This is a genomic window from Flavobacterium sp. (assembly GCF_044376915.1).
Lineage (GTDB): Bacteria > Bacteroidota > Bacteroidia > Flavobacteriales > Flavobacteriaceae > Flavobacterium.
The window spans coordinates 1-45682 of sequence record NZ_JBILKB010000006.1; the positions used below are offsets into that span (position 1 = coordinate 1).

General features: G+C 33.4%; 50 protein-coding genes and 1 pseudogene. 12 read left to right on the forward strand and 39 right to left on the reverse strand.

The window, feature by feature from the left end; translation table 11 throughout:
- Positions 1–835 (reverse strand): RecQ family ATP-dependent DNA helicase (locus ACIQ6Z_RS01110; RefSeq protein WP_396209100.1); only part of this gene is annotated, 835 nt, incomplete at its 3' end.
- An 85-nt stretch (positions 836–920) separates the two neighbouring features.
- Between ACIQ6Z_RS01110 and ACIQ6Z_RS01115 the strand changes: the two genes are divergently transcribed.
- The 5 genes from ACIQ6Z_RS01115 (at position 921) to ACIQ6Z_RS01135 (ending at position 4194) form a co-directional block, all read left to right on the forward strand.
- On the forward strand, positions 921–1886 hold the full coding sequence (locus ACIQ6Z_RS01115; RefSeq protein WP_396209101.1) for an SIS domain-containing protein: 966 nt from the start codon (positions 921–923) through the stop codon (positions 1884–1886).
- A complete protein-coding gene (gene tatC / locus ACIQ6Z_RS01120; RefSeq protein ID WP_396209102.1) occupies positions 1886–2707 on the forward strand; it encodes a twin-arginine translocase subunit TatC in 822 nt (273 codons plus the stop codon). Before ACIQ6Z_RS01115 ends, tatC begins: the two co-directional genes overlap by 1 nt.
- Positions 2708–2711: 4 nt before the next feature.
- Positions 2712–3056, forward strand: a complete 345-nt coding sequence (locus tag ACIQ6Z_RS01125) for a carboxymuconolactone decarboxylase family protein (protein ID WP_396196765.1) — start codon at positions 2712–2714, stop codon at positions 3054–3056.
- 146 nt (positions 3057–3202) lie between these two features.
- On the forward strand, positions 3203–3970 hold the full coding sequence (lptB, locus tag ACIQ6Z_RS01130; protein WP_396209103.1) for an LPS export ABC transporter ATP-binding protein: 768 nt from the start codon (positions 3203–3205) through the stop codon (positions 3968–3970).
- A 2-nt stretch (positions 3971–3972) separates the two neighbouring features.
- Positions 3973–4194, forward strand: a complete 222-nt coding sequence (locus ACIQ6Z_RS01135) for a DUF5808 domain-containing protein (protein WP_396209104.1) — start codon at positions 3973–3975, stop codon at positions 4192–4194.
- 4 nt (positions 4195–4198) lie between these two features.
- Here the strand turns inward: ACIQ6Z_RS01135 and ACIQ6Z_RS01140 are convergent, their stop codons facing one another.
- Positions 4199–5053, reverse strand: a complete 855-nt coding sequence (locus ACIQ6Z_RS01140; RefSeq protein ID WP_396209105.1) for a glycoside hydrolase family 25 protein — start codon at positions 5051–5053, stop codon at positions 4199–4201.
- Positions 5053–5796, reverse strand: a complete 744-nt coding sequence (locus tag ACIQ6Z_RS01145; protein WP_396209106.1) for a CDP-alcohol phosphatidyltransferase family protein — start codon at positions 5794–5796, stop codon at positions 5053–5055. The genes ACIQ6Z_RS01140 and ACIQ6Z_RS01145 overlap by 1 nt, the downstream gene beginning before the upstream one ends.
- 208 nt (positions 5797–6004) lie before the next feature.
- On the opposite strand from ACIQ6Z_RS01145, the gene ACIQ6Z_RS01150 reads away from it, so the two are divergent.
- Complete coding sequence (locus tag ACIQ6Z_RS01150) at positions 6005–6994, forward strand: PorV/PorQ family protein (protein ID WP_396209147.1); 990 nt, start codon at positions 6005–6007, stop codon at positions 6992–6994.
- A gap of 34 nt (positions 6995–7028) precedes the next feature.
- A complete protein-coding gene (locus ACIQ6Z_RS01155; RefSeq protein ID WP_396209107.1) occupies positions 7029–8129 on the forward strand; it encodes a DUF4105 domain-containing protein in 1101 nt (366 codons plus the stop codon).
- Here ACIQ6Z_RS01155 and ACIQ6Z_RS01160 read toward each other — a convergent pair.
- The 4 genes from ACIQ6Z_RS01160 to ACIQ6Z_RS01175 all read right to left on the reverse strand — a co-directional run bounded on the left by ACIQ6Z_RS01160 (position 8126) and on the right by ACIQ6Z_RS01175 (position 12159).
- Positions 8126–8878, reverse strand: coding sequence for a LytR/AlgR family response regulator transcription factor (locus ACIQ6Z_RS01160; RefSeq protein WP_396209108.1), 753 nt, complete (start codon positions 8876–8878; stop codon positions 8126–8128). The two genes, ACIQ6Z_RS01155 and ACIQ6Z_RS01160, sit on opposite strands and share 4 nt — an antisense overlap.
- A gap of 20 nt (positions 8879–8898) precedes the next feature.
- Positions 8899–9540, reverse strand: coding sequence for a hypothetical protein (locus ACIQ6Z_RS01165; protein ID WP_396209109.1), 642 nt, complete (start codon positions 9538–9540; stop codon positions 8899–8901).
- Positions 9541–9700: 160 nt separating this feature from the next.
- Complete coding sequence (locus tag ACIQ6Z_RS01170) at positions 9701–10252, reverse strand: sugar transferase (RefSeq protein WP_396209110.1); 552 nt, start codon at positions 10250–10252, stop codon at positions 9701–9703.
- Between the two features lie 17 nt (positions 10253–10269).
- On the reverse strand, positions 10270–12159 hold the full coding sequence (locus tag ACIQ6Z_RS01175) for a polysaccharide biosynthesis protein (RefSeq protein WP_396209111.1): 1890 nt from the start codon (positions 12157–12159) through the stop codon (positions 10270–10272).
- Between the two features lie 139 nt (positions 12160–12298).
- On the opposite strand from ACIQ6Z_RS01175, the gene ACIQ6Z_RS01180 reads away from it, so the two are divergent.
- Positions 12299–12850, forward strand: a complete 552-nt coding sequence (locus ACIQ6Z_RS01180) for a DUF3575 domain-containing protein (RefSeq protein ID WP_396209112.1) — start codon at positions 12299–12301, stop codon at positions 12848–12850.
- A gap of 245 nt (positions 12851–13095) precedes the next feature.
- Here ACIQ6Z_RS01180 and rfbA read toward each other — a convergent pair whose 3' ends face one another.
- The 27 genes from rfbA to ACIQ6Z_RS01315 all read right to left on the reverse strand — a co-directional run bounded on the left by rfbA (position 13096) and on the right by ACIQ6Z_RS01315 (position 36976).
- Positions 13096–13956, reverse strand: coding sequence for a glucose-1-phosphate thymidylyltransferase RfbA (gene rfbA / locus ACIQ6Z_RS01185; RefSeq protein WP_396209113.1), 861 nt, complete (start codon positions 13954–13956; stop codon positions 13096–13098).
- A 58-nt stretch (positions 13957–14014) separates the two neighbouring features.
- Positions 14015–14407 (reverse strand): GxxExxY protein, encoded by a 393-nt coding sequence (locus tag ACIQ6Z_RS01190; RefSeq protein ID WP_396161696.1) that lies wholly within the window; start codon positions 14405–14407, stop codon positions 14015–14017.
- Between the two features lie 41 nt (positions 14408–14448).
- Positions 14449–15498, reverse strand: coding sequence for a dTDP-glucose 4,6-dehydratase (gene rfbB / locus ACIQ6Z_RS01195; RefSeq protein WP_396209114.1), 1050 nt, complete (start codon positions 15496–15498; stop codon positions 14449–14451).
- A 61-nt stretch (positions 15499–15559) separates the two neighbouring features.
- The gene (rfbD, locus tag ACIQ6Z_RS01200) at positions 15560–16408 is read right to left on the reverse strand and encodes a dTDP-4-dehydrorhamnose reductase (RefSeq protein ID WP_396209115.1); all 849 of its coding nucleotides are present in this window, start codon (positions 16406–16408) and stop codon (positions 15560–15562) included.
- 137 nt (positions 16409–16545) lie between these two features.
- The gene (gene rfbC / locus ACIQ6Z_RS01205) at positions 16546–17094 is read right to left on the reverse strand and encodes a dTDP-4-dehydrorhamnose 3,5-epimerase (RefSeq protein ID WP_396209116.1); all 549 of its coding nucleotides are present in this window, start codon (positions 17092–17094) and stop codon (positions 16546–16548) included.
- A gap of 130 nt (positions 17095–17224) precedes the next feature.
- Positions 17225–18373: a DegT/DnrJ/EryC1/StrS family aminotransferase gene (locus ACIQ6Z_RS01210; RefSeq protein ID WP_396209117.1), complete on the reverse strand. Its 1149-nt coding sequence runs from the start codon at positions 18371–18373 to the stop codon at positions 17225–17227.
- Positions 18374–18379: 6 nt separating this feature from the next.
- Positions 18380–19027: an acetyltransferase gene (locus ACIQ6Z_RS01215; protein WP_396209118.1), complete on the reverse strand. Its 648-nt coding sequence runs from the start codon at positions 19025–19027 to the stop codon at positions 18380–18382.
- Between the two features lies 1 nt (position 19028).
- Positions 19029–19631, reverse strand: coding sequence for an MBL fold metallo-hydrolase (locus tag ACIQ6Z_RS01220; protein WP_396209119.1), 603 nt, complete (start codon positions 19629–19631; stop codon positions 19029–19031).
- The gene (locus ACIQ6Z_RS01225; protein WP_396209120.1) at positions 19609–20319 is read right to left on the reverse strand and encodes an SDR family NAD(P)-dependent oxidoreductase; all 711 of its coding nucleotides are present in this window, start codon (positions 20317–20319) and stop codon (positions 19609–19611) included. The genes ACIQ6Z_RS01220 and ACIQ6Z_RS01225 overlap by 23 nt, the downstream gene beginning before the upstream one ends.
- The gene (locus ACIQ6Z_RS01230) at positions 20320–20532 is read right to left on the reverse strand and encodes an acyl carrier protein (RefSeq protein WP_396209121.1); all 213 of its coding nucleotides are present in this window, start codon (positions 20530–20532) and stop codon (positions 20320–20322) included. It lies immediately after the preceding gene.
- A 2-nt stretch (positions 20533–20534) separates the two neighbouring features.
- Positions 20535–21599, reverse strand: coding sequence for a 3-oxoacyl-ACP synthase III family protein (locus ACIQ6Z_RS01235; RefSeq protein WP_396209122.1), 1065 nt, complete (start codon positions 21597–21599; stop codon positions 20535–20537).
- Positions 21589–22602: a GNAT family N-acetyltransferase gene (locus ACIQ6Z_RS01240; RefSeq protein ID WP_396209123.1), complete on the reverse strand. Its 1014-nt coding sequence runs from the start codon at positions 22600–22602 to the stop codon at positions 21589–21591. The genes ACIQ6Z_RS01235 and ACIQ6Z_RS01240 overlap by 11 nt, the downstream gene beginning before the upstream one ends.
- Positions 22599–24116 carry an amino acid adenylation domain-containing protein gene (locus ACIQ6Z_RS01245; RefSeq protein ID WP_396209124.1) on the reverse strand — a complete coding sequence of 506 codons (1518 nt, stop codon included), beginning with the start codon at positions 24114–24116 and terminating at the stop codon, positions 22599–22601. The genes ACIQ6Z_RS01240 and ACIQ6Z_RS01245 overlap by 4 nt, the downstream gene beginning before the upstream one ends.
- 2 nt (positions 24117–24118) lie before the next feature.
- Positions 24119–24724, reverse strand: a complete 606-nt coding sequence (locus tag ACIQ6Z_RS01250) for a sugar transferase (RefSeq protein ID WP_396209125.1) — start codon at positions 24722–24724, stop codon at positions 24119–24121.
- 1 nt (position 24725) lies between these two features.
- Complete coding sequence (locus tag ACIQ6Z_RS01255) at positions 24726–25652, reverse strand: glycosyltransferase (protein ID WP_396209126.1); 927 nt, start codon at positions 25650–25652, stop codon at positions 24726–24728.
- Positions 25649–26353 carry a glycosyltransferase family 2 protein gene (locus ACIQ6Z_RS01260; RefSeq protein ID WP_396209127.1) on the reverse strand — a complete coding sequence of 235 codons (705 nt, stop codon included), beginning with the start codon at positions 26351–26353 and terminating at the stop codon, positions 25649–25651. Before ACIQ6Z_RS01260 ends, ACIQ6Z_RS01255 begins: the two co-directional genes overlap by 4 nt.
- On the reverse strand, positions 26350–27528 hold the full coding sequence (locus ACIQ6Z_RS01265) for a hypothetical protein (RefSeq protein WP_396209128.1): 1179 nt from the start codon (positions 27526–27528) through the stop codon (positions 26350–26352). The genes ACIQ6Z_RS01260 and ACIQ6Z_RS01265 overlap by 4 nt, the downstream gene beginning before the upstream one ends.
- Positions 27525–28376 carry a hypothetical protein gene (locus ACIQ6Z_RS01270; RefSeq protein WP_396209129.1) on the reverse strand — a complete coding sequence of 284 codons (852 nt, stop codon included), beginning with the start codon at positions 28374–28376 and terminating at the stop codon, positions 27525–27527. The genes ACIQ6Z_RS01265 and ACIQ6Z_RS01270 overlap by 4 nt, the downstream gene beginning before the upstream one ends.
- A 46-nt stretch (positions 28377–28422) precedes the next feature.
- Positions 28423–29244, reverse strand: coding sequence for a glycosyltransferase family 2 protein (locus tag ACIQ6Z_RS01275; protein ID WP_396209130.1), 822 nt, complete (start codon positions 29242–29244; stop codon positions 28423–28425).
- The gene (locus tag ACIQ6Z_RS01280) at positions 29229–30194 is read right to left on the reverse strand and encodes a glycosyltransferase family 2 protein (protein ID WP_396209131.1); all 966 of its coding nucleotides are present in this window, start codon (positions 30192–30194) and stop codon (positions 29229–29231) included. Before ACIQ6Z_RS01280 ends, ACIQ6Z_RS01275 begins: the two co-directional genes overlap by 16 nt.
- A gap of 13 nt (positions 30195–30207) precedes the next feature.
- Complete coding sequence (locus ACIQ6Z_RS01285; protein WP_396209132.1) at positions 30208–31296, reverse strand: DegT/DnrJ/EryC1/StrS family aminotransferase; 1089 nt, start codon at positions 31294–31296, stop codon at positions 30208–30210.
- A complete protein-coding gene (locus ACIQ6Z_RS01290; protein WP_396209133.1) occupies positions 31293–32732 on the reverse strand; it encodes a lipopolysaccharide biosynthesis protein in 1440 nt (479 codons plus the stop codon). Before ACIQ6Z_RS01290 ends, ACIQ6Z_RS01285 begins: the two co-directional genes overlap by 4 nt.
- A 180-nt stretch (positions 32733–32912) precedes the next feature.
- A complete protein-coding gene (locus tag ACIQ6Z_RS01295; RefSeq protein ID WP_396209134.1) occupies positions 32913–33329 on the reverse strand; it encodes an adenylyltransferase/cytidyltransferase family protein in 417 nt (138 codons plus the stop codon).
- Positions 33330–33426: 97 nt separating this feature from the next.
- Positions 33427–34491, reverse strand: a complete 1065-nt coding sequence (locus ACIQ6Z_RS01300; RefSeq protein ID WP_396209135.1) for a Wzz/FepE/Etk N-terminal domain-containing protein — start codon at positions 34489–34491, stop codon at positions 33427–33429.
- 131 nt (positions 34492–34622) lie between these two features.
- A complete protein-coding gene (locus ACIQ6Z_RS01305; RefSeq protein WP_396209136.1) occupies positions 34623–35945 on the reverse strand; it encodes a nucleotide sugar dehydrogenase in 1323 nt (440 codons plus the stop codon).
- A gap of 179 nt (positions 35946–36124) precedes the next feature.
- Positions 36125–36631, reverse strand: coding sequence for an ArsR family transcriptional regulator (locus ACIQ6Z_RS01310; RefSeq protein WP_396209137.1), 507 nt, complete (start codon positions 36629–36631; stop codon positions 36125–36127).
- Positions 36632–36706: 75 nt separating this feature from the next.
- Positions 36707–36976 (reverse strand): hypothetical protein, encoded by a 270-nt coding sequence (locus tag ACIQ6Z_RS01315; RefSeq protein WP_396209138.1) that lies wholly within the window; start codon positions 36974–36976, stop codon positions 36707–36709.
- A 235-nt stretch (positions 36977–37211) separates the two neighbouring features.
- Here ACIQ6Z_RS01315 and ACIQ6Z_RS01320 point away from each other — a divergent pair, with 235 nt between their 5' ends.
- On the forward strand, positions 37212–38147 hold the full coding sequence (locus ACIQ6Z_RS01320) for a WYL domain-containing protein (RefSeq protein WP_396209139.1): 936 nt from the start codon (positions 37212–37214) through the stop codon (positions 38145–38147).
- A 3-nt stretch (positions 38148–38150) separates the two neighbouring features.
- On the opposite strand, the gene ACIQ6Z_RS01325 is transcribed toward ACIQ6Z_RS01320, so the two are convergent.
- Positions 38151–38609, reverse strand: coding sequence for a UpxY family transcription antiterminator (locus ACIQ6Z_RS01325; protein ID WP_396209140.1), 459 nt, complete (start codon positions 38607–38609; stop codon positions 38151–38153).
- A gap of 95 nt (positions 38610–38704) precedes the next feature.
- Between ACIQ6Z_RS01325 and ACIQ6Z_RS01330 the strand changes: the two genes are divergently transcribed.
- Positions 38705–40993, forward strand: coding sequence for an SLBB domain-containing protein (locus ACIQ6Z_RS01330; RefSeq protein WP_396209141.1), 2289 nt, complete (start codon positions 38705–38707; stop codon positions 40991–40993).
- A gap of 49 nt (positions 40994–41042) precedes the next feature.
- On the opposite strand, the gene ACIQ6Z_RS01335 is transcribed toward ACIQ6Z_RS01330, so the two are convergent.
- The 3 genes from ACIQ6Z_RS01335 to ACIQ6Z_RS01345 form a co-directional block, all read right to left on the reverse strand.
- Positions 41043–42434 carry a UDP-glucose 6-dehydrogenase gene (locus tag ACIQ6Z_RS01335; RefSeq protein ID WP_396209142.1) on the reverse strand — a complete coding sequence of 464 codons (1392 nt, stop codon included), beginning with the start codon at positions 42432–42434 and terminating at the stop codon, positions 41043–41045.
- 137 nt (positions 42435–42571) lie between these two features.
- On the reverse strand, positions 42572–43480 hold the full coding sequence (locus ACIQ6Z_RS01340; protein ID WP_396209143.1) for an NAD-dependent epimerase/dehydratase family protein: 909 nt from the start codon (positions 43478–43480) through the stop codon (positions 42572–42574).
- Between the two features lie 234 nt (positions 43481–43714).
- Positions 43715–44278 (reverse strand): hypothetical protein, encoded by a 564-nt coding sequence (locus tag ACIQ6Z_RS01345; RefSeq protein ID WP_396209144.1) that lies wholly within the window; start codon positions 44276–44278, stop codon positions 43715–43717.
- 250 nt (positions 44279–44528) lie between these two features.
- Here ACIQ6Z_RS01345 and ACIQ6Z_RS01350 point away from each other — a divergent pair, with 250 nt between their 5' ends.
- Positions 44529–44654 carry a hypothetical protein gene (locus tag ACIQ6Z_RS01350; RefSeq protein WP_396209145.1) on the forward strand — a complete coding sequence of 42 codons (126 nt, stop codon included), beginning with the start codon at positions 44529–44531 and terminating at the stop codon, positions 44652–44654.
- A 2-nt stretch (positions 44655–44656) separates the two neighbouring features.
- Here the strand turns inward: ACIQ6Z_RS01350 and recR are convergent, their stop codons facing one another.
- Positions 44657–45274 carry a recombination mediator RecR gene (gene recR / locus ACIQ6Z_RS01355; protein ID WP_396209146.1) on the reverse strand — a complete coding sequence of 206 codons (618 nt, stop codon included), beginning with the start codon at positions 45272–45274 and terminating at the stop codon, positions 44657–44659.
- 90 nt (positions 45275–45364) lie between these two features.
- On the opposite strand from recR, the pseudogene ACIQ6Z_RS01360 reads away from it, so the two are divergent.
- A pseudogene (locus ACIQ6Z_RS01360) lies at positions 45365–45682 on the forward strand (sodium:solute symporter); the annotation flags it as partial.

Genomic DNA, 45682 nt, shown 5'->3' on the forward strand with positions numbered 1-45682 from the left:
CTTGGTGTTTGGCTCTGGTTTTGGCATCCAAACCCGCATGATAAGGTACCGCACTAATTCCGTTTACTTGCAATACTTGTGCAATTTCTTCCACTTTCTTGCGACTCAAACAGTAAATAACCCCCGATTTTCCTTTGTGTTGCTTGATGAATCGAATGATATCCGATTCGATGTTTTTTGTTTTTGTTCGTACCTCGTAATATAAATTAGGACGGTTGAAAGAGGCTTTAAAGGTATTGGCATCGGGCATGTCCAAGTTTTTCAAGATATCTTCTTGTACTTTTGGCGTAGCCGTTGCCGTTAATCCAATCATGGGAACATCACCCAGTTGGCGCACTATATTTCGTAAATTTCTGTATTCCGGTCTGAAATCGTGTCCCCATTCTGAAATACAATGGGCTTCATCGATGGCAACAAAGGAGATTTTCACTTCATTTAAAAACTGCAGGTATTCTTCTTTGGTAAGTGATTCAGGTGCCACATACAGCAATTTTGTTACCCCTGAGGTAATGTCTTTTTTAACTTGATTGACTTCGGTTTTATTTAAAGAAGAGTTCAATACATGTGCAATTCCGGTAACCGAACTTAAGCTTCGGATAGCATCCACTTGGTTTTTCATCAAGGCAATTAGTGGAGAAACCACAATAGCGGTTCCTTCTAACACCAAAGCAGGTAACTGATAGCAAAGCGATTTTCCACCACCGGTTGGCATAATCACAAATGTATTGTTTCCGGTAATGATACTTTTAACTACTTGTTCCTGAAGACCTTTGAATTGGTTAAACCCAAAATATTTCTTTAATTCTTTATGTAAATCAATTTCGTGTGGATTCATTCTCTATTAATATGATTTTACCTAAATTTGCAAACATAAAGATACGATTTTCTTTTACACATACAAATTTTTTAATATTTCTATTTTGAGTACAATTGAAACCATTTTAGCTACAGCAAAAAAGACACTTTTATCAGAAAGTAAGAGCATCGAAAACCTTGTCAATTATTTGGACGAAGACTTTGCAAAAAGTGTTACTGAAATATACAACACCAAAGGTCGTCTCGTTGTAACAGGAATTGGAAAAAGCGCCTTGATTGCTCAAAAAATCGTAGCTACCTTAAATTCAACCGGAACACCCTCGCTATTTTTGCATGCGGCTGAAGCCGTTCATGGTGATTTAGGTATGGTGCTTCCCGAAGATATTGTCATTTGTATTTCAAAAAGCGGCAACAGCCCGGAAATTAAAGTACTCGCCCCGCTATTAAAACGTTTTGGCAATACCTTAATTGGCATGACCGCCGATAAAAATTCCTTTTTAGGAAAAGAATCGCATTACATCCTGCACGCTTATGTGGAGAGTGAGGCCTGCCCAAATAATTTAGCCCCCACAAACAGTACTACTGCCCAATTGGTTTTGGGTGATGCGCTAGCCGTTTGTTTGATGGAATTGCGGCAATTCAAAAGCGAAGATTTTGCGGTATACCATCCGGGTGGGGCTTTAGGGAAAAAATTATTGCTTCGCGTGAAAGACATGCTAGACACCACACATGCGCCGCAAGTTGCACCAGATGCTTCCATTAAAAAAGTGATCATGGAAATTTCAGAAAAACGTTTGGGGGTCACTGCTGTTGTTGAAAACAATCACGTTATTGGAATTATCACCGATGGAGATATTCGAAGAATGTTGAACAACAGAGATATGTTTTCTGATTTGACTGCTAAAGACATCATGACAAAACATCCAAAGCACATTTCATCGAGCATACTGGTATCGGAAGCCTTAAACATATTAGAAAACAATTCCATTACCCAATTGGTTGTTATGGATGGCCAAGTTTATAAAGGGATATTACACTTACATGACATATTAAAAGAAGGCATCGTATAATGGCAAAAAAGAACATGGGAGAGATGTCTTTTTTAGACCATCTTGAAGAACTCCGTTGGTTATTAGTAAGAAGCTCAGGAGCTATATTGATTTGCGCTACAATAGCCTTCTTCTTCAGTGACTATATTTTTAATGAAATAATATTTGGCCCTAAAAACACCGACTTCATTACCTATCGTTATTTTTGTGAATTGTCTACTAAACTTGAACTTTCCGAGGCATTTTGTGTAACTGAATTGCCGTTCAATATTCAAAATACTGCAATTGAAGGGCAAGTTTCCTTGCTCATATGGACCTGCATCACGGCCGGGTTTATTATTGCTTTTCCCTATATGCTGTGGTTGTTGTGGAAATTTATTAGTCCGGCACTCTATGAGAAAGAACGAAAATACGCCAAAGCCTTCGTATCAATTGCTTCCTTATTATTTTTCCTTGGAGTACTGTTTGGCTATTTTATTATCATACCCATGTCGGTGAATTTCTTTGCCACTTTTTCCGTGAGTTCTGAAATCAAAAATGACATCAACATCCAATCGTATATCAGCATGATTAAAACTTCAGTTATTGCTTGTGGATTAATTTTTGAGATGCCCATTATCATTTATTTCTTATCAAAAGTAGGATTGGTTACGCCCGACTTTTTAAGAAAATACCGTAAATATGCCATTGTATTGATACTGATTGTGGCGGCAATAGTTACCCCACCCGATGTTGTGAGTCAGGTTATTGTTTCAATTCCTTTATTGGTATTGTATGAAATTAGTATTTTTATCAGTGCTGCGGTACTAAAAAACAAAGAAAAAGAAAAATTAAACGCATAATCCCATGGCAGATTTAGTAAAAGAATTTAACGATTATCGTTCGAAAATGAACGAAAAATTATTGGCCGACAACAACAAAGTCATCAAACGAATTTTCAATGTAGACACAAATGCCTACATGGAAGGCGCTTTAGATGTGAAAACCAAAGAGCTTTTAGGATTAGTAGCTTCAGCCGTATTGCGCTGCGACGATTGCATCAAATACCATTTAGAAACCGCCTATAAAAATGGCGTAAACAAAGAAGAAATGATGGAAGCAATGGGTATTGCTACTCTTGTAGGTGGTACAATTGTAATTCCGCATTTACGAAGAGCTTATGAGTTTTGGGAAGCGTTGGAAAACAATTAATTTATTTGAAAATTTGAAAATGTAATTATTTGTTAATTCATTTATTCTATTGATTATTTTTTACTTTATTTGTTTATTGATACCATTTAAGATTTGATTTTGAGCATTCAATCCTTTTCAAATCTTCAAATTTTCAAATTAAAATCATGAAATTAAGAGCAGAAAATCTAGTTAAAACTTATAAAAAAAGAAGTGTCGTTAAAGGGATTTCTGTGGAAGTAAACCAAGGAGAAATCGTGGGTTTATTAGGTCCTAATGGTGCCGGAAAAACCACTTCATTTTACATGATCGTTGGATTGGTAAAACCGAACAGTGGTTCTATCTATCTTGATGATATGGACATTACCAATTTCCCAATGTACAAACGCGCACAAAATGGAATTGGCTATTTAGCGCAAGAAGCTTCTGTTTTTAGAAAACTAAGTATTGAAGATAATATATTAAGTGTTTTGCAATTGACGAACCTCTCCAAGGAAGCACAAGAAGCCAAAATGGAAGAATTAATTGCCGAGTTTTCGTTGGAACACATTCGTACCAACCGTGGGGATTTACTTTCGGGAGGAGAACGTCGTCGTACTGAAATTGCACGCGCATTAGCTACCGATCCAAAATTTATTTTATTGGACGAACCCTTTGCAGGTGTTGACCCAGTAGCAGTAGAAGATATTCAACGCATTGTAGCCCAATTAAAAAATAAAAACATTGGGATTTTAATTACCGATCACAATGTACAAGAAACACTAGCCATAACTGATAAAACCTACCTCATGTTTGAAGGGGGCATTTTAAAAGCGGGAAAACCAGAAGAATTAGTAGAAGATGAAATGGTTCGTAGAGTTTATTTGGGCCAAAATTTTGAGTTGCGCAAAACAAAAATCGACTTCAACGCTCCAAAAGTAGAAGTGGCAAAATAATCATGAGCAACCCCAGCAAAGAAACTTTAGAAAAGTGGCATAAAGATCCAAACCATTGGAAATGGGGTAGTTTTTATTTCAATAAAGAAGACCACCGCTTGTTTCCCCCAAAAAGAATTGCCTGGATGGGTTGGACCATTAACTTTGCCAATTGGAAATCAATACTTGCGTTTTTGCTTTTATTCGGTAGCATCTTACTCCTGCTCTGGTTCAAAAAATCATAATAAATTAGTAGCGCATTCCAAGCGCTAACAATTCGTTTTTATCACCCATAAAGATATTGAGATCTACATTGCCCTCTATACCTCCAATTTGTGCATTTTCGGTAAATTGCCAAAACTCCCAATCCGATGCTAAAGTGTTACGCCAAAAATTATAATTGGCAATCCAAAGCGGGTAATCGGAAAACTCTTTTCGTAAAAAATCGGAATAATAGCGTTCCCCAGAATAGATAATGGGTTTTACATTGTAATGTGCTTCTACAACTTCCAACCAACGTCTTAAACCAATTTTTAATCGCGCAATCGATTGTGATTTGGGCAATTTTTCGATATCCAATACCGGAGGCAAATCACCTTTTTGTAAGCGAACCTGTTTTATGAAATTGTTGGCTTGATCTAGAGAATTTTCGTTGGGTCGGTAATAATGATAGGCACCACAAACCAATTGCCGTGCTTTGGCTCCGTTCCAGTTTTCAGTAAACCGAGCATCTCTTTTATTGGAACCTGCTGTGGCGCGAATAAAGACAAAAGACAATTCAAACGCCTCGTCAATATGGTAGGTTTGTTCCCAATCGATAGTTCCCTGGTACTCCGAAACATCAAAACCTATTGCATTTTGATCGTGTTTGTGCAATACTTCATAGATTCGAATATCGGTTAATTTGCGCTCGTCTGAAGTGGTCTCAGACGTATATTTATCAGTTTTAAATCCGAGATAATACAAAAAGCCCTCTCGAAAGCGAAAAACAAAAAGTAAAGCAGTAGCTATAAATAGAAAAGTAAAAACAATAACCCACTTTTTTCCAAATTGTTTTGAAGGTCGGGTTCTAACCGTCCTTTTCCTTTTGATTCGTTGTGCCATTATTTTTTAACCCAAAACATATTGTTGATTACCGATAGGGCTACATAAGAGAGAATAATAACAGGCAATGCGGTAAATCCAAAAAACAATAACAAAACTAGGGAAAGTGCTAAAAAGGAAAATTGCAATTTGTTATGTGCCCAACCAAACGTTTTAATTTTTAATGAAAATAGTGGAATTTCTGCATTCAACATATACGCACTCACCAAACTGATGCCTAACAATACAAAAGGATTGAAAAGGGCATTGACCAACCATTCGTGGGTACCGTCAAATTGAATCATTGGGATACTCATGATAAATAAAGCGTTAGCTGGCGTTGGTAATCCAATAAAGGAATCGGTTTGACGGGTATCAATATTAAATTTTGCCAATCTATAGGCAGAAGCCAACGTGATGATGAATCCCAAATAGGGAACAAATCCCATGTAATAAAAGTCTTCGGTCAAATAATAACGTGAGGAGTCGTCTTCTTGAATATCAAGCAACAATTTAAACATCATTAAGCCAGGCACTACCCCACTGGTGATGACATCGGCAAGCGAATCCAATTGCAAACCCAATTCGCCCGAAACCTTAAACTTACGTGCAAAAAAACCATCCCAAAAATCAAAAAAGATACCCAAACACACAAAGATAAAAGCTTCGTCATAATACCCTTTAAAAATGGCAATAATGGCTAATAAACCACTCGAAAGGTTTAACAAGGTAATTGCGTTTGGAATGTGTTGTTTAATTTGCATGGCAATCGGTTTTATTCAACTCAAAAGAACTCTAAATTAGTTGCAGCAAATGTAATACAATAAGTTAATACATTTAGAGTTTAGTAATTAAGAAATTTATTCCATCTTTGTAAAAAAATTGGCCTTGAGAAAGATATTTCTTCTTCTTTTTGTTTGTATTACTGCCTTTAGCCCCGCTCAAAGCGTTCGAAAATATTCGAATGAATTCATGAGTATTGGGGTAGATGCCGCGGCCTTAGGCATGTCGAATGCGGTTGTTGCACACACCCACGATGTCAATTCGGGGTATTGGAACCCAGCGGGTTTAGTACACTTAGAAGACAAGCAATTTGCACTCATGCATGCCAATTATTTTGCCAATATTGCCCAATATGATTATGCCGGTTTTGCAATGCCTATCGATGACCAAAGTGCCGTAGGTATATCAATGATTCGTTTTGGAGTCGACGATATCTTAAACACCACCCAATTGATCGACAGCGAAGGAAATATCGATTACAACCGAATTTCGTTATTCTCCACCGCCGATTACGGCCTAACATTATCGTATGCCAGAAGTTTGCCCATAGATGGATTAAATTTTGGCGTGAATGCCAAGGTCATTCGAAGAATCATTGGCGATTTTGCTAATTCTTGGGGCTTTGGGTTTGATTTAGGACTTCAGTATATTAGTGAGGAAGAAGATTGGAAGTTTGGCGTATTGCTGCGCGACATTACCACAACTTACAACACCTGGAGCATCGATACCAAAAAATATGAAGCCATAGCAAATGCCATTCCAGGTGAAAATCAAGAATTGCCTGAAACCAGCGAAATTACGTTACCCAAAGCGCAAGTAGGCTTATCTAAAAAATGGATAGTGCGCTATGATTATAGTATTTTGGCAGCCGCTAATTTGAATATGCAATTTGCACAAACCAACGATCTCATTTCATCACGTACGGTGAGCATCGATCCTGCTTTGGGGTTTGAAATGGGCTATCTGAACTTGGTTTATCTGAGAGGGGGTGTTGGAAATTTTCAGCAAATCACCCAAATAGATGCTACTAAAAAAATGAGTTTTCAACCCAATATAGGTTTGGGATTCAAATATAAAGGCATTCAAATTGACTATGCCTTAACCGACTTGGGCGATCAAAGTGCCGCGTTGTACTCCAATATTTTTTCGTTGAAAATCGATTGGGAAGTGTTTCGATAATTTCAAGACAAAAGAAAATAGACCTAAATATAATATGATAAAAAAACTACTTTTCACATTTCTCCTTTTTATTTCTTTTCTTGGTTTTTCACAAAATAGTTCACTTTCAAATCAAGCTAAAGTAAGTATATTAACATGTGGCACAGGACCTGAATCGTATGCCATGTATGGTCATACTGGAATTCGCATCCAAGACACCGCGTCTGGAATTGATGTGGTTTACAATTATGGTGCCTTTGATTTTAGCACGCCAAATTTCATTGGACGATTTGTAAAAGGTGATTTGCAATATTTTGTAACCAACGGCAGTTACATTGATTTCTACTACAATTACCAAGCTGAAAATAGAGAGATAATTGAACAAGAACTAGCCATTTCATCTGCACAAATCAATCAATTATTCCAGCAATTAAATGCTTCAGTATATAGCGAAGAACGCTTTTATACCTATAAATTTATTGATAGAAATTGCACGACTATGGTGGTGGATAAAATCAATACAACTTTAGGAAAGGAATACCTGAAATCGAGAACAACTAACCAATCTTATCGAGAAGTTTTATACCCCTACATGTCTGATTTTTATTTAAAATTAGGTATTCAATTCATCTTTGGTGCAAAAGTAGACGAACCAGTAACACGTTTGTTTTTACCGTACGAATTTAAAAAATCACTTTCTCAAACTAAAATTCAAGGAAAACCGATATGCACTTCTACAGAAACGGTATTGAAAGCCAGCAATAGTAGTATTCCCTTTGCCTTTTGGAATTCGATATATTCATTAATTACCGTGCTAGTCATACTTGCACTCTTTGGTAAAAAAGGCGTTCAAATCGGCTATTTTACGGTGACTGGACTTTTGGGTGTGTTTTTTATGGTTGTTGGTCTTTATTCAATGCACGAAGAACTCTTATGGAATTACAACGCACTTTTGTTCAACCCACTATTAATTGGATATGCATGGTGTCTTTGGAAAGAAAACACGAAGGCCGCAAAACTACTGGCCAAAATTATAGCTGGATGTTTGGCCATTTATATCGTTTACATGCTCGATAAAATACACTTGCAAATTGTTTGGCCATTTATTGTCTTACACCTCTATTGGTTAGGAAAAGAAGTATTGAAAAAAAATTAATTTTCCCTTAAATACAATAAAAATTCGCGCTCTTTGCGTTTGGCGACAGGCAAATCTTGTCCATTGTTCAATTCGCAGTACAAGCCATCTTTTTTATTGATGCGCACAATGTGGTGTACATTAATAAGCGTTGAATTATGGATTCTAAAAAAGTAATGTGAAGGAAACAATTGTTGGTATTCACCAATGTTTTTACTAGACACTATTTTGGTGCCATTTTGCAAAAAGATCTCGGTATATTTCCCATCGGCTTTGCAATATAAGACCTCCGTAAATTTTATGATTTCAATTTTATCAATTGAAGATACCACAAAAAAATCCTTGTTGGCGTGTCCTAAAAAACCTGCAGAGAAAGTTGTATTTTTAAGCTGTACAAAAGCCGCTTCTCTTTCAATGGCATATTTTACCTTAAGGAGTGCCGAAGTAAATTCATCAGCATCAAAAGGGAATACTAAAAAATCTACAGCCTCAAGTTTAAATGCTTGAAAAGCATCCTCTTTGACACCCATACAAATGTATTTTACTGAGAAATCAAAAGCTCGGAGCGACTCTAAATGACTGAAGTTATTCTTCGTTGCTCTTACAATAATTAGATCGGGCTGTAGTTGACTCAAAGCGTGTTGACTGGTAGCAATTGATTTTGCCGAACCCACTATAGTAATCATATCCGGATTTTCCGTACTATAGGTTTCCATCTTTTTGATAGTATCCTGATCATCGTCAATTACAAAAGCATGGATAAGAAACATAGTAAGCTAAGTTTATTCAATTAATACCAATCAGAGTGGTAGCGATTTTCGCCTAAATAATAAATTAATCCAAATGAAAAGTTATAAAAACTTCCGGATGCTGGTTTATAATCTTCGTTTAGTAATTGACCGTCAAAACCATAATGTTGTTTTGTAGTAATGTTGTGGGTAAAATCTGCCGTTAAAGCGAATTTATTTGAAATATTGTACATGGGTGAGATTCCAATACCAACTACACCAACACGTTCATAATCCGTTTGCCCAATCCTGTAAGCAAAGGCTACTCCGGCATCAACGTGTGCATTAACTCCTATTCGATCTCTCGTCCAATACGTCAATCCCAATTGTTTTCCAATATTATACACACCAGAAACACCAAGTGTATTGTAGGTAATCCCCAAATCGCCTCCTGGATCGTTTACAAAGTGATCCAATTTATAGGAAACTTTAGCGCCAATTGTTTCCGTAAACATATAGCGAATGCCGATATTAAAGTGATTCATGCTGGAAAAATTGGATTTATATCCTTTATAATACGGCTCAATAGCGCCACAATATCCATAACCGGCTTCCACAGACATGTTGTTCACATTAAATTGTGAAAACAAGGGCATTGTACAAAAAAATAACAACAGTAGGCTTAATTTGGGTGTTTGTTTCATGATACATTATAATAAGCTACGAAAGTAAAAAAAAATGCTATTCCAACAACTATATTGCTGCGATTTTATACTGCAATCGTTGCATTTCCATGCCATTGTTAGCAACAACACCTCCTGAATGCAGGTTGTGCTGGCTTATTTGACTTTGATGGTGGACTTCCTACTTGTCATTTTTTTTGACAAATGCATCCACATCAAAAGGAAAAGGGAAAATCGTATAAAAAACAATTAAGACATCCATGAAGAAATTACGGTTCAGGGCATACCAGTTATTGATTCGGACTTTATCGGGCCAAATAACGGCATCATTATAATCCTGTGGACATTTTTGTTGTGCTAAAAGTTGTTCTTCGTTTCTGTACTTTAGGGAAGCTAATCCGGTGATTCCTGGCTTGAGTTGCAAGATAATTCGGACTGTCCCTTCTAGTTGATCAGCATAGCCTGTTATGTCAGGACGCGGACCAACAAAAGTCATTTCGCCTTTTACAATATTCATGAGTTGCGGTAATTCGTCTAATTTGGTTTTTCGCAACAACTGCCCCCAAATGGAAATCTTTTGGGTACGCACATGTATGGTTCGTAACTTATAGATAAAAAAAGGTTTTCCAAAACGTCCAATGCGTTCCTGCTTAAATATACCATTAGACTGGGTATCGATTGCCGTAATACCATAGCCTAATACTAACCCTAAAATTAAAAGCAGTATTCCCATAGCAGTTGTGGAGATGATTATTCTTGTGGGGTTTGAATAAACTCAGGGACTAATTCGGTAAACAAATCAATCAAAGCTTGCTTATCTTCAAATGTACTAGATTGTAGTTTTATCAAAAATTCTTGCACCTTTTCGTAACAAAAAACAGGATCTTGAGCAATTAGTATTTTTGGGTGATACGTAGGTAATGTCTTTGAAGTATCCGCTAAGACTTCTTCATATAATTTTTCACCAGGTCTCAAGCCAGTATAAACAATATCAATATCCGTGTAAGGTTCTTTTCCACTCAATCGGATCATTTTTTCGGCTAAGTCCTTAATGAAAATGGGTTTACCCATATCAAAAATATAGATTTCGCCTCCGGATCCCATAGTACCCGCTTCTAACACCAACTTACAAGCTTCGGGTATGGTCATGAAAAAACGATTGATATCGGGATGTGTAACCGTAATAGGACCACCCTCCTTAATTTGCTTTTCAAATAAGTTGACTACAGATCCATTGGAACCCAAAACATTACCAAATCGTGTGGTGATGACTTGCATTTTTTGAGAGCCTTTTAATATATTAAAACGCGATTGCACCATAATTTCGGCAATTCGTTTTGATGCCCCCATAATATTCGTAGGATTAACCGCTTTGTCAGTAGAAATAAAAACAAAACGTTTGGTTCCTGTTGCAATCGCCGCTTCTAAAATGTTTTTTGTTCCAAAAATATTCACCTTAACGGCTTGCATAAAATTCGATTCCAAAACGGGCACGTGTTTATAAGCCGCCGCATGAAAAACAATTTCGGGTTGGTATTTTTGAAAAATATGCTGTACTTCATTTGGATTAGTTACATCAACCAATTCGTAATGGCATGCAATTTTGGGAAATGCAGCCGCGATATTGAGCTGTATCGAATTCAAAGGTGTTTCGGCTTGATCTACAACGACAACTCGGCTGGGATTAAACTTAGCCAATTGATTGACAATTTCACTACCTATAGACCCCGCACCACCGGTAACCATAATTGTTTTTGAGGAAAAGGCATTGATCACATTTGGATTATCAATGCTAATAGTATCCCTAAACATCAACTCATTAATGGTGTATTTTTTTAATGATTTAACGGAATTAACAGCCGTGTTAAAGCCACTTACTAATTTTGGATTGTATACGTTAATTTTATAGCGCAAACAATCTTCAAGTAATTCCAATTCCTCTTTTTCAGGTAAGAAGTTTTTAATTAAAACGACGTGTTTTATTTTGTTATATCTCAGTATCGAAATGATCGAATTAGGCTTCGCAATTACAGGAATTCCTAATACTTTTTTATCATTCAAATACTTGTTTTTATCAATAAAAAAGCGAAGTTTATATTGTGAATTATCATTTACAAAGGCTTCTGCCAATGCAATAGTAGTACTATTTACTCCAACAATTGCAATGCTTTCAAGTTTAACTTCTTCTTCCTCACCTGTAAAATATTTAAACAAAGATTTTATAAATACCCTAAAAGAAACCAAAGAAAAAAAGATAAAAAGGGAAGAAAAAAACAAGGTCATGATGACAAAAATGTGTCCTCCAAATACAAAATAATAACCTAAATCTATGGCTAGTAAAGTCAAAAAAGCGAATGAAATAGCCTTAAATAAACGGGTAGCATCTTTTAAGCTGGAATACCTTATAATTCCGGTATAGGTCTTGAAGATGATGAAATAAAAACTTATGGTAAAAGTCACAATACTAAATCGTGCCAAAGGAGGTAAAACGGAATAAAATTGGACCCCAATTTCTTTAAAAATAAAGAAAGAAATGGTTGCAATAACTAATGAAATGGTAATATCAATTATCAATATCGACCAAGAAGGTAGAAATGATAATTTCTTTAAATTGATGTATTGCTTTATGTTTTTTTGCATTTGGAGCTGTTGTTAGGGTAGACAAAACTAAACATTTTTTTTAATATTTTAGCAGTGTTGCTGTTTTTTTAGGTCAACTTTGTAAGAAAACCCTCAATAAAGAAGGGGTTTAATTTGTATCTTTGACCAAATTTTTAGTATGAAACGTTTTATCGCAATGTTTGTAATTGCATTAACCGGATTGGCTCAAGGTCAAAGTCGTGTGAATATTAATGCGGCTAGTACCCTACTGGGATTTCCTTCTTTAGGATATGAAACCCCTGTAAACAAGCACTTCACTTTTCATATCGATGCCATTGGTTCTACTTTTAACAGCTACAATGATATGCCATTGCGTTTTTTAATTATCACTCCTGAAGTGCGCTATTACCCCAGTAAAGCACATCGAGGATTCTACATGGGAGGTCACGTGGGCGGTAGTGTATTTAAATTGCAAAAATATGGCTACGAAAGCACTACTTATTACCAAAAAGGAATCAATTATATGATGGGCGCTAGCATTGGTTATGTTTATTTTATTTCTGAAAAAATAGCCCTAGAAGCATTTGTTGGCGGTGGTTCTGTTCAAAGTTTTTACAAAGGATATGATACTACCACTGGCGAGCGCTATGATGGCGCAAAAAAATTCAATAAAAGTGGTGAATGGCTGCCGTATCGCGGTGGAATTTCGATTATACTTCAGCTTAAATAGAAGTATGAGAGGTTCGTGGTTCGGGATGCGATATTCGTTGTTCGTGGTTCGTCTCGTTTCAAGATTCAGGTTTCGATTCGGGAGGCAAGATTTGTGGTTAGTGCTGCGAGTCACGGTTCACGATTCACGGTTCACGATTCACGAGTTACAATTCACGAGTTACGAGTTACACGTCTCGAGTCACGAAAACGCATAAAAAAAGGAGTACAAAACTCCTTTCTTATTATATATATGCGAACTAAATATTACTTCACTAACGATTTCAAATAGGCCCCATAGCCCGATTTTTCCAAAATTGTAGCTTGTTCTAGCAATTGAGCTTTGGTTATAAATCCTTTGCGCCAAGCGATTTCTTCGATACAACCAATTTTTAATCCTTGTCGTTCTTCGATGACTTGCACAAATTGTCCGGCTTGCATTAAACTGTTAAACGTTCCTGTATCCAACCAGGCTGTTCCTCTATTCAACACACCCACTTTTAAATTGCCTTGGCTCAAATATACTTTATTTACATCGGTAATTTCATATTCGCCACGTGCCGAAGGTTGAATATTTTTTGCGATGTTGACTACTGAATTATCATAAAAATACAATCCCGGTACTGCATAATTTGATTTGGGTGCCTTTGGTTTTTCTTCGATAGAAACTGCATTGAACTGATCGTCAAATTCTACAACGCCATAACGCTCAGGATCAGAAACATGGTAGGCAAATACTACACCCCCATCTGGGTTTTGATTGGAAACCAACAAATCTTGTAAGTTTGTACCAAAGAAAATATTATCCCCTAAAATCAAAGCTACCGAATCGTCGCCAATAAATTCCTCCCCAATGACAAAAGCTTGTGCCAATCCATTAGGCACGGCTTGTTCGGCGTATGAAAAGGTACAACCTATATTACTTCCATCACCCAACAAACGCTTAAAATGAGGCAAATCATGAGGCGTCGAAATGATCAATATTTCTTGAATACCCGCCATCATCAATACCGATAACGGATAGTAAATCATGGGCTTATCGTATACGGGCATTAATTGTTTACTTACGGCTAAGGTAAGTGGGTGCAATCGGGTACCGGATCCACCGGCTAATATGATTCCTTTCATTTGTTCTAATTTTACGAATTACGCTAATTACGCTAATTACGCTAATTTTTCGAATTATCTATTTTTTTGAGTTTACAATTCTTTTATAGGTTAAGGATGGGGTGCCAAAATTTACCAACATTCCCAATTCCATATTCGTGCATTTTAAATAATTCTGCAGTTGCGCATAAAACACCGAAGGTATCTGATTTACTGCTTTCAATTCAACAATGATGCTATCGTAGCAAATAAAATCTGCTCTATATTGCTTTTTTAATTTTTCACCTTCATAAAACAAATCTAATTTCACTTGTCGTTTGTAAGGTATTTTTTGAACTTGAAACTCTTTTTCTAAAACCTCTTCATATACTGCTTCCAAAAATCCGGGTCCCAAGGCACGATGCACTTTCATACAAGCGCCAACAATAGCATAGCTTTCATCTTTATAAATTATTTTGTAGGGGTCATTCATTTATAAATTCGTTTAATTCGCGTTAATTCGCATAATCCGCATTAATTCGAATATTGTTTTTCATAATAACTTGCATATGCTCCCGAAGTCACGTTTTCCAACCATTCTTGATTGTCTAAATACCAATTTACGGTGCGTTCTAGACCTTCCTCAAAAGTAACAGAAGGCTTCCATCCCAATTCGGTGTTGATTTTTGTAGCATCAATAGCATAGCGTAAATCGTGACCCGGGCGATCTTTAACATACGTAATCAATTGCACCGATGTTCCTTCTGGGCGCCCCAATTTTTTATCCATAATGGTACACAGTAACTTAACCAAATCAATATTTTGCCATTCATTGAAACCTCCAATATTATAGGTATCGTGATTTTTCCCTTCATGAAAAACCAAATCAATAGCCACCGCATGATCTTCTACAAACAACCAATCGCGGGTATACTTTCCGTCGCCATAAACGGGTAACGGTTTATTTTGAATAATGTTATTGATAAACAACGGAATCAACTTTTCTGGAAAATGAAAAGGACCATAATTGTTGGAACAATTGGTCAATACATAAGGCAACCCATACGTTTCACCATAAGCTCTTACAAAGTGATCCGAACTGGCTTTTGAAGCTGAATAAGGTGAATTTGGATCGTACGCGGTGGTCTCCGTAAATAAACCCTCGGCACCCAAACTTCCGTACACCTCATCGGTACTGATGTGGTAAAAGCGTTTGCCCTCGCTATTGTCTTTCCAAATCGTTTTAGCGGCATTCAATAAATTCATGGTACCAATTACATTGGTTTTCACAAATGCCAACGGATCCGTAATCGAGCGATCCACGTGGGATTCGGCAGCCAAATGCAATACGCCATCAAATTGGTGTTCCGCAAATAAGGCGTCGATAAATGGTGCATCGACAATATCGCCTTTTACAAAGGTGTAATTGGGAGCTTTTTCAATATCAGCAATGTTTTCTAAATTCCCGGCATAAGTCAAGACATCCAAGTTATAGATGTGATAGTTAGGATACTGATTTACAAATCGTCTCACCACATGAGACCCAATAAATCCGGCACCACCGGTGATGAGTATTTTTTTCATTTCTATTTATTTTTTCGTGATTCGTTGTTCGTTGCTCGTAATGCGAAGTTCGAGTCACGAGTCACGCATTCATACATCTTTCTAAACTCTCCCGATATCCTGGCACTACGATTGCAAAGGTATTTTTTATTTTCGATTTATCCAATAAGGAATAATGCGGTCGCTTGGCTGGTGTAGGAAAATCGGAACTTGGAATACCACTCACTAAACAATCAAAACCTCCGATTTCTTGAATCGCCAACGCAAACTCATGCCAACTGATTTCTCCTTCGTTCGAAAAGTGATAGATCCCGGCTTGCCAATGTGAATATGTTATTATTTTTAAAATAGCCTCCGCCAAATCGGCGGCGTAGGTTGGACTTCCTATTTGATCGTTCACCACATTCAGGCTGTTGCGTTCCTGCATCAATCTAGACATGGTTTTGACAAAATTGGCGCCAAAAGCAGAGTACACCCATGATGTTCTGATGACAATGGCATTGGGATTTTCACGAAGACAGGCTTGTTCTCCCGCTAATTTGGTTTGCCCATAAACATTTATGGGTCCAGTAGCTGCCTCTTCTGTCAATGGCATACTCGAATTCCCATCAAAAACATAATCGGTTGAAATGTGCAGGAATTGACAGCCATTGGCCTTTGTCCATTGTGCCAAAACCGCCACCGCTTGATGGTTCAAAATATCTGCCAATTCGGTTTCTGTTTCTGCTTTATCCACAGCCGTATAGGCGGCACAATTGATGATGATTTGGGGTTGAATTTGATCAATCACGTTAGATATCGATTCCAGATCACTCAAATCCAACAGCGAACGATCGGCAAACACCCATTCAAATTGTGAATAGTGGCTTGACAATTCCTTCAATTCGGAACCTAATTGCCCGTTAGCACCTGTTACTAGTATTTTTTTCATGTACTTTCGAAGTTCGTTGTTCGAGATTCGTTATTCGTTATTCGTGATGCGAGTTATGAATTAATAATTACGAATTACGGTTTTCGGTTTTCGATTCTCGAGTTACGAGTCACGAGTTACGCTTCACGCTTCACGAATTAAAATTCACTATTGCAATCTTTAAACAACGGCAAAATTTGATCTTTTTCTGACACGATTGCCGCTTTCAAATCGATGCCCCAATCGATATTCAATAATGGGTCATCAAAACGGATGCCTCCTTCACTGGCTTTGTTATAAAACTGATCGCATTTATACAACACTGTAGCCGTTTCACTTAACACTGAAAAGCCATGGGCAAAACCCTGTGGAATCAACAATTGCTTTTTGTTTTCGGCTGATAGACGAAGAGCAAAATGCTGTCCGTAAGTAGGCGAATCCTTTCGAAGATCAACCGCTATATCCACAATTTCACCTTCGAGCACGCGCACCAACTTCGTTTGGGCAAAGGGTGAATTTTGATAATGCAAGCCTCGTAAGGTGCCGCGTTTGGAAAACGACTGATTGTCTTGCACAAAGTTGATCTGTATTCCTTCTGCAATTAATGTATTCTGATTGTAAGCCTCAAAAAAATACCCACGCGCATCTTCTAATACCGTGGGATTAATGATTACTAAATCTTGTATGGGAGTGGTTTCTATGTTCATTGTAATGGGTAGTCTTTTATTGGTTGTTCGTAATGCGTTGTTCGTGATTCGTTGTTCGTGGTTAGAGATACGAATTACGGTTATCGGTTTTCGGTTTTCGGTTTTCGAGTCACGCTTTACGAGTTACGCTTCACGATTCACGCTTAAACACGCTCACAATTACCGCTCCAATTCTTTCGCGATCAGTATCCGTTAGGTTAGAGCCCGAAGGCAAACACAAACCGTTTTTAAATAATTGTTCTGCTACTATTGTGCCGTAATAGGGATAGTTGGAAAAAACAGGTTGTAAATGCATGGGTTTCCATAAAGGACGAGATTCGATGTTTTCGGCTTCTAAGGCCAAGCGAAGTGTCTCTCTTGTGATGCCTTTGGTTTGGTTTTCGTCTATGGTAATGGCTGATAGCCAATAATTGGCAAAATAATCTTCACTTGGAGCTTCAAATACATCTACTCCATCTATGTTTGCAAAAAGCTTCACGTAAAAATCGTGCATTTGTCTTCTTAACGTCAAATGCTTATCTAATACTTCCATTTGCCCTCTTCCAATTCCTGCACAAATGTTACTCATCCGGTAATTGTATCCGATTTCACTATGTTGATAATGAGGCGCGTTGTCTCTTGATTGTGTAGCGTAAAAAATGGCTTTATCTTTTTGAGCAGCAGTTTTAGTTACGATAGCTCCACCTCCTGAAGTAGTGATGATTTTATTTCCATTGAATGACAAAATACTTATATCACCAAACGTGCCACATTTTTGTCCTTTGTATGTGCTACCTAATGCTTCTGCGCTATCTTCAAGAATTGGAATAGTATATTTATCCGCAACTTCTCTAATTGATTCTATTTGATACGGCACTCCGTATAAATGTACGGCAATAATTGCTTTAGGTTTTTTTCCCTTTTTTATTCTGTCAATGATTGCTGCTTCTAATGCTATCGGACAAATGTTCCAAGTCTGCTCCTCACTATCAATAAAAATTGGTGTTGCTCCTAAATATAAAATTGGATTTGCCGATGCCGAAAAAGTCATACTTTGACAAATAACCTCATCACCCGCTTGTACACCTAATAAAATCAACCCTAAATGAATGGCAGCTGTTCCTGAGCTCAAAGCACCTACATGAGCATCAGCATCCAAATAGTTTTCTAAGTCTTGTTCCAATCCATTTACGTTTGGGCCTAGTGGCGCAACCCAATTGGCATCAAACGCTTCTTTTATGTAGTCTTGTTCGGTCCCTCCCATGTGTGGAGAGGAAAGCCATATTTTTGAGTTTTGCATAAATTATTATTTAGGTATGGCCAATACTACCTCTTTGTATCTATGAAAAAAAGTTGAATTTGAATTCAAGTTTTTTTCAATAACCATATTTGGAGCTATTATGTTTGAATTCCCAACAGAAATATTTGGTATAGTTGCTGAATTGATACTAAAAAAATTATTATTACCAATTTTAGTATTTCCCGATAATCCTACGTTTGGACTAAATACATTGTTTGAACCAATTGTTGTATCATGACCGATATTAACTTTATTATTTAAAGTATTAAATTTATCAAGTTTTACATTTGGACCAATTTGACAATATGGACAAATGATACAGCCTTCAGCAATTTCAGCAGTAGGAAAAACTATTGAAGTATGATGAATAAATGTTGCAAACTTAAACCCATTATCTTTAAGTTCCTTAATTTTTTTTTCTCTGCCTTCAATATTACTAAACCCCAAAATTATTTCAACATTTTCTAATAAATATTTGTTATCTGTAGTATTACCTAAATAAGGAAATCTAAATTTGTATTTATTAAATGTCTCGTCTGAATCAGAAACAAATCCTAATAAATCAAATTCTTTATTAATCCGATTATTATCGATTATATACTGTTCAATTTCTGCAGCATGTGCACCTGTTCCAATAATTATTACTTTTTTCATATTACCATTTTTCAAAATCAAAAAACTCACCATGACCCGGCAAAACTATTGAATCCTTTACTAATTGTTCTTTCAATAAATTAATTGAATTTTCATAGTCATTTTTATTACTTCCTGGTAATTTGAGTACTAAATACTTTTTATCAATTATTGTATCACCGCCAAATAAAATATTATCATAAACAAAACAATAAGATTCCTCACTATGCCCAGGTGTTTTAATCACTCTAAGAAAAGACTCAAACATCTTGCTATCTGCTACAGTTTCTATTGGGTCATTGTAATAAAATGACAAGTTCTTTCTGATATCTCTCAATGCTATATCAAATTTTTCAGATGGAGAAAAAAAATAAGTATTTTCTAAATCAAAAACTTTATTCGCATTATAATGGTGATCAAAATGTTCATGTGTTATGTACACAATATTTCTTAAATTATTAAATTTATTTAACCATGCAAATACAGAATCGTCAAATTTACCTGGATCTATTATTATCAACTTATCTTGTTCTAAAATAAAATAAGAACAAACTCCAAACATATCTGAAATATATCTGTATAATGTTGAATTATTTTTTATGTTACAAAATAGTGGCTCCACCATCTATTATTAATTCCTGTCCAGTCATCCAATTATTTTTATCTAATAAAAATGAAGTCCAATCATTTAAAGCGTTAGGTTTGCCAAGACCTAAAGGGATATGAGAATTTAATATTTCTTCTTTATCACTTAATATATTTTCAGTAGCTTTAGTTTTAATGGCACCTAAAACAAAACAATTAACTTTTATTGGATTTAATTCAATTGCAAGAGATTTAGTTAATCCAATTAATGAACTTTTAGCTGCCGAATATACAGCATAACCTGGCTTTCCTCTTAAAGCAGAAATACTTGAAAAAAAGACAATATTTTTCAATTCTTTTTTGAATTCTTTTTTACTTAAGACACTAACTATCTCAACAGCAGAAAAAACATTTATATGAAATGTTTCTATGGTTTTTTCTTTCTTCTGCAATCGTATAGGTGAAATCGAAAAATCTCCACCAACATGTAAAAAATGAGTTGGTTTGATTTGAAATTTATTTAAAAATTCTAATAATGATAAACTTATATTATCACTAACAAAATCACATACCCAAATCATATGATTTACACCACATAGTTTACTTTTTAAATTGGACAATTTAGTTATATCTCTTCCAGAAAGAATAATTCTATATCTTTCGGATAATGATATGGCCAACTCTTCACCTATTGAAGATGTACTTCCAGTAATTAATATAGTTTCCACTTAATCTATAATAAAATTTACTAAATCATTTATTGTTTTAAATTCTTTCAATAATTCATTAGTCAATTTTTTATTATAATCAGAATCCGCTAAAGCAATGATAGACAATGCTGTTAAAGAATCCCACTCATCAAAACTTTCAAGCTCATCATTTAAAGAAACTTGTTCAACTTCAAGTATTTCAGCGAATTTATCTAATAATTCTTCTTTCATATCTAATAATTTATTATATCACAAAATTGTAAATTTTCTAATTTACATTTAATTAAACTCCATGTCAAGCCAACACCAAAACCTCCTAAGCATACATCATAACTTCCATTCAATGATTTACTTCCTAAATTTTCACAAATAGTTAAAGGTACCGTATTATTACTTCCATTTCCGTACTTTTCACAAATATTATTAGGCATTTTTTCATAAACTATATCCAATTTTTCTGCCAATTTTTCTAACATAAATTTATTTGGTTGATGAAAGAAATAATAATCAAAAAAATCTTTATCTAAATTTAATTTATTAAACATTTCGTTTAATAATTCTGGTACTTTAGTTTGAACAAAATTAAATACTTCATCACCTTTCATAACTAAATCATTTAAAGATCTAGAATTGCCGGCTGAATCCTCCACTAAAACTGAAGTCTCTTCACTAGAAGGTAATTTAAACCCACCAGCAGGTATTTGTAAACTTAATGCTCCGGAGCCATCCATTTTTATAAAAACATCTATAATCTCGTCATTTATAGAATTTTCAATAATTGTAATTGAAGCACCATCTCCAACTAAGGGCCTACTATTTCTATCCTTAATTGAAACTTTTTTACTTAAAACATCAGCGTTAAGAAGAACTACTTTATCAATCGACCCAGTATCCAATAACATAAATGCCTGCATAAGACCAACCTCAAAACCAGCACACCCTTGGTTAATATCCAAACATATAACATTTTCATTTAACTTCAAATTTCCAGCAATAATACTAGATGTAGAAGGAATAAATTGATCTGGTGATTGTGTACATAAAACCAATGCTTGAAACGAATCTTTTTCTAATAAATTATTGTCAAATAAGTAATTTAATCCATGGGTACACAAATCCGAAACACAAGTATCAGAATTTACTATTCTTCTTGAACCATATCCCATAATTTTTCCTAATTTAATACTCTGTTTTTCAGAAAAATTATAGTTAGAAATCTCATCTACAAAATGAATTTCATTGCTAGGTAAGACAGATAAAATACCCGATATTCTTTTATTCTTAAACTTAAGATGCATTTTTTGAAACTTGAACTAAATTCATAATTGAATCAACACTTTGAAAACTTTCTGGAACAATCAATGCTCCATTAATCTTTGTGTCAAATGCACTTTCAATATCTGAAACAATAGTTATTAAATCAAATGAATCTAAATATCCTGCATCAATGAAATTTACATTTTCCTCGAATTCAAATTCAGGTCTTGTATCTTTCAAAATTTCTATAATTTTATCTTTCATAATTTTATTATTTATAAATATCTTATTTATTAACCTATCTTTTATAAACCCATTAATCTCATATTTTTTTATCGCATTTATATTTAAAATATCCACCCATAAAGTAAACCTAACTATTTCTTTATTTGAATTTAAAAAATATTTCATTAATAAACTACCATAACCTTTTTTTCTATATTCAGGTAATACTAACCAGTATCTTAATTCTTTGGTTTTACCTTTTATTTCAGAAATCAATATAGATGCAATCTCGCCATCCTCCTTAATTATATAAGTACTATTTTTAATCTCCATTAACTCTTCAATAGTGGGAATCCTTTCTGATAAAATATCAAAATTATTTTCTAATTTTTTTTTAATTTGATAAATATCATCAAAAGAAGGGAATTGCACTTTAGTAAAATCAACATCACTATAATCCTCACTAACAGTTTTAAACATTCTCACAAATGTCTTGTAGTGAAAATTATTATTTTTAATTAACCAATTAGAAATTAAATTTTCTTGGTCTTTTTGAGACTCTGAATATACAAACTCACTTACCAATAAATCTTCTTTTTTAAAAAAATTTACTTCCTCATTAAGCCTTACTTTATCTAAGAAAAAAAACATTCTTTTAAAAAAATATCCTGTCTCTTTAAATATACAGATCACTCCATCCTGTTTCCTGAATTCATATTTACAATTACCATAATTATCAAATAATTCGGTATGATTAGAATAATAATTAGAAAAAACAGATGCTTGCAATAATTCATTTAGAAAAGATAATTCTATCATTCCAATTTCTTTTTTAATTCTAACCTATCAACTTTACCATTTGCATTAAGTGGAAAATCCAGTTCAATAAACCATTTAGTTGGAATCATATATTTAGGTAATGTATTCATTAAGCTTTTTCTAATCTCTATATTTGAAATATCTCCTATATAAAAACCTACAATTTGTTTCAAAGTATCATCATATAATACACATGCATTTTTTACACCTTGCACACCTTGAATTGCCGTTTCTATTTCGCCTAATTCAATTCGGTAACCCATATGCTTAATTTGAGAATCTTTTCTACCCATGAAAATATACTCTTCTAATTCATTCTCATATACCAAATCTCCTGTTTTATATATAATATCAGGATATAAATTATGTAACGGATTTTGAATAAATGCACTTTTAGTTTTCTCGGAATCATTATAATATCCAAACGCTAAAGAAGAACCTCTTACACATAATTCTCCTATTTCTCCTCTTTGCACTAATTTACCCTTCTCAGATAAAATTAAAATTTGAGTATTTTTACATGCTTTACCAATGGGCAAAGATTCATCATCATTAAATTTTCTATCTACAATATAGTAAGTACAATCTACAGTGATTTCAGTTGGCCCATAAAGATTAGAATATAATGCATTTGGACATTTATTTCTCCAATAATTTAAATGTTTATTAGACATTGCTTCACCAGCAAATAAAATTTTATTAAGATTAGTAGGTAAAATGGATGAGAAAGCATCGAAATTTGAAACACTATTTAAAACTGAAGGCACCCAGAATACAAAATTTATTTCTTTTTCATTTACATATTCAATTAATTTAATTGGAAAAGTAAACTTATCTTCGGGAATAATATTAAGGGTTGCCCCAGAAGCAAGCATTAAATAAATATCTAAAGTAGAATTGTCAAAATAAAAAGGCGCTTGATTTCCTATAATTTCATTACTTGTAACATTGTATGTTTGTATTGCCCACTCTATATAATCCATAACACCTCTATGAGAAATCAAAACTCCTTTTGGTGTTCCTGTCGAACCAGATGTAAATATTGAATATATTGGATCTAAGTCAATTATGGAATTTTTAATTTTAGACAGCCTAATTATTTCATAATCAGAAATATATAAATCCAATACATTCTCAATAGTAATTATTCTTCCTTGATAACCGATTTCAATTAATTTAATTTCATGTTCTTTATCAGTTATAATACACTCAGATTTTAATGCTTCTAATATTTTTAGAGTTCTTTCTACAGGGGATTTAATATCTAAAGGCACATAAAAATTTCCTGATTTAATAATACCTAAAAAAGAAACTACAGACCATCTACTTTTTGGAATGTAAACTGGAATTGGTTTTCTATATTCATCCGAAAAATTAAGAATTGAAATAGCAACTTTGTCTGAATTAATATTTAACTCATTAAAAGTTAATGTGCTTAGATTATCATCAATAGCTACTTTACTTGAAACCTTATTTAAGGTTTTTTCAAAATATTCAATAAAATTACACTCCATAATTAATTATTTCCTTTAAAAGCTTCTGCTGAAACTGAATTTTCTGAAGTTATACCTTCTCGTTTAAACACTTTTTTTATTGTCAAAGATATAATTTTACAATCTAATAAAAATGATACATTTTCAACATACCAAACATCATATTCAAATTTTTGTTTCCAACGTATTGCATTTCTTCCATTTACTTGTGCCCATCCTGTAATTCCTGGTTTTACTTGGTGCCTATTTTTTTGTGTTTCATTGTATAAAGGCAAATATTCTGGCAACAAAGGTCTTGGACCAATCAAACTCATCTCTCCTTTTAATACATTGATTAATTGCGGTAATTCGTCTATTGATGTTTTCCTTACAAAGTTACCAATTTTTGTTAAACGTTCTGAATCAGGAAGTAAATTTCCATCACTATCCTTTTTATCATTCATTGTTTTGAACTTTATTATTTTGAATAGTTGCTCGTTTTTACCTGGACGTAATTGAAAAAAGAATGGTTTGCCTTGGTTGGAAATAAATAATAGAAACGTAACAATTATCAAAATTGGAAATGCAATTATAATAATCATAAATGAAACGAAAAAATCTATAAATGATTTAAGAACAGTTCTATACATTTTATTTATATACTTTTAATGGTAATGCGCTAAGAATGAAAAACTGTATTGCTTTTTTATTACTTCTTATTAAAGAAAAATTATGTCTTAAAATTATATATATTCTGGTAAAATAATTTTTAGTATATAATTTATAAATCTTGGCTTCTTTTGATTGAGTTGGCAATAATTTAATAAAGCCTGAAGATTGAAAATAATACCAACCATTTATAATTAATTTTAATCTTTCTTTTATTGCATATAATGAGAAAGAATTTAATTGACCATGTACATTTGTATCATGTATTCTGTATAATATAAAAGCTCTGTTGTCTATAAATACTCTTAAATTATTTGTTCTAGCAATAAAATAAACAAACCAATCATGAGAAAAAAATTTCCAATTTATATAATCTACTTTGTTAACATACTCTTTAACTAAATAGACTAATTTTTTAGTCATAACATAGGTACATCCTGCACTACCTCCTTCAAACAGGTAATCATATTTTTTTTGTTGATATGATTTTTTAATTAATGATTTAGTTTTCGATTCTTGATTCCAAAGTATTAAATTTGAAAAATACAAATTTGAATTCTCTGTTCTCAATTTTTGTCCAGCTTCAAAAAGTTTGTTTGGCAACCAAATGTCATCTTGATCTGCAAAAGCAATGAAATCATATTTTTCAATTTCATTTTCATCAATGTTTGTTAATGCTTGAAAAAAGTTATTTGCTGCGCTACCAGTTGGTATACTGTTTTTTTTAATTTGGATTTGATTTGCGTTAGATGAATACTCTGAAACTAAAAATTCTAATGTTCCATCATTGCTACAATCATCATAAATATTTATTGAAACATTTACTCCTTCTTGAGTTAAAATAGAATCAATTTGCTCTTTAATGTATTTTATTCCATTATAAGAGGCAAGAACTACTAAAATATTCATTTATATATTTTAATAATTCTTAAAACCAAGTTAATACTCAAATTTATTCTCCATTTTAATTTACTTAGTAAATCAGCTCCTCCTTCTTTAGTAACATTATTATCGTGTCTTCTATAAAATATTAATTTTTTATCAATATAAACGACCTTACCAAAAATAATGGAACATGCACCAATCCACCAATCATGCATTGCCAATTTTTTTGGAAAAGGTAAAATAAAATTCTTCGCTTCTTTTCTAAAAGCCATGGAACAACCTATAAAATTATTTTGAATAATGTTATTTAATAATTTATCAGTAAAATTATTTTTATAAAATTCTCTATAAATAGTATTACCATCTTTATCAATCAACTGAAGATTACTTATTACCAAAGTCGTTTTGTCATCTTTTGAAAACACACATATATATTCTTTAACTTTGGAGGGCTCCCAAATATCATCTTGATCAGATAAAAAAATATAATCTCCTTTTGAATTGTTAATAACAAATTCAAAATTTTTAACTACATTTTTGAAATTATTTTTAAATATTTTAATTCTAGAATCATTATATGACTCAAGTATACTAATTGTATTATCTGTTGATCCATCATCAGAAATTATAATTTCATCATCTTGCTTTAACTGAGGTAAAATAGAATTTAATTGTTCTTTAATATATTTTTCCCCGTTATAAACGGCTAGACATACTGATATCATTTGATAATATTTTTTTGAAACTCTATCAGTCTAGAAAAAACCACTAAACTAATTAATATCATTGTTAAGCCAATAGGATTATTCATATAGGGATTGGTAAATGATTGCAAAATAATAAATATTACACTTAATAAAAAAGGCAATGCAATTCTTTTATAGTCTTTATTATTAATTTTAAAGTAAAGATTGAATATATAAATAAATAGACATAGCCAGAAAGAAACACCTATAAATCCTTGCTTATGAAAAATCTCAAGAAATGACACTTCCATATGAATAGGTCTTGATGGAACTCCAATTCCAAAACCATTTCCAATTATAAAAGTCAACGGATTTACTCTATCTATAACCTCAAAAAAAGTTATAAATCTAATCATATCTGAATTAGATTTATCTCCTAATGTTTCAATAATAATTGGCACTACTATAATTGAAGAAATAAAAGTTGATCCCAAAAATATTAATTTCACTATTATACTTTTATTAATAAAAACATAGTAAAAAAGAGCAATTAGAAGCGTAAATAGTATAAATCCTCTTGTTAACGTTAACAATACACTTAAAAGCATCAGTAAGGCTAAAAATTGATTTAAAGAACCTTTTGACAATAAGAAAAAAAAATAACCCACACATAAATATAGAAACCCTTTATAAAAAAAAAACAAATCATTCCTAAAGATTATTTCTCCTATAGCGTTCTGTTTATTGTAAAATGTAACAAAATCAATAATTCCAAAAAAAAGTAAGGTTAAAACACTAAAATATGATAATGCTAAAAATAAAGCTCCATTCTTTATTATTTTACTAATCTGCATTATGTCATCTATATTAGTAATAACAGAGAAAAAAAAAATCAAAATATAAAAAAAAATCAATGGCTTAATATCTTCTAAAATATCGATGGCATTCGCATTATTTGCATACCCAACTCCAATACTTAGCAAAGATAAAACAGTGAAGGATAAAAGTATTATTACTAAATCTTTTCTTAACACTTTTTTTATACCAAAATAAAACACCCCTAAAAATATTGCCAAAACATATAAAAACATTCTAAATGTTAATGAACCTATTTCCAAATAATGACCGCTTCCACCTACAACTAATTCATATAGTAAGGGAATAAAAATAAATTTTAAAATCGAACTAAATTTTAAATTAATTAACTGAATCACTTGAAATTTGAAAAAATACGATTAATAGAATATTTATAATAATCAGCATTATTAAATCTAATTTGTTTAATAATTTTAAAAAACAATCTTAATCTAAAAACAACCTCTCCCAGAAAACCTTCTTCTTTGATGAATAAATATTCTGAATTTAACATTTTTTTGTATCTATCAAAAGAAACATTATCTTCAAAATTAATTGACACAGATAAATCTTGTTCTATTGAACTTTTCATCAAAAAAACAAACTTACCATCTTTATATATTTTTCTAAAATACCAATGATCTAACATATCTAAAGAAAAATCAATATTAAATCCATCAACCGAATTCATATAATCTGTTCTCAATAAAGTTCCTGAATTTATCGCTGTTATTGGTAATTTAACTATTCCTTCTTTTAAATTTATTGGACGACATATTCCACCCACAAACATTTTAGCAGGCGATATTAGATTGTTATTTCTAGACACTACTTTTGGAATAATTGCAACAACTTGATTTGAAAAGTTATCAAACCCTTTAGAAAACAATTCATCTATATAAAATTGAGAAATAAGAGTGTCCTGATCCAATAACAACAACCATTTTTTATTTTCAAATAATGCTCGATTCAATGCATTATTATATGCAATTGCTAAACCTGGATTCAGAATATCATAATAATATGTGATATTCAACTTATCATATATAAATTTTTCTTTTTCATATTGAGGGATTGGACTATTATCAAAAACAAATACATCTATACTACTTGAAAGGCATTTATTTAAAGATTGTATTGTCTTTGAATCTTCAAGATTAGTTTTATATAAAACAATGACTATAAATATATTGTCTGATATATTCATTTAAATTTACTTTAAAACTTAACTTTTATTGACATATTCTAATCTATTAAGAAAAAAATTTATATATGTATCTCATAATTTTTCTTAGTGGTTTAACAACAAAATTACCCACTTTATATTCAAACGAATTAGCATAATTTAAATATTCAAATGTTAAAGTTGGATCAAGAAAATTTTCAGAAAAAATTTTCTTGTGATTCGTCCAAAGTTGTTTTCTTAAGATTCTATTCTTTTCATCGTCAAGTGATCGTGCCATAGAATCAATTCTAATTCTGTAAAAAAAAAGCACTTTATCGATCTTAAATACTTCACCACCTAATTCTAATAAAGATAGCCAAAAATCCCAGTCTTCTAATCCAAATTTCATGTTTTCATTATAACCGGAAGTAAGATTGTAATCCGATCGTCTAAAAAACCCACTACAAAAGATTATATTTTGACCTAATATTTTTTCTATTGAAAAGTCTGGAAGCAACCATTCTCCAGATTTAACACCAAAAAAATTAGCCCTACAATAAACAATTTTTATTTGATCATTACTTTCTAGCTCCTGTACTGCTATTTTACAATATTCACTAGAAATTTTATCATCGGAATCCAAAGGAAGTATATATTTACCATTACTTAAATTAATTCCGGTATTACGTGCCGAACTAAGACCTCCATTTTTTTTATAAACATATTTGATTCTAGAATCTTTATCACAATATAATAATGCAACTTCTTCTGTATTATCTATTGAGCCATCATTAACAACAATACACTCCCAATTTTGATAATCTTGTCCAATAACACTATCTAATGCATCATTAAGAAATCGACCTTGGTTATAACAAGGTATGATTATGGAAATTAATGGATTTTGCATTTTTTTAAACTTTTTAACTTATTAACACATTGCTTAAAAGAACCTATAAAATATAAAAAATTAGTATTTCTAATATGAAAATTCAACAACAGACATATAAATTGAAAAATACTTCCATTTAAATAAACGTTAATTAATAATTTATTATAAAACAATAAGTTTAATATCTCTCTTTTTAAAGAAAAATCATTTTTAAAACTTCTTTCCCAAAAATACATTCTAACTTCATATATACTTTCCTCAAATTTAAACTTCTTATCAATATTCAAAGTTTGTGAAGCGGATTCTTCTAAAATTCTATAAACAGCACTTATTTCGTCTATATAATGAAATTTAGAATTTTGCGCGAAATATAACCAAACTGGTAAATCCCCCATAAGCCAATTATGCTTTGATGGCTTAATTTCATTGATAAAATTTATCAACAGCTCTTTTTTAAAACAAGTAGTAAGTGTTCCAATATGATACCTTCCAAGAATTAATTCTTTATAACAATTTTCAATATTATGTTTTTTTTTAGATAGAAATTTAAATTGATTTGTTGATTGAAAATAATTTTTAAAATTAGTGTGTACTATACCATATTCAAGATTGTTTTCTAAAAAATCAACTTGTTTTTGTAATTTATTAGGATCAATCCAATAATCGTCTCCTTCGCAAATTGCAATATATTTACCTTTTGCCTGATTAATTACAAAATCACTATTAGCATGCATTCCAATATTTTTCTCATGTCTAAAATATTTAATTTTATTTCCATTGGGATGACTATTAATTATATCGGTGACAATTTTAGAAGTATTATCTGGTGAACAATCATCTGCAATTATTAATTCAAAATTAAAATTACAATTCTGCATTAGGACACCTTCTATGGCTTCTCTAATATATTTCCCATGTAAATATGTTATCATATTCACAGAAACTAATATTTGACTATTGTTAATCATTATTTAAAATTCATTACTTAACTACTGTATTGATTATATTACAAATTTTAAATAAAATTTCTTGGTCAATTTCTTTATATAAAGGCAAACATAAAATTCTTGGAGCAATATCTTCTGATACTAGCATTTGAGATTTTATGTTTTTTTCTTGTATGAATGAAATTGTGTTTAATGATGGATAGAAATAACGTCGTGGAAATATTTGTTCTTTATTTAATTCTTCTAATACTTTTAGTACGACTTCTTCAGATTCAAAAATAACAGGATAGTAACTAAAATTCCAATTGGTATTTTCTCTAATTTTTATATTGACCAAATTTGTAAAATCTAGATTTTGTAGATAATATTCAACCACATTTCTTCTTGAAGCAATAATTTCATCAATATATGGAAAAACTGACAGACCCATAGCTGCTTGTAATTCAGATATTTTTCCATTTATTCCTAGACCGTAAAAATCAATCGGTCCATTATGTCCAAAATTATGACTATAAAAAAGTTGGTGTCGTAACTCTTCATTTTGACAAAAAATAGCGCCGCCTTCACCTGTATGGAATAATTTTGTAGCATGAAAACTACAAGTACTAACATCTCCAAAATTAAACAATGATTCTCCATTGTAGGTCACACCAAATGCATGAGCCGCATCGTAAATAACTTTTATATTATATTTTTTTGCAATAGTTTCTATAGCCTCGATGTTACATGGATTACCATAAACATGAGTTGCTAATATACATGTTGTTTTATTCGTAATAGCTGCTTCAATTTTTGTTTCATCAATAGTCAAATATTCAGGATGTATATCTACAAAAACAGGACTGCAATTTTCCCATAAAATTGCTGAAGAAGTAGCTACATAGCTAAATGGTGTGGTAATAATTTCTCCCTTATCACCTAATATCTTTAAAGCAATTTGAATAGGTATTGTGCCATTATTCATCAAAATAATATTAGGGACACATAGGTATTGCTTAAGTTTATTTTCTAATTCAACTACTAGTTCTCCTCTATTTGTCAACCACTGGTTCTTCCAAATTCGTTTCAACTGAGATGTATATTCCTCTATAGGCGGGAAAAATGTTTTAGTAACGTTAATCATTTTTTAATAATAATTTGATTGAATTCATTTAATGATTTAAATTTTAGTAAAAATGCAAAAATTAAAAACATTAAAACTCCAAAGGTTAATCCAAATAATATTCTAATAATATCTTGATTTAAAAACCAAATATGGCTATGATCAATTATCGAAATAATAAAACCAATTACAGCAGCTAGTAGAATTATTGGAAATAAATCTTTTATTTGGTCAATCGCACTGTAAGCTATTAGTTTATTAGTATAATATGTATTTACAAAGAAAGCTAAAATTGATGATATTATTCCACCAAATAACAATCCATATATACCCCATTGTAAAGAGATAATAATAATTAGGGTTAGTATAATAGTTTTAATAATTTCTAATTTAAGAAATAAATCACTTCTACCCTTTACACTTAAAATATTAAGATTGTAAGCATGAACCGGATATAAAATTCCATTAACACATAAAACTTGAAAATAAGGTACTGCAGGCAGCCATTTATCAGTAAATAAAAATCTAAAAATCGGCTCCGCTAATACTGCTGAAAATATCAACATTGGGGCTACAATAAATATAACCATCTGCAAAATTCTACTATAAACTAATTTTAATCGTTGATCTTCATCCTGTATTGATGCCAAAAGTGGATAAGTTACTTTATCTAGAATTAATATTATATTTGAAACAGGAAACTGCTTTAAGGTTTCTGCTCTTTGATAATATCCAACTTGTGAAATTGCAAAAAATCTACCTACTATGATTGAAAAAATATTATTAAAAATAGTATCTAATAATCCAGAAAACAATAACTTATATCCAAAATTCCAGTGCTTTTTAATTTTTTCATATTTTATAGATAAACAAGGTGTCCATTTTCCAAAATACCACAACAATATTGTAGAAATGAAAGATTGTGATAATGTACTAAATACCAAACTCCATATTCCATATCCATTGTATGCCATATAAACTCCTATAAAACTGCTCAAGAGAGTTGAAGGTACGCTGATAAAAGTTTGCAATTTAAATTTTAATTGCTTAGTTAATTTTGTTATCTGAATTATACTCAATGCATTAATAAAAAAAGTAATACTATAAACTCTTATAATATATGTTAAAATTTCTTGTTTATAAAAATCAGATATATGGGGAGCTAAGAAAAAAACAATCAAATAAATTATAATACTAATAAATAGATTAAAATAAAAAACTGATGAATAATCATCATCATCTAAATCTTGAGTTCTCATTAAAGATTGACTCATTCCGCTATTTATAAATATATTTCCTAAACTAATAAATACACTTATCATTGCTATTAATCCAAATTCTTTTGGCATTAGTAACCTTGCCAAAATAATGGAAACTAAAAATCCTACACCTTGAACACTAAACTGTTGGACAAAGGTCCAAAAAATACCTGATAATGCTTTTCTTTTTAAAGACATTTAATTTGTTATATTCTTTTTAAAAAAACTTAAATTACAAATCTTAAATCAGTCAAAAACCCAGCTAACATTTCTTCAAATGCAACTCCTTTTGCTTTTATAAAAATTCTTTATGCAATGTAAAATAGGCCGAAAAACTAATTGAATCAAAGCTACTAAATAGCATTTTATCTAATTTTTTTATTTCAATAACCAACTTGATGATTGTATTTTATCCCCCAATCCGTCTAATAATGTTATACCTAATGTTTCACAAATGGGTGCTTCGGGTATGGAATTATTGTTTTGGTCTCCGCCATTGGCAAAAGCCAGTTGGTAGTCGTTATGTAATTGTTCGTGTATATTTTGAATGGTAGAACATACCGTTCGGTCTTCGTCAATAGAGAGAAACACTTGGTCAACACTTTTGATGTTTGACACAATAAATACGCGTTCGTCTTCTTGTTGAAATTCTTTACTGCCTTTTAAAGCACGTTGTTTGTCGTTATTGACAATTACAATAAGGCAATCGCCCAACGCTTTGGCATTATTGAAATATTCAATATGTCCTTTGTGGATGGGGTTGAAATATCCGGATACAATAATGGCTTTTTTCATGAATTTGGTGTTGGGACTTTTGATTACGAATTAAAAATTATGACTTATGAATTTTATCTGCGCTCTATTCGGCTGTTCCCTGAGTCAAATCTTCAAATTAACTCCCCGCAATTTCCTTAAAAACTCTTCTTGCGATCAAACCCAATAGGGTTAAAAAACCGGCTAATATACCACCTAATAGAAATCCTTTCGCTTTTCCGAATTGTTCTTTAGGCAAAGGTAAAATAGGTTGGTCGATAACTTGTATTAATGGGGTTTCTTTACGAAGGGTAACTTTGGCCATTTCAGTTTGTTTTATTAACTCACTAAAAATTGCACTATTTGCCTGTACGTCCACTTGTCGTCTAGCGGAAGGCAAGCGTTTTACATTTAGAGCCGGATTAAGACCGAACGTATTGTCATTGGCTATAGCTACTCCTGTCATAGCGCCATTGAGCTCCCCACGAATGGAATCCGTTTGGCGTACTAAGATGTCCATATTTTCTTTCGCGCGTTTGCTTTTGGTTTCGATGTAGAAATCGGTTACCGTGTTGGTTAGTGCTAAGTTAAACTGTTGGGCAAAGTATTCGTTGGCACCTTTCATGGTAATCGTACCAATGGCTACTTTTTTGTCTTTTTGTTCTACAGTTAATGCGTTTTTAGATAAATCGTTATATATCACTCCAAAAATACTGTCTTGTGATCTAGTGAATTTAGTTCTATCCGTATTGGGTAAAAATGTAATATTTTTTAATGCTGGTTTTTCTTCCCATTTTTCACGCCACTTCTTATCTTGTATGTACATTTCAGCCAAGGAAATGGTTTTATTGTTTTGAGTTACCGGTGCTAATAAGGTTTGCTCTACCATAGCGCGCGATTTAAACAATTCCATTAAGTTAGCTCCTGAAAAAGCACCACTATTACCACCTGCTCCATCAATGTCGAAGCCAAATGAACTGGCCAAACTGCCCAATCCGCCACCTGCAGCTTTACCATCTTCTAGCGCATAGGTTAGCGTAGCAGTGTATACCGGCTTTTTATAAAAAGAATAGCCCAATCCTGCTAGCGCTCCAATAATCCCAGCCAGGACAATTGTTTTCCACTTGGATAGTAAAAACGTGTACCATTCTTTTGCTTTAAGCAAAAGTTCTTTAAGGGTGATTTCGTCGTTTGGTGTTTCCATATCTATTTCCGCTAAGACGCAAAGGCGTCAAGGTTTTAATTTATTTTGGTTTTTTTTAATGTTGAATAACGAATGTTGAATAACGAATTTTCAAATTGACTCATCGGCTAATTGGCTAATTGACACATAACCTACAATCGCCAATAATTTTTAAATTCCTTTTTATTCATTACGCCTTTGATGTCAAAAAGAAGGGTTTCACCATTTGATAATTTTTCGAATTCGAGGGGTGTCATATTTCGGTATTGGGCATGACCAACTGCTAAAACAATAGCATCATAGGTGCCCGAGGGCTGAGATTGCAATGCTACGCCATAATGTTGTTGTAATTCAACAGGGCTTGCATTAGGGTCTATAGCGTCTACTTCAATCGAATAATCTTGCAACTCTTTGATCAAATCAATAACTTTCGAATTTCGAATATCGGATACTTCTTCTTTAAATGTAACACCCATGACTAATACACGTGCCTTTCCTGGATTCTTACCCAACTCAATAAGTGTTTGTGCTACTTTTTTAGCGATAAACGTGGGAATAAAATCGTTTACCCTACGCCCTGCTGCAATTACTTGCGGATCAATTCCTATTTTCTTGGCTTTGTGCATTAAATAAAATGGGTCAACACTAATACAGTGTCCGCCTACTAAACCCGGTTGGTACTTGTGGAAATTCCATTTGGTGCCCGCGGCTTCCAATACCGCTTGGGTATCGATATTCATTTTGTCGAAAATGATGGCCAATTCGTTCATCAACGAAATGTTAATGTCACGCTGCGTGTTTTCAATCACTTTGGCGGCTTCGGCTACTTTGATGGACGGAGCTTGGTGCAAACCGGCTTGGATGATAGCACCATATACACTAGCAATCTTTTCAAGTGCTTCGGGACTGTTTCCCGAAACAATTTTTAGTATTTTCCGAACCGTTCGTACTTTATCTCCGGGGACAATTCGTTCGGGACTGTAACCAAAATGAAAATCAACACCAGCAGTTAAACCGCTGTATTTCTCCAATACGGGCACACAGTCCTCTTCGGTACAACCTGGATACACTGTAGATTCATACACTACCGTATCGCCCTTTTTTAAGATTTTTCCTATGCTTTGTGAAGCACTCAACAACGGCTGTAAATTGGGCACTTTATTTTTATCAATGTCTGTAGGCACTCCAATAATGTGGAAATTGGCATTACTTAGGTCTTCATAGTTGGATGTAAACGTAATGTCGGCATGTTCAAATGCCACTGAAGTCAACTCATTAGAAGGATCAATACCTTGCTGCATTAATGCGATGCGCTCTTTGTTGATGTCAAAACCAATAACCTTGAATTCCTTTGCAAATTCTAACGCTAAAGGCAACCCGACATAGCCAAGCCCTGTTACAGATAATATGATGTTTGTATTTTGTTTCAAGTTTCGGGTTTCAAGTTTATTAGCGTGTTGTTGTTCGAGATTCATTGTTCGTTGTTCAAAATTTAGCTAATTAGTTTTAATGTTGAATAACGAATGTTGATTAACGAATATTGAGATAGTATTATTGTCTAATTGACTAATAGACTCATTAACTCCACGGCTTCGCCCGGTCAGTCCCATTTTACGAACTAACTACGGTGGTTGCATGCCCCCTTAGGGTTTAATTATTCTTGTTCAAAAACCAGCAAACCATCGCCTTCAAATCGTGTGGTGACTTGAAAAATGATGGTTTTTTGAATTTCATTTTCTATTTTCTCTTTCAATTGCTCCAAATAGTGTTGGTGGATTACCCCACCTTCAATCACTACTTCTAACAAACCTGAATCAATTCCTTTTGCGTAATCGCCAATCAAAAAAACGCGTTTTACTTCGCCGATTCGACTGACCACAGCGTCTATTATATCATCCAGCCCAATGTGCTTTCGGACAATTTGTTGCAACAACGAAAAAAATGGGTGTTGCTTGTTAGCCCGATAAATTACTTTGGCTTCGTGCTCTTCCCGTAAGATGTAGCCCGCTTCGGCCAAATTATTCAATTCTTTACGAATCGCATTGGTGTTTTCGTGCATTTCAGTAGCTAATCCTCTCAAATAGCCTTCATTGGCTGCATTGACGAAAAATTTCACCAGCAAACGCAAACGGGTTTTTGAAGTAATGAGATTGGCTAACACAAATTTGATTATTTTGAATAACAAAAGTACTCAATATATTTTTATTTCAAACTTTTTTTGAATAAAAATGAGGCTTTACAGCTTATTCGATTTCAAAAAATAGTTGAAGGTCTTGATGTTTTGTTTTAATTGGTCTTTTGTTGTTTTAGAAATGGTGATTTTTTTCACCAATTGATCTTTGTACGTTACTTTTAAATAGTACCGACGGTAGATGTTTTTATTGCCAAAACTGATCCATTTCAACAACGCAACATCGTGAAATTTTAGGCTTACTTTTTTTAGCAAAGCCCATTGCTCTTTTGGAATAATGGATTCAAATATGGGTATCAAATCGGGTGCATTCATGGGTTATTCTATTGGGACTCAAAATTCAATAATACCGAAATATCGTACAAAGATACTCACAATTTGTAAAGCACGAAAAGTTCGAGTTGGGTCAATTTACAAAAACTACCATAAAGTTAGGCTAAATAATTGAATAAAAAACATTCAAATAACTCTAAAACAACAGAGTATATTGTAAAAATAATCAAAAACATAAATTTTAGTTTTTGTATATTTGCTTCATATAAGACAAAATATGTCACAACAAATTAAAAATAAGGTCGCTCGATTGCACGGTTTGCATAAATTATTGCAACAAAACGTCGTTACATTGTTAGAAATACAACAATACTACAAACAGGAAGGACTGCAAAAAAGTATGCGGCAAATTCACCGGGATCTACACGAGGTAATGCTACTATTAGCACCCACAGAACAAATGGCATCGCACTATGTGGGAAAAACAAAATATTATCAAATCCATCGAGATACACCATTAGATAAAGCAGTTGAATTTTCAGAAGCAGTCCACCTACAAACCAATTTTTATGTTCCAAAATGGAATGACATTGATTTAACACAGTTGCAATTGATTAAAGATGCCATAAAAACGGGGCATGTAATTCAAATCGGAAAATTAAAAAATGACGAAACGGGCGATAACTTTTCGTTTACTACGAAACAAATTCAATTGATTCCCGTGAGCATTATTACCCATCGAAACAGTTATTTTGTTGGGGGATACAATACAAAAGAAAAAGTGGTTGTATTTTATAGTATTCGGCAGTTGGTTAACCTAAAGACCCTTCCGCTGAAATGCACACCTGCATCCTATCAAAAAATGGTGCAATTGGAACTAAATGCTCGTTTTGGAATTACCAAAAACATCAATTCCGAACAGTACACGATTCGAATTGAAGTTGCCAATGTAGTGTCCGAATTTTTACAAAACCACAACTGGCATCCCTCACAACAATTCATCAAAAAAAGAGGAAAAACAACCCTATTGTTAAACTGCGGCATCAACCGGGAATTGATGGGATGGTTGTTGCAATGGATGTATAATATTAAAATTATTGAGCCTCCCGCTTTAAAAAGCTATTTTGAAAAAACACTTCAAGAAATTACAGCGGTTCATACCGCAAAGAAAACTTTGGTCTATCGGAATATTTTTAATTCGGAAAGGGTGTGACGTTTATTTTTCCAACGTCAGTAAAATCCCTAACGATTCCAAAACCAATTGGATTTTAGAATTGGTCGTACTTTTAACAATCCCTTCCTGTCCTTTAAAAGGTCCTGCAGGCACAACCAAGGTGTCGCCTCGTTGCAATGTAGTTTGTACTACAGTAGTGTAGTCTTCGGAGAGGTATTCTTTTAGCGTTTCAATTTCGATCGCACGGATGATAGCGGGTTGCCCCAACCAAAACACATAGCGAACAACTCCTGCCACTTGAAAAACAATATTGCGCTGGGCGGCATCCAAACAAACAAATACATAAGAAGGTAAAACCGGTGCCGTTACTTTTTTCTTGCGATCGCTCCATTGCTTTAGGGTGGTCACAACCGGGCAGTAGGCTTCAATACCCATAGCATTCAAACTATCGGCTACTTTTTTTTCGTTGCGGGGTTTGGTGTAAATGGCATACCAATTCATGGAGGCAAATATATAATATTCACTACTAATAAACACGTGCAATCTAACAAAGTTTTTATTATATTTGCAGCACAAAAACCATTATCATTCAACACATGAAGCGTATATTATTTGTTTGTTTATTAGGTGTATTTAGCACTTTTTCTTTTGGACAAGAATTTTTAAAAGGTTCTGATTTAAGTCAAGTGAGAGCCGCTCAATTTTCAGAGGCAGAAATTGCACAAATTGGAAAAGAACTCAAAGCCAACCAAATGACCATAGAACAAGCAGAACCTTTAGCGTTAGCAAAGGGCATGTCAGCTTCCGAATTCACACAACTAAAAGTTCGTTTGCAATCCAATACAGTGGTTCCTACCGAGGTTAAGGAAGAACAAAAAAAAGGAGCTGGAACTACCCAAGAAGGAAGTGTTTTAGCTGCAAAAAATGCCGTTGTTTTTGGCTCAGAGTTGTTTACTTCCAAAAGTTTATCGTTTGAACCCAATCAAAATATGCCAACACCCCCTAACTATATTTTAGGCCCTGGGGATCAATTGGATATTAATGTATATGGGGTGCAACAATTTGGTTGTTCGGCAACCCTTTCAAAAAACGGAACCGTAAACATTCCAAATGTAGGTGAAGTATTTTTAAGCGGACTCGCTTTTGAAGCAGCCAAAAATAAACTACAAAAACAAATCGGAAGAATATACAGTACATTGGCCTCAAACGGAAGTAAGTTGTCGGTTAGTGTTTCTAATTACAGAACTATTTTAGTAACCATTATTGGGGCACAACAACCTGGCAATTACAGACTAAGCGCCATGAGTTCGATTTACAATGCCTTGCATGTTGCTGGCGGTCCTAGCGACATAGGAAGTTACCGAAAAATCGAATTGATTCGAAATAATAAAGTTATCCGTACCATTGATTTGTATCGTTTTTTAACCAAAGGCGATCAAAGCGACAATGTTTCATTAACCGATAATGATGTCATTCGCATCCCAAGTTACGACGCAAGAATTACCTTGGAAGGCGAAATCAAACGCCCTGGTATTTTTGAAGTGATAAACGGAGAAAATTTACAAAACGTCATCAATTATGCTTCGGGCTTTACCGAAAATGCTTATAAAAACAGAATTTTAGTCAAGCAAAAAACCAGCACCGAGTTAAAAGTTACCGATTTAAACGAAACCACTTTTGGAGCTTATGTTCCCAAATCCGGAGATTTAATAAGTGTGGACAAAATATTAGACCGTTACGAAAATAGAGTACAAATTAAAGGGGCAGTGTACCGCCCAGGAGAATACAGTTTGCCGCTATCCGGTACCATGACCATCAAGGATTTGGTAATAAAAGCAGACGGTGTAGCTGAAAATGTGTTTTTAAGCAAAGCTTCGCTAGTACGTCAAAAGGAAGATTTGACCAAAGAATACATCAGTTTCAATTTACAAGCAGCACTCAATGGAGACGCTGCGGCCAATATGACACTTCAAAAAGAGGACATTGTGATGGTGTTTTTCAATCAAGAACTACTAGACAGTTACAAAATATCTATTGACGGTGAAGTAAGAAAACCGGGCACTTATGGGTATGTTGCCGGCATGACATTGTATGATTTATTATTAGAATCTGAATATTTTACAGACAAAGCAGCCAGTACAGTTACTGTATTTCGTAATAAAAAAGATACTACATACAACCCCAAAGACCAGGAAAAAATTGTATCCTTCAACTTGACAATTGACCCCAAAAACCCTGAAGCCGCAGCTGCCTTTGTTATGGAAGCACAAGATCAGGTAGAAGTGCGTCGCATTGTTACTTTTGAAACCCCACAAATGGTTACCTTGAGTGGAGAAGTATTGTATCCTGGTGGTTATGCCATCGTTAAAAAAGAAGAACGCGTGTTGGATTTCATAAACCGAGCGGGTGGATTATCGGACGAAGCCGACAAAGAAGCCATTAGAGTAGTTCGAAATGGATTAAACATTCCTATTGATTGGAAAGCCATCAACCGAAATCCGAATCGTACCCGTAATTTGGTCTTACAACCGGGAGATGCCATACAAATTCCTAATAAAAGTTATACCGTAACGATTTCTGGAAGTGTAATGTTTACTACCGAAGTACCATATAAAAAAGGGAAGGGCGTAAAATATTACATCAACAACTCGGGAGGAACTACAGAGAGAGGTTGGTTGAAAAAAGTATATGTTGTGCATGCCAATGGTTCTGCGAGTACTAGTGGTTCGTTTTTTGGTATTCGAAATTATCCAAGAGTATTACCGGGTAGTAAAATCATAGTTCCTATGAAACCAGAAAAGCAAAAAACAAGTACGGGAGAAATTGTAGGTATTTCGAGTGTACTAGCCAGTTTAGCAGGTATCCTTTTAGCCGTATTCAAATAACAAAAAAAAGTCCCGATAAACATCGGGACTTTTTTTTATACTTCACGTTTTATTTTCCAATCGCTTTATAAACAAAACCAATCTGCTCCAAAGCTTTTTGGTCTAAGACATTGCGTCCGTCAAAAACAAAGGCGGGTTTTAACATGCCTTCGTAAATTTTTTGCCAATCATAGGACTTGAATTCGTCCCATTCGGTCAATACTGCAATTGCATGTGCTCCTTGGCAGGCATCATATGGATTTGGATACGCTGTTAGGAGTTTTTGATTATCCACAGCTGTACGGGATTCAAGATAGTCCAAATCGGCGTACATTTGCTGCACTTTCACTTTCGGATCATAAACCGCAATTGCTGCTTGTTCATTTAACAAATCATCAGCCACATAGATGGCTGCAGATTCTCTAGTATCGTTGGTGTCTTTTTTGAAAGCCCAACCCAAAAAAGCAATTTTTTTACTGGCTACCGTATTGTATAAAGTCGAAATGATATTTTTAGCAAATCTTCGCTTTTGGTGGTCGTTCATGATAATTACTTGCTCCCAATAACTGGCCACTTCTTCCAAACCGTAAGATTTGGCAATGTAGACCAAGTTCAAAATATCTTTTTGAAAACAAGAACCTCCAAAACCTACCGATGCTTTTAAGAATTTTGGTCCAATTCTACTGTCTAATCCAATGGCTTGCGCCACTTCATTGACATCGGCACCCGTTTTTTCACACAATTCACTCAAGGCATTGATTGATGAAACCCGTTGGGCCAAAAAGGCGTTGGCAGTAAGTTTAGACAATTCAGAAGACCATAAATTAGTGGTCAAAATCTTTTCTGTGGGTACCCAATTGGCATAAATTTCTACTAAAGCTTGTACAGCTTTTTGTCCGTCTGAAGTAGTATCGCCACCAATCAATACACGATCGGGATGAAACAAATCGGCCACAGCCGTTCCTTCTGCTAAAAACTCGGGATTGGATAATATTTGGTACCGCACACCGTTACCCGTATTGGTTAAAATTTCTTTGATAGCACTAGCTGTTCGTACGGGAAGTGTCGACTTTTCCACTACAATTTTATCCGACTTGGCAACTTTGGCAATTTGACGAGCACACAATTCAATGTATTTCAAATCGGCCGCCATCCCTTTACCTGCACCATAGGTTTTAGTGGGTGTGTTTACTGAAATAAAGATCATTTCGGCTTCATCAATGGCCTGATCGACATTGGTGGAGAAAAATAAATTTCGTCCTCTTGCCTCTTGCACAACTTCAGCCAAACCCGGTTCGTAAATAGGCAAGTCTTCCACATTAGCACTGTTCCAGGCGTTGATGCGGTGTTCATTTACATCTACCACAGTTACTTTAATGTGCGGACATTTTTGTGCGATGACAGCCATAGTAGGTCCTCCTACATATCCTGCTCCAATACAGCAAATATTTTTTATGGTCATTTTTATCATTTATTGTTGACAACTGCAATCGGTATGCTACCCATTACAGCTGTCAAATTTAAGACAATATTTTATCTTGGCCTCAAATTTAAAAAATTAATATGTTGCAAGTATGGAAAGAACCGAAGTAGAATCCTTTAAATTTTTATGGAATTGTAATATTCAATGGTCTTCAAGACTGCAGCTTGCGTGTTTACTGGCATTTTTTCCAATTGTAAGGTATCTTTAATTTTATTGCAATTGACAATGCGTGACTGCGATTTCTCAAAAAGCTTTTGGGTATTGAAACTCCATTGAAAAACATTCCCCAATTTAGCAATTAGGTTCAACAGTCCTCTTGGAACCTTGTAAATGCTTGCTTTTTTTTCTAATACTTCGGCCATCCAATTTACAAATTGTATGGAATCGATAGGCTCTTCATCTGCAACATTATAAATTCCCGAGGCAAATTCGGGATTTTCTGTGATGCGATAGATGATTTCAGTTAAATTATCGATATGACAAAAAGAATGTTTGGCATCTAAGGCACCATAAAACCATGGAAATGTTTTGCAATGTATGAACGTATTGTGTAATATACTTTTAGTTTCTCTTCCATACAATGGCGCTACTCTTAAAATGATGGCGCGTTTACCCGCAGGCAATTCTTGTTTTTGTATGAATTGCTCGGCATCGTATTTTGATTTCAAAAAAGGATCTGTAGGTTGCACTGCTGAAGCTTCAGTAATATGAGTAAGTTGCTTATCTGCCAGAGCGGTAGTACTAATAAAAATAAATGTTTTGGCTTTAGAACTCATAAAATACCGAAACAACTTTGCCGTAAGCTCGGTATTAACTCTAAAATATTCTTCGTCAAAAGCACTATCCTGCGGATTTTGATTGATGGCCGCCAAATGAATAATTGTTTCAGTTTCTTGTGGCATCATTTTGTACCAGTTTTGAAAACGCAACGAAATCGATTTGTTTTTCTTGGATTTGAAATCGTAAAATTTAGTTAGGTTTTGACCAATATACCCTGTGGTTCCTGTCAATACTATTAGGCTCATTATTGTTTATTTGGAGCGCTAAATTACAAAATAATATATGTTGATTTATTATTTAGTGGTAAAATAAAAACACTAAACCATACTAATGCATTAAAAATCAATATTTTAAATTAGTAAAAAATTAAAAATATTAGGGTGTGATTTAAAAAACAAAAACATCAGTACATAAAAAAACCCTGAAAAGCAATATTACTTTTCAGGGTTTATTCTGATTTGATCGCCTTATAGAAAGTATTATAAATTGAAATACAATTCGATCGAATGTTGGATCATATTATTACCTACAGTATTTTGCTCTGAAGCAAATTTTCCTAAAGTTTGTAGTCTAATTCCGTAGATGTCATTAATTTGATACCCTATAGACACACCTGTATTTACGCTTTTATTTGGCGTACCATCGGTCCATGAAGCTCCAACACCTACAATTGGTTCAAGGGCATATTTACTTGGCAATTTGAACCAATTTGCTACATTGTAACGCGCATTTAAATCTACACCAAAATACGCCATATTTACGGCAATACTTTCTCCATTTTGCATCACATCTTTGTTTAGTCTATTCAATGAAAACTCAGAAGATATTGAAAACTTAGAATTATAAAAATATTGTGCGGATAATTTAGAAACACCCATCGTGGCATTCCAGTTGGAAACGTCTACAAAATTATTATCAATTGTATTGGTGTTGTCGATAAAGTTTGCACCTACACCTATAACCCATTTTGATTGTTTTTTTGTTTCTTGAGCAAAAGTAACTGATGCTACCATTAGCAATGCTAAGACTACTACTTTTTTCATTTTACTATTCGTTTAGTGATTAGGCTGCTAATTTAATAAAAAAAAATAATTACAAGCCTGTTTTTGTAATTTATAATACTAAAATTTAAAAAAAAGAGTTAATACCTATCAAAAAATATTTGCTATTTCACTGAAATCTGTTATGAATGTATAAGGGATATTTGTTTTTTTTGTAAATTATTAACTCATTAATTTTATACCATTAATATCAATTAACTTTTTTACAGGATTGCAATATGAAAATTATAAAGTGGGATTATCTTACGATGCTATTAACTTAAAAATCGGAAAATCGGGAGGTACCTTTGAATTGGGATTGGATTACCAATTTGATTTAGATGCTCGCAAATGTTTTGGTTGTCAAATCAACGAATAAAATTATTGTTTGATAGACGTTTCAAAAGGTATGCGGTGTAGTAAACTTCTACCTAAGGTTATCTCATCAGCGTACTCCAATTCGTCGCCAACAGAAATACCTCGAGCAATCGTTGACATCTTAATCGTAAAGTCTTTGAGTTGTTTGTAAATGTAAAAATTTGTGGTATCGCCTTCCATAGTTGAACTCAAGGCAAAAATAATTTCAGAGACACTCCCCCCTTTCACCTTTTCTACTAATGAAGTAATTTTCAATTGCGAAGGTCCGATGCCTTCAATTGGAGAAATCTTCCCCCCTAATACATGGTAGACCCCTTTAAACATATTGGTGTTTTCAATGGCCATTACATCGCGCACATCCTCTACCACACAGATAATAGAAGCATCACGAGACGCATTGGAACAAATAGCACACATTTCTTCATCAGAAATGGTGTGACATGTCATACAAAATTGAATGTCTTTGCGCATCGTTGCCAAAGCATCTGCTAAAGCTTCGGTTTGATCGAGCGGCTGTTTGAGCAAATGCAATACCAATCTAAGGGCAGTACGCTTACCTATTCCCGGTAATTGTGCCATTTCATTCACGGCGTTCTCTACTAATTTTGAAGGCAATTCCATTTCACAAAAGTAACAAATTTTCGGCGTTAGATTATTTGAAAATGTGAAGATTATTTGTGTAAATTGCTACCACTAAAAATAATCAGAAAAATGAGTCCATTTGCCATATTACTATTAATCGTTGTTTACTTTGGTTTGTTGTTTGTTATTTCCCACCTTGTGAGTAGAAAAGACAGTGGAAATGATGCTTTTTTTAAAGCCAATAAAAACTCAAAATGGTATTTAGTGGCCTTTGGAATGATTGGAACAGCCTTGTCGGGTGTTACTTTTATTTCGGTTCCAGGCGAAGTAGGCAATCCTGATTTGCAGTTCAAATACTTCCAATTTGTTTTGGGGAACGCCATAGGTTTTTTAATCATTGCCAAAGTGTTGTTGCCCTTATATTATCGCATGAACCTTACCTCTATC

What these genes read in the sequence shown, in the direction of transcription:
- tatC (WP_396209102.1), top strand. Translation starts at nt 1,886, where the DNA reads ATGGCAAAAAAGAACATGGGAGAGATGTCTTTTTTAGACCATCTTGAA.
- ACIQ6Z_RS01125 (WP_396196765.1), top strand. Translation starts at nt 2,712, where the DNA reads ATGGCAGATTTAGTAAAAGAATTTAACGATTATCGTTCGAAAATGAAC.
- lptB (WP_396209103.1), top strand. Translation starts at nt 3,203, where the DNA reads ATGAAATTAAGAGCAGAAAATCTAGTTAAAACTTATAAAAAAAGAAGT.
- ACIQ6Z_RS01135 (WP_396209104.1), top strand. Translation starts at nt 3,973, where the DNA reads ATGAGCAACCCCAGCAAAGAAACTTTAGAAAAGTGGCATAAAGATCCA.
- ACIQ6Z_RS01140 (WP_396209105.1), bottom strand. Translation starts at nt 5,053, where the DNA reads ATGGCACAACGAATCAAAAGGAAAAGGACGGTTAGAACCCGACCTTCA.
- ACIQ6Z_RS01145 (WP_396209106.1), bottom strand. Translation starts at nt 5,796, where the DNA reads ATGCAAATTAAACAACACATTCCAAACGCAATTACCTTGTTAAACCTT.
- ACIQ6Z_RS01150 (WP_396209147.1), top strand. Translation starts at nt 6,005, where the DNA reads ATGAGTATTGGGGTAGATGCCGCGGCCTTAGGCATGTCGAATGCGGTT.
- ACIQ6Z_RS01155 (WP_396209107.1), top strand. Translation starts at nt 7,029, where the DNA reads ATGATAAAAAAACTACTTTTCACATTTCTCCTTTTTATTTCTTTTCTT.
- ACIQ6Z_RS01160 (WP_396209108.1), bottom strand. Translation starts at nt 8,878, where the DNA reads ATGTTTCTTATCCATGCTTTTGTAATTGACGATGATCAGGATACTATC.
- ACIQ6Z_RS01165 (WP_396209109.1), bottom strand. Translation starts at nt 9,540, where the DNA reads ATGAAACAAACACCCAAATTAAGCCTACTGTTGTTATTTTTTTGTACA.
- ACIQ6Z_RS01170 (WP_396209110.1), bottom strand. Translation starts at nt 10,252, where the DNA reads ATGGGAATACTGCTTTTAATTTTAGGGTTAGTATTAGGCTATGGTATT.
- ACIQ6Z_RS01175 (WP_396209111.1), bottom strand. Translation starts at nt 12,159, where the DNA reads ATGCAAAAAAACATAAAGCAATACATCAATTTAAAGAAATTATCATTT.
- ACIQ6Z_RS01180 (WP_396209112.1), top strand. Translation starts at nt 12,299, where the DNA reads ATGAAACGTTTTATCGCAATGTTTGTAATTGCATTAACCGGATTGGCT.
- rfbA (WP_396209113.1), bottom strand. Translation starts at nt 13,956, where the DNA reads ATGAAAGGAATCATATTAGCCGGTGGATCCGGTACCCGATTGCACCCA.
- ACIQ6Z_RS01190 (WP_396161696.1), bottom strand. Translation starts at nt 14,407, where the DNA reads ATGAATGACCCCTACAAAATAATTTATAAAGATGAAAGCTATGCTATT.
- rfbB (WP_396209114.1), bottom strand. Translation starts at nt 15,498, where the DNA reads ATGAAAAAAATACTCATCACCGGTGGTGCCGGATTTATTGGGTCTCAT.
- rfbD (WP_396209115.1), bottom strand. Translation starts at nt 16,408, where the DNA reads ATGAAAAAAATACTAGTAACAGGTGCTAACGGGCAATTAGGTTCCGAA.
- rfbC (WP_396209116.1), bottom strand. Translation starts at nt 17,094, where the DNA reads ATGAACATAGAAACCACTCCCATACAAGATTTAGTAATCATTAATCCC.
- ACIQ6Z_RS01210 (WP_396209117.1), bottom strand. Translation starts at nt 18,373, where the DNA reads ATGCAAAACTCAAAAATATGGCTTTCCTCTCCACACATGGGAGGGACC.
- ACIQ6Z_RS01215 (WP_396209118.1), bottom strand. Translation starts at nt 19,027, where the DNA reads ATGAAAAAAGTAATAATTATTGGAACAGGTGCACATGCTGCAGAAATT.
- ACIQ6Z_RS01220 (WP_396209119.1), bottom strand. Translation starts at nt 19,631, where the DNA reads ATGGTGGAGCCACTATTTTGTAACATAAAAAATAATTCAACATTATAC.
- ACIQ6Z_RS01230 (WP_396209121.1), bottom strand. Translation starts at nt 20,532, where the DNA reads ATGAAAGAAGAATTATTAGATAAATTCGCTGAAATACTTGAAGTTGAA.
- ACIQ6Z_RS01235 (WP_396209122.1), bottom strand. Translation starts at nt 21,599, where the DNA reads ATGCATCTTAAGTTTAAGAATAAAAGAATATCGGGTATTTTATCTGTC.
- ACIQ6Z_RS01240 (WP_396209123.1), bottom strand. Translation starts at nt 22,602, where the DNA reads ATGATAGAATTATCTTTTCTAAATGAATTATTGCAAGCATCTGTTTTT.
- ACIQ6Z_RS01245 (WP_396209124.1), bottom strand. Translation starts at nt 24,116, where the DNA reads ATGGAGTGTAATTTTATTGAATATTTTGAAAAAACCTTAAATAAGGTT.
- ACIQ6Z_RS01250 (WP_396209125.1), bottom strand. Translation starts at nt 24,724, where the DNA reads ATGTATAGAACTGTTCTTAAATCATTTATAGATTTTTTCGTTTCATTT.
- ACIQ6Z_RS01255 (WP_396209126.1), bottom strand. Translation starts at nt 25,652, where the DNA reads ATGAATATTTTAGTAGTTCTTGCCTCTTATAATGGAATAAAATACATT.
- ACIQ6Z_RS01260 (WP_396209127.1), bottom strand. Translation starts at nt 26,353, where the DNA reads ATGATATCAGTATGTCTAGCCGTTTATAACGGGGAAAAATATATTAAA.
- ACIQ6Z_RS01270 (WP_396209129.1), bottom strand. Translation starts at nt 28,376, where the DNA reads ATGAATATATCAGACAATATATTTATAGTCATTGTTTTATATAAAACT.
- ACIQ6Z_RS01275 (WP_396209130.1), bottom strand. Translation starts at nt 29,244, where the DNA reads ATGCAAAATCCATTAATTTCCATAATCATACCTTGTTATAACCAAGGT.
- ACIQ6Z_RS01280 (WP_396209131.1), bottom strand. Translation starts at nt 30,194, where the DNA reads ATGATTAACAATAGTCAAATATTAGTTTCTGTGAATATGATAACATAT.
- ACIQ6Z_RS01285 (WP_396209132.1), bottom strand. Translation starts at nt 31,296, where the DNA reads ATGATTAACGTTACTAAAACATTTTTCCCGCCTATAGAGGAATATACA.
- ACIQ6Z_RS01290 (WP_396209133.1), bottom strand. Translation starts at nt 32,732, where the DNA reads ATGTCTTTAAAAAGAAAAGCATTATCAGGTATTTTTTGGACCTTTGTC.
- ACIQ6Z_RS01295 (WP_396209134.1), bottom strand. Translation starts at nt 33,329, where the DNA reads ATGAAAAAAGCCATTATTGTATCCGGATATTTCAACCCCATCCACAAA.
- ACIQ6Z_RS01300 (WP_396209135.1), bottom strand. Translation starts at nt 34,491, where the DNA reads ATGGAAACACCAAACGACGAAATCACCCTTAAAGAACTTTTGCTTAAA.
- ACIQ6Z_RS01305 (WP_396209136.1), bottom strand. Translation starts at nt 35,945, where the DNA reads ATGAATCTCGAACAACAACACGCTAATAAACTTGAAACCCGAAACTTG.
- ACIQ6Z_RS01315 (WP_396209138.1), bottom strand. Translation starts at nt 36,976, where the DNA reads ATGAATGCACCCGATTTGATACCCATATTTGAATCCATTATTCCAAAA.
- ACIQ6Z_RS01320 (WP_396209139.1), top strand. Translation starts at nt 37,212, where the DNA reads ATGTCACAACAAATTAAAAATAAGGTCGCTCGATTGCACGGTTTGCAT.
- ACIQ6Z_RS01325 (WP_396209140.1), bottom strand. Translation starts at nt 38,609, where the DNA reads ATGAATTGGTATGCCATTTACACCAAACCCCGCAACGAAAAAAAAGTA.
- ACIQ6Z_RS01330 (WP_396209141.1), top strand. Translation starts at nt 38,705, where the DNA reads ATGAAGCGTATATTATTTGTTTGTTTATTAGGTGTATTTAGCACTTTT.
- ACIQ6Z_RS01335 (WP_396209142.1), bottom strand. Translation starts at nt 42,434, where the DNA reads ATGACCATAAAAAATATTTGCTGTATTGGAGCAGGATATGTAGGAGGA.
- ACIQ6Z_RS01340 (WP_396209143.1), bottom strand. Translation starts at nt 43,480, where the DNA reads ATGAGCCTAATAGTATTGACAGGAACCACAGGGTATATTGGTCAAAAC.
- ACIQ6Z_RS01345 (WP_396209144.1), bottom strand. Translation starts at nt 44,278, where the DNA reads ATGAAAAAAGTAGTAGTCTTAGCATTGCTAATGGTAGCATCAGTTACT.
- recR (WP_396209146.1), bottom strand. Translation starts at nt 45,274, where the DNA reads ATGGAATTGCCTTCAAAATTAGTAGAGAACGCCGTGAATGAAATGGCA.